The sequence below is a fragment of the Methylobacterium sp. AC315 genome (assembly GCF_979253755.1).
Map to the genome: position 1 here is coordinate 1 of NZ_CEEDEA010000021.1, position 54,667 is coordinate 54,667.

The following is a 54,667-nucleotide window of genomic DNA, read 5'->3' on the forward strand; positions in this document are numbered from 1 at the left end:
CCTCTCCCCCGCCTGCCCCTCCCCAATGCGCCTGCGCCGCCGCATAGTCCCGCCATGAGCGTTCCCCCGACAGCCGATCCCGAGGAGGCCGCCCGCCGGGCGGCGCTCGCCGCCCGCGACGGGCGGGCGGACGGCACCTTCGTGTACGCGGTCCGCACGACGGGGGTGTATTGCCGCCCGAGCTGCCCGTCGCGGGCGGCCCGGCCCGAGAACGTCACCTTCCACCGCACCTGCGCGGAGGCGGAAGAAGCCGGCTTCCGGCCGTGCCGCCGCTGCCGGCCGGACGAGCCCGGTCCGTCCGTGCGCCGGGCGGAGGCCGTGGCCCGGGCCTGCCGGCTGATCGAATCCGCCGAGACGGTGCCGCCGCTGTCCGAGCTCGCCCGCGCTGCCGGCCTGAGCGCGTACCATTTCCACCGGGTGTTCAAAGCCGCCACCGGGGTGACCCCCAAAGCCTACGCGGAGGCCCGACGGGCCGGGGCCCTGGCGGCCGCGCTGCCAAGAGCGTCAACCGTCACCGAGGCGCTCTATGATGCCGGCTATGCGACAGCGAGCCGGTTCTACGCCGGCGCCGCACAGCGGCTCGGCATGGCGCCTGCCGCCTACCGCAAGGGCGGGCTCGGCATCCGTATGCGCTTCGGCGTCGGCGCCTGCACCCTGGGAGCGATCCTGGTCGCCGCCACGGAGGCCGGCCTCTGCGCGATCCTGCTCGGCGACGACCCCGAACTTCTCGTCCGCGACCTGCAGGACCGGTTCCCGGGGGCCGAGATCGAGGGTGGCGACCCCGCGTTCGAGGCCTGGATGGCGCGGGTCATCGGGCTCGTGGAGGCGCCGGGCACCGGCCTCGACCTGCCCCTCGACATCCGCGGCACCGCCTTCCAGCAGCGCGTCTGGGCGGCCTTGCGGGCGATCCCGGTTGGATCGACCGCTACCTACGCGGACATCGCCCGCGCCATCGGGGCGCCTACATCCATGCGGGCCGTTGCCCAGGCCTGCGGGGCGAACCACCTCGCGGTGGCGATCCCGTGCCACCGGGTGGTCCGCTCGGACGGATCCCTGTCAGGCTACCGCTGGGGCGTGGACCGCAAGCGCGACCTGCTCGCGCGCGAGGCGGAAGGCTAGAGAGAAACTAAAGCCGCGGAGGTGGGATCGCATGGGCGGCAAGCCTCAGCGCCGGCCGCCGCTGGGTGGGCCGCCGAAACCGCCCGGTCCTCCGCCCGGGCCACCGAATCCCCCGCCGGGACCTCCCGGGACCGCGCCGAAGCCGCCGCGCGGCCCACCGAACCCGCCGGGCCCGTCCGCGCCGGGGATGCGGCCGGCCCCGGGCCGGGTGTCGATCGCCGGGCCGTGGGAATCGCCGAGCCCCCCGAACGGGCTCTGCCGGGGGCCCGGCTCGGTGCCGAAGCGCTCGGGGACATTGCGGGGCAATTCGGGCAGGTCGGGCAGCTTCTGCAGGTCGAGGCGGTCGCGCTCCCGCTCGAAGCGTGGCGCGTCCGGCGATTGCAGGCGATCGGGCGCGATCCGGTCGTCGATCCGCAGTCGCTCCATCGTGAGCCTGCCATCCGGGGCGATGTCGGCGGTGAGGACGCCGCGCACGCTGCCCTGGCGCGGGACGCGCAGGCCTGCGCGTCCCGACACGGCGAGGCCCGAACCGAGGTCCAGACCACCGCCGGCGCGACCGATATAGGCTTCGACCGACACCGTCCTCAGGCCGGGCGGGAACGGCAGCCCGACCTGGGCGGCGTTGGTCACGGCGAAGGCGCCGGCCTCGGTGGCGCCGGTCACCAGGGCGCGCTGGCCCGGGGGCAGGACGTCGGCTCCCTTCAGGCGCAGGCCGCCGATGGAAAGGCCGCCGCCCGCGTCGCGGCGCACCGGCCCGGCGACGCGGTCGGGCCCGAAGCTGCGCGGCTCGATCAGGCTCGCCACGATCACGCCGTCCGGCCGGCGCAGGCCGCTCACGGCGACGCGGGTGCCGGGCTTCCAGTCCCCCGCCAGGTCACCGGTGGAGACCCGCTGGCCGAGCACGATCATCCGCCCGGGCGCGAGCGATTCCACCGGCCCGACCACCTCGCTGACCACGGCGATGCGGCTTGTGCCCAGGCCGCCGCGCTCCGGCCGGGCGACCACGTGCACGACCTGGCCGATCTTCAGGTCGGCCGCCTTGGCGGGCTCCCCGTCGATCTCCACCGCGACCTCGGGCGGGTAGGCGATGCGCAGGTCGTTGACGACGATCGAGCCGAAGCGGCGGATCGTGCCGATCACCCCGGTGCCGCCGATGCCGCGGTCGCCCTCGCCGAGGGCACCGTCCTTCGGCTCGTCGGTCATCTTCATGCCGGTGCCGCCGATGCCCTGGTCGCGCGGGTTTTCCTGGGGCAGGGCGGCGCCCGGCAGCAGGCTGGCGGTGCCCGCGAGCAGGCGGAGGACGAATCGGCGGTTTGGCGAGGATTGCACCGGCCTGCCTCTCAGCGCCCGTCCGTGGACCGGGCCGGCGGGGCGGCCTCGGCGTAGACGTAGAGGCCGAAGTTCCACCGGTGATCGCCGCCGGAATCGGTCTGGCAGGCGGCATGCGCCTCGCGGTTGGCCTGCTGCAGGGCCTCCATGGCGATCTCGCGGGCCCGCGCCTCGAGCTTGACCGCAAGCGCCTCGGACAGCCCGTCGTAATGCACGGCCCGCTCGAGGAAGCGCGGTTTGTCGCCGACAATGTTGGCGACACTGGCCGCGATATGGTCGTGCAGGTTGCGGCCGAAATAGTAGAGCTGCGGCTCGGCCGAACCGTCCCCGCGCGGCACGTAGGCCGCCTCGGCCAGAACGATCCGGTCCTGCGGGTCCAGGGAGGCGAGCCCGCGGTCGAGCCACTCGTCGAGCACCGCGCGGGGGCGCAAATCGCGGGTGATGCCGGAGACCAGGACCTCGAAGGACGGCGCGCCCGCATCCGCTGTCCGTGGCAGCGGCAGCGGCTGGCCCTGCGGATCGGTGAAGGCCGGGTCGGCGATCCAGCGTGCGATGATCCGGCTCGTGCGCGAGACCACGGCCGGCACGGCGCTCACCGGCGCCCCGGCCCCGCGCAGGCGCCGCACTTCCTTCCGGTGGATGCCGGTCAACAACGAGACCCGGCTGTCGGTCTGCTCCTTGCCGGGCAGAGCGAAGTCGTACTCGGCGACGTTCACGTAGAGTTCGCGCAACAGGTCGGTAAGCGCCGGGAATGTGATCCCGCGCGCTACGAGCAGGCGCACCAGCGGGCGCAGCAGCCGGGCCAGCGGCGCATGCAGGCTGGCGCCCTCCGGTTTCGTGGCGGGGGTCTCGGACATGCTCGTAGGGTTAGACGATGTGTCGTGGGAGACAATCCCACGAGGTGTGCAACCACACCCCGGACCGCCGATTTTTCGTTGACGTGGGAATTTTACACACATAACTGAGATGCGTGGTCAAATTTCCCACGTTCTTGACGGGGCTAGGACGATGAGTGCCAAGATGCGCAGACTGACCGCCGAGGCGCTGCCGCCGCTCACGCTGCCCACGAAGGCGCCATCTCGGCCCCGCCAATCCGATCCCGTGCCGCGGCTGCGGCGGATCGCCTGCCTCCTCACAGCGCTCGCACTGCCGGCCCTGGGGACCGCCGTCGCCGACACGGCTCACCGGGCCGGCGAGACGACGGGGTCGCAGGCCGCCGCACCCGTCATCCTACGGAACGCGGCGGCTCTCCACGCCTATGGGCACCCGCACCTGCAAACGGACGCCGCGCTGAGCCGCCCACGCGTGGGTTCCCGGTCGTGAACGCCGTGTTCCGGGTCATGACCGACCGTGATCGCCAGGTGCCGAACTGCGGCGGTGCGCCGATCCTCGATCTCGCCCTCTGCCTCATCCTCTCCGTGACCGTCATCGGGCTGCTGCTGCTCGCCCTCTGAAGCCTCGCGCGACCGCCGCCCGGGCGCGGCGCGCGCTCGGCTGGTGCGACGGGCAGGGGCCTCGAATACGCGGTCTGGCCCAGGCAGCTGCGGAAGAACGCTTCGCCAGGATGGAGGGGCTGGGCATCTCCGGTTCAGCCACCGGGTCAGCCGGCTGGATACTACAACGTCAGAGATCCGACGTATTGCGGTGCCGGCAAACAGGATTTGGGATCCGCGTCGACGCGTGCCGGTGTGAAGTACCGATTTTAGTCAACATTCGCGGCGAGCGATCTTGACGATATCGTTCCGCTCGGCCGCAATGCACGGTGTTCGGCTCCGCGAATCCATCGGCCGGCCGGGATCGTCCGCGCCAGTCGGGGTCACACGGATGCCGAATGCCGCGCCGGTCCCGCCGCGTGGCGTCAGGAGGCATCACCGATGCAGGATCGGCCGTGAACGCTCCCAGCCTGCCCCCCATTGCGACGGCCCTGCTGACCCTCGGTCTCACCGTCGGTGCCGCGGCTGCGCAAGAGATCGTGCCGCCCGGGCCCTCAAGCCGGGGCGCGCTCCTGATCCACGGCAATTTCTGTGGTCCGGGGAACCGCGGCCCCGGCTACGCGCCGATCGACGCGCTCGATCTCGCTTGCGCGCATCACGATGCCTGCTGGCCGGATCCAGCTTTAGGGCTGCTGCCGGCCTGCGCCTGCAATCGACGTCTTGAAGTCGAGGCGGGTCTGGTCGCCCGCGATCCGTGGTCGCCGGTCGAGACGCGGCAGACGGCGCGGTTCATCGCGGACTTCGCGACCGCGCTGCCTTGCGCGGACGCGTCGGGGCAGATCCGCTGATCAGGCGGCGTCGGCGGGGTTCGCGGCCGCCTTGGGGCCGCCCTTGGCGACGCCGACCAGCGCCGGGCGGAGTACCCGCTCGCCAATCACGTAGCCGGTCTGCACGACCTGCACGACGGTGCCGGCCGGGACATCGGGGTTCGGCACCTCGAACATGGCCTGGTGCCGGTTCGGGTCGAACTTCTGGCCCTCCGGCTCGACGGGCTTCACCCCGTGCCGCTCCAGGGTCTTGGCCAAGTCGCGCTCGGTCAGCTCGATGCCGTCGATCAGCCCCTTGAAGGCGCCGTCCGCGGCGGCCTTCGCGTCCCCCGGGACGCTGTCGAGGGCCCGGTGGATGTTGTCGGCGACATTCAGAACGTCGCGGGCGAAGTTCGTGACCGCGTAGGCGCGCGCATCCGCGATCTCCCGCTCGGTCCGGCGGCGCAGGTTCTCCATCTCGGCCAGCGTGCGCAGCATCCGGTCCTTCAGCTCGTCGCGCTCGGCGGTGAGGAGGGCCAGGGCCTCGGCCACCGGATCGACGGACGCCGCGGCGGCGCCCGTGCCCGGCGACGTGGTCTCCTGGGCCGCGCTGGCACCGGCCTCGACCGTGGTCTGGCGCTGGTCGTCCTGGGACATGTCGTTGCTCGTCATCGCGGTTCAGTCGTCGGCAAGGAGGGGGGAGGAGAATCGAATTCGGCGCTGATATCTGGCCCGGGGCGGCCGAAATCAACCCGCACGCTCACGCCTCGCGCGGCGGCGGCGCGGCGACCAGGGCTTCCAGGCCCTCGGCCCGGAGGACGGCGACGTCGCCCGCGAACACCTCGAGCATCGCCTTGCGGATCGCCGCCTGCCGGTCGGGCTGCGTCACCCGCGTGCCGGTGAGGTCGGTGACGTAGAAGACGTCCACCGCGCGCTCGCCGAAGGTGGCCACGTGCGCCGAGGTGATGTTGAGCGACAGCCGGCCGAACGCCGTGGTCAGCTCGTAGAGCAGGCCCGGCCGGTCGAGGCCGGTCACCTCCACCACGGTCTCGCGGCTCGACAGGGCGTTGTCGATCCCGACATCCGGCGGCACCAGGAAGGTCTTGGCCTGGGCGCTGGTCGGCGGGTGCTTGTCGGCCACGAGGTCGGCGATGCGGATCTCGCCCTTCAGGGAGCGCTCGATCGCGGCCGTGATGCGCCTGCTCCGGCGCAGCTCGTCCTCGTCGCGCTCGAAGGCCCGGGAGATGAAGATCGTGTCGAGGGCGAAGCCGTCGGTGGTGGTGAAGATCTGCGCATCGACGATGTTGCTGCCGGCCGCCGCGCAGGCCCCCGTGACGATCGCGAGCAGGCGCGGGTGGTCCGGCGAGTAGATCGTGACCTCGGTCACGCCCCGCACCGGATCCAGGGCCACGTCGGTGGCGCTGGTGCGGCCCTCGCTCAGCACGTCGCGGAGGAAGACCGCGTTCTTGATCTGGCGCGGGCTGTCGACCTTCAGCCAGTAGGCCTGGCCGTGGCGCGCCGCGTAGGCATCGAACTCCTCCGAGGCCCAGCCGGGCAGCTGTTCGCGCAGGCTCATCTGGACCAGGCGCACCCGGTCGGTGCGGGCGATCTCGGAATGGCCGCCCGAGAGGAACACCTCGGTCTCATCGTAGAGGGTGCGGACCAGGGTGCCCTTCCAGGCGGTCCAGACCCCGGGGCCGACCGCGCTGATGTCGGCCACCGTCAGGATGGTCAGGAGCTTCAGCCGCTCCAGGCTCTGCACCACCGAGGCGAATCGCTCGATCGTCTTGCCGTCCGACAGGTCGCGGCTCTGCGCGGTCATCGACATCAGCAGGTGATGCTCGACCAGCCAGGCCACGGTCTCGGTCTCGGCCTCGGTCAGCCCGAAGCGCGGGCAGAGCCGCGCGGCGATGGCCGCCCCGGCGATCGAGTGGTCCTCGGGTCGGCCCTTGGCGATGTCGTGCAGCAGGATCGCGGCGTAGAGCGCCGTGCGGTTGTGGATCGTGTGGATCAGGCGCGAGACCAGTGGGTAGGCCTCCTCGGCGCGGCCCGACTCGATGGCAGCCAGGATGCCGACGGTGCGCAGCAGGTGCTCGTCCACCGTGAAGTGGTGGTACATGTTGAACTGCATCATCGCGACGATGCGGCCGAAATCCGGGATGAAGCGACCCAGCACGCCGGCCTCGTTCATCTCGCGCAGGGCCTCCTCGGGGGCGTTGCGCGAGGTCAGGATGTCGATGAACAGCCGGTTGGCTTCCGGATCCGCCCGCAGGGTCGGGGTGATGAGCCGGCGCGACCGGTTCGCCAGGCGCTTGGCGTCCGGGTGGATCGCGAGGTTGTGGCGGTCGGCCAGCCAGAACAGGCGGATCAGGTTGACCGGGTCGCGCTCGAACGCGTCCTCGGCGCGCAGGTTCACCCGGCCGTGGTCGATCCAGAAATCCTCGGCCTCGATCGCGGTGGCGCGGAAGCGGTCGCGGAACCGGCCGATCCAGCGGTCGAGCACCGGCGTGCGCTTGGCGTGGCGCGCCTCCAGCTCGGCGCAGACGATGGCGGTGAGGTCGCCCACGTCCTTGGCGACGCGGAAATACGCCTTCATGAAGCGCTCGACCCCGGACAGGCCGCCCCGCGCCTCGTAGCCGAAGCGCTCGGCGATCCGCGGCTGCAGCCCGAAGGACAGCCGCTCCTCCGCCCGCTTGGTGACGAAGTGCATGTGGCAGCGGACCCGCCACAGGAACTCGTCGCAGCGCTCGAACAGCGCGTATTCCTCCTGGGTGAACAGGCCGGCGCCGACGAGCTCGATCTGGTCGCGCACCCGGTAGGTGTACTTGGCGATCCAGAACAGCGTGTTCAGGTCGCGCAGGCCGCCCTTGCCGTCCTTGACGTTGGGCTCGACCAGGTAACGCGAGGTGCCCGCCTTCGAGACCCGGGCGTCGCGCTCGCGCAGCTTGGCGTCGACGAACTCGGCGGCCGAGCCGATCACCAGCTCGGCGTCGAAGCGCGTCACCAGCTCCTCGAACAGGATCCGGGTGCCGAACAGGTAGCGCGCCTCGAGGAGCGCGGTGCGGATCGTCATGTCGGCCTTTGCCTCGCGGAGGCATTCCTCCACGGAGCGGGTGGCGTGGCCGACCTTCAGCTTCAGGTCCCACAGGACGTAGAGCATCGCCTCGACGACGCTCTCCGACCACGCGGTCTGCTTGTACGGCAGCAGGAACAGCAGATCGATGTCGGAGCCCGGCGCCATCGTGCCCCGGCCGTAGCCGCCGGTGGCGACCACGGCGAGCTGCTCGCCGGTCGAGGGGTTGTCGTTGGGGTAGAGCTGCCGCACCACCGCGTCGTGGATCGTCTGCACCACGGCGTCGGTCAGGTTCGACAAGGCCTGTGCGCAGCCAAGGCCGTTGCGGTCCTGCAGAAGCTGCGCCTCCGCGGCGCGGTGGCCGTCCTCGATGACCCGGCGCAACTCGGGCACGAGTGCGGCGCGCAGCTTGGTCGGCTCGCGGGCTTCGCGGTCGAGGTTGGCAAGGACCGTTTCGAGGGCGGCGGCGGGATCGAACATGCCCCCCGTTAGCATGATATGCCTACGCCGCCAGCCGGGCGGTGATGCACGGGACACAGTGGTCCCTCCCGACCCGCATACCATTCCGCGTCGACGCGGGCGCCGGCGCGGACGGCCACCGTTATTCCGCGGCCGGCAGGTTGAGGGCCAGCAGCCGCGCGGTGCGCCGCTTGGCCGTCGCCCCTGGCGCCGAATCGTCGGCCCGCCGCCGCGCGTCCGAGATCGCCGCGTGGACGCCGTCCACCGCCAGGATCAGCGCGCTCACGGTCCGGGCGTCGATGCTGCGCTCCCGGGCGTAGCAGACGACGTCGGCCACGAGCCCGTCCGTCTCGATCGCGATCGTGTCGAGTTCGGCCGCGCTGGTGGCGGCCCGAACCTCGCGCATGATGTCGAGCAGGCGGTCGAGCACGATGTCGATCCGCTCCCGGCGCTTGCGGGCCAGCCGCTGCCCGATCCAGGCGATGCCGGAGCCGATCGTGCCGCCGAAGAAGGCCAGCAGGTAGATGTAATCCTCGTAGCGATCCAGGAAGGTCTGCTGCTCGCGCTCGAAATAGTCGACGGCGCCGGGATGGTTCGGCAGGCGTGCCGACGTCGCCGCGACCGTGGTGTCGAAATCCGGCGCCTTCATCAGCTTGGCGGCCGGGGCCGCGGCGGCGAGCCGCGAGCGCCACTCGAACAGGTGCTGCGTCGCCGAGGCGATCGCGACCCGGCTGACCGAGCCCCGCGCCATCAGGCGGTAGGAGGCGCCGACGGTGCGGACCTCCTCGTCCGGGCGCTTCGGACGGCCGCCGAAGGTTCCGGCCGGGATCGACAGCGATTGCAATTCGGGGAAGCGCTGCAGGATCGCGTCCCCGTCCGGGATCGACACGAACCCGATCTTCCGATCGGGGGAACCCTGCTCAATGGCTCGCACCACCGCGCCCGCGATCTTCGAGGCGGGGCTGGCGATCACCGCCACCGCGTCGACGCGCTTCTCGGACAGCGCCGTCGCGACCTCGCCGAGCTTCAGCGGCACCACCTGCACGTGGCCGGATGCGATCTCGGCCGCCGGCTCGGCCTCCGGCGCATCCGCACCGGGGTTGTCGGGCAGAAGGTCGTAGAAGGAGAGAAGGTTGGTGAGGAACGGCAGGTCGGCGCTGTGGCGCACGACGATCCCGAGACGCTTGCGCGCCAGCGCCGGCACGTCCTCGATCTCGGAGGCCTCCGGCGCGGCGATCACCAGGGCTTCGTCGTGCAGGATCGCCAGCGTCAGGCCGTTCTCGGGCAGGAACACGTCCGGCCGCACCACCGCGAGGTCGGCCCGGTTGCGCTGGAGCGCCAGGGCGCTGTCGCGCACGTCCGAGAAGCGGACGACCTTGAGGCGCACGTCCTCGCGGCTCCGGTCGAGGGCGTTCGCGTAGGCCTCGATCAGCGCGGCCTCGGCTCCGTCCTGGGGGCCGACCGCCACCGTCAGCGTGGTCGGCCGGGATAGATAGACGATGCCGGCCGCGACCGCGGCCAGCCCGAAGGCTACCAGAACCAGGAGCCACTCGCGGCGCATCAGGATCGTCGCCGCGGCGCGCAGGCGTCGCCGCCACGGGCCGTGGGTGAGATCGGGCGAAGGACTTTGCTGCGGACCATGGCCGAGCCTGTCGCGTTGCGCGCGTTCCATCCCCAAGTCATGGAACGCAAACCTGTCGAGATCGTGAAGAACCGGTGAAACCACCAAACGTTGCAGAGACCGGGCCACGCGGACGCCCTGCGGGAAAAGACCGCAACGCGGAGCGCCGGCCGCCCGGACCGGTCAGCGCCGCCTGGCTGCAGCGGGTCGCGCTCTACTACCTCGAACGCTACAGCGCCTCGACCGAGATGCTGCGCCGGACCCTGGCGCGGCGGGTCGACAAGCGTGCGCGGCTGCGCGGCGAGGATCCGGCCCCCTTCGCCGAGATGGTCGACGCCACCGTGGCGCGGGCGGTCTCCGCCGGCCTTGTCGACGACGTCCGCTTCGCCGACGCCCGGCTCGCCACCCTGCGCCGGCGCGGCACGTCCAGCCGGGGCGCGGCGGCGAAGCTCGCCGCCAAGGGGGTGCCCCGCGACGTGGTCGAGGCAGCGATGCAGGCCGAGCGCGAGGCGATCCCCGATGCGGAGGCCGCCGATATCGAGATTCGGGCGGCGCACGCCTACGCCAAGCGGCGGCGCCTCGGAGTGCATCGTCGGCCCGACACCAGGGCGCTCTACCGCGACCGCGACCTCGGCGCCCTGGCCCGGGCGGGTTTTTCCTACGATCTTGCCCGCCGGGTGGTGGATGCCGACCCGGACGAGCCTGATTGAGGGGCCGCACCTCGGTCATCCGTCGGGTGCGGCATCGCGGACGGGGGCCGGCGACGGGTCGGCCTTGCCTCTTGGGGCATGTGGTTCATTGTCTGTTCGATGGACGAAACGCTGGCCAAGAAACTGCGCATCCTGGCAGATGCTGCGAAGTACGATGCGTCGTGCGCCTCTTCGGCGGCGCCCAAGCGCGCGGCCGGCAAGGACGGGCTCGGCTCCACCACCGGGGCCGGCATCTGCCACGCCTACACGCCGGACGGGCGTTGCGTTTCGCTGCTGAAGATCCTGCTGACCAACTGGTGCCTGTTCGACTGCGCGTATTGCATCAACCGGCGCTCCTCGAACGTCCGGCGGGCGAAGTTCACCGTGGAGGAGGTCGTGAACCTCACCCTGAACTTCTATCGGCGCAACTACATCGAGGGCCTGTTCCTGTCCTCGGGCATCATCAAGTCGCCCGACCACACGATGGAGCTGCTGACCCGGGTGGCGAAGTCGCTCCGGCGCGACCATGGCTTTGCCGGCTACATCCACCTCAAGTCGATCCCTGAGGCGAGCCCCTGGCTGATCGAGGAGGCGGGCCTCTACGCCGACCGGCTCTCCATCAACGTGGAATTGCCGACCGAAGCGAGCCTGCAGCGGTTGGCTCCCGAGAAGGACGGCGCCGCGATCCAGAACGCGATGGCGCAGATCGGCGAGCGCATCGTCGAGGCCAAGGCCGAGAAGCGGCGCTTCTCCCCGGCCGGGCACTCGACCCAAGTGATCGTCGGGGCGGACGCCACCACCGACGAGGCCCTGATCCGCAAGAGCGCGCATCTCTACGGCAGCGTCGGGCTGAAGCGGGTCTACTACTCGGCGTTCAGCCCGATCCCGGACGGGTCGGCGATCCTGCCGCCGAAGCCGCCGCCCCTCCAGCGCGAGCACCGGCTGTACCAGGCCGACTGGCTGCTGCGGTACTACGAGTTCACCCCCGACGAGGTCGCCGACGCCTCAGAGGGCGGCATGCTCGCCCTCGACATAGACCCCAAGCTGGCCTGGGCACTCAAGCACCGCGAGAAATTCCCCGTGGACGTGAACAAGGCCGACCGGGAGTGGCTGCTGCGCGTTCCCGGTCTCGGCGCGAAGGCCGTGGACAAGATCGTGACGGCGCGCCGCCACGCGACCCTGCGCCTCGACGACGTCGCCCGCCTGACATCGGGGCTGAAGCGCGCCCGGCCGTTCCTGATCGCGGCCGACCACCGCCCGGTCGGGCTCATCGACCGAGCCGACCTGCGCGAACGGCTGGTCGAACCGGCCCGGCAGCTGAGCTTGTTCTGATGAAGGCCGGAGGTGCGTCCGACTCTTCTCCTCCTGCGGGAGGAGGGGATGCGCATTCACCGCAGAGCATCCTCCTGCGCCCGGGCGCCGATCTCACAGGTTTCCGCGATGCCGCCCGCAGGCTCGTCGCGCAAGGCTTCCCGCCTGAGGCGGTGACGTGGTCGGTGACGGATTCCCCCGGCCTGTTCGGCGCCGAGACGACCCAGGCTCCGGCCGGTCCGCTCGCCCTGCCGAAACCCGTCGCCGGCCTGATCCCCCAGGTGATCCCGCACCGCGATCCGGAGCGCTACGGGCTGCTCTACGCCCTGATCTGGCGGGTCTGCCAGGGCGAGCGACACCTGATGGAGGTCGGTAGCGACCCCCTGGTCCACCGCCTCCACCGGATGGCGAAGGCGATCGGGCGCGACCTGCACAAGATGCACGCGTTCCTGCGCTTCCGCCGCGCCGAGGATTCGGGCGGGGAGCATTTCGTGGCGTGGTTCGAGCCCGATCACCACATCCTGGAGGCGGCCGCGCCGTTCTTCGTCGCGCGTTTCCGCGGCATGCGCTGGTCGATCCTAACGCCGGACGGGTCGGCGCATTGGGATACCGACACCCTGACCTACGGGCCGCCCGGGGACCGGGCCGCGCTCCCCGAGGGCGACGGCTTCGAGGCCGGCTGGCAGACTTATTACGAGAGCACGTTCAACCCGGCGCGCACCAACCTGAAGGCCATGCGGGCGGAAATGCCCAAGAAGTATTGGCGCAACATGCCCGAGACCGCAGCGATCCCCGCCCTCGTCCGGGCGGCGGCGGGCCGGACCGAAGCCATGATCGAGAGGGAGCCGACCTTGCCCACACGCCGCGAACCCGCCCGCGCCGTCGCCGCCATGGCCGACCAGGACCCGAAGACGCTCGACGAACTGAACGCGATCATCAAGCGCACCGAGCCGCTGGTCCCGGGCGCCACGCAGGCGGTTCTCGGCGAGGGGCCGGTCGGCGCGGCGATCGCCTTCGTGGGCGAGCAGCCGGGCGACCAGGAAGACCGGCAGGGCCGCCCCTTCGTCGGTCCCGCCGGGCAACTGCTCTCGCGGGCCATGGCGGAGGCCGGGATCGACCGGGGGGCGAGCTACCTCACGAACGCGGTCAAGCACTTCAAGTTCGAGGAGCGCGGCAAGCGCCGGATCCACCAGAAGCCCACGGCCGGCGAGGTCAGCCACTACCGCTGGTGGCTCGACCGGGAACTCGACTTCGTGGCCCCGAAGCTCGTGGTCGCGCTCGGCGCCACCGCGGTGCTGGCGCTCACCGGGAAGGCGGTGCCGATCACCCGGGCGCGCGGCCCGTTCCGGTTCGACCGCTTCGACAACCGCTTTCAGGGCTTCATCACGGTCCACCCGTCTTACCTGCTGCGCCTGCCCGACGAGGCCAAAGCGGACGCCTACGCGGCGTTCGTGGACGACCTGCGCCGGGTGGAGGAGATCGGCCGCGAGCTCGCGGCGTGATCGGCCATCGCGGCTGATCCCCGGCACTCGCGTTTGGACGGGGTGACTGGAGGGAGCCGACGCCTGAGCGCTGCCGCGAGGGCCCGGTATCCCGAGGTGCCGTGGCGACTGATCGCGGGAGCTGGCAGCGTCGATCACCACGGCTACGACAGCCTGACTCTGGACATCGTCTGGCTCACCGTCCACGACGAATGACCCTTTCCGATGGCGGCCTGCCGTGCCGAGCTGGATCGCACGCGCCCTGATCGCCCCGAGACGCCTTCGCCCCAGACGCCTTCGCCCATGACAGTCGAGCGCCCATGACCGTCGAGACCGCCGCCGCAAGTCCCAAGAAAGTCGGCCCGGGCGATCAGGTGATCCTGGTCGACGGCTCGTCGTTCATCTTCCGGGCCTATTTCCAGTCGATCAACCAGGACCAGAAGTACAATTCGCGTCCCTCGGACGGGCTGCCCACCGGCGCCGTGCGGCTGTTCTGCACGAAGATAGCCCAGTTCCTGCAGGAGGGCGCCGCCGGCATCATGCCGACCCATCTCGGCATCATCTTCGACAAGTCCGAGGGCTCGTTCCGCAAGGAGATGTTCCCGGATTACAAGGGCCATCGCCCGGACGCGCCGGACGACCTCAAGCGCCAGATGCCGCTGATGCGTGACGCGGTGCGGGCCTTCGGCCTGCACGCGGTGGAGCTGGTGCGCTACGAGGCGGACGACCTGATCGCCACCTATACGCGGCAGGCGGAGGCCCGGGGCGCGGGCGTCATCATCGTCTCGTCCGACAAGGACTTGATGCAGCTCGTCGGGCCGCTGGTCCGGTTCTACGACTTCGAATCGGGCTCGAAGGGCAAGGCCGGCTATCGGCCCGAGCGCAACCTCGACGTCGAGGCGATCATCGCCAAGTGGGAGGGGCTGCAGCCCAACCAGATCGGCGACGCGCTGGCGCTGATTGGCGACACCTCCGACAACGTCCCCGGCGTGCCCGGCATCGGCCTGAAGACCGCGGCGGCGCTGATCAAGGAGTTCGGCAGCCTCGAGGCGCTGCTGGAGCGGGCCGGCGAGATCAAGCAGCCCAAGCGCCGCGAGACCCTGCTGGCCAACGTCGAGCAGGCCAAGCTGTCGCGCAAGCTGGTGGCGCTGATGGAGGACGTCGCCGTCCCGGTGCCGCTGGACGACCTCACGGTGCCCAAGCCCGATCCCGAGAAGCTGGTCGGCTTCCTCAAGGCGATGGAGTTCAACACCCTGACCCGCCGCATCGCCCAGATGCTGCATGTCGACCCCGAGGCGGTAAGGCCCGATCCGGCGCTGCTGCCCGGGGCGAGGCCCCACGGCTACGGCAACGCCGGCGGCGGCGGCGACGCGGTGCCGTTCTTCGGCGATTCCGTGCCGCCCGATCCCGAGACTGCGGTGGCCGGTGCCGAGCGGCCGCCGGGCGCCGCCCCACCCGGCGGCGGCGAGGTGGACCCGTTCGCGGATCTCGACCTGCCGGACGCGCCGGCCAAGCCCCGGGCACCGATCGAGGCGACGCCGGGCAACGTCGTTGCCGCCCGCGCCGCGGAGGCCGTAGCGCCGTTCGACACCGCCGCCTACGAGACCGTCGCGTCCCTGGAGCAGCTCGACGCCTGGATCGCCGAGGCCGAGGAGGCCGGGGTGGTCGCGGTCGATACTGAGACCGACGCGCTCGACGCGCACAAGGCCGGGCTCGTCGGCGTCTCCCTGGCCACCGCCACCGGGCGGGCCTGCTACATCCCACTGGCCCATATCCAGGCCGCGAAGGTGCAGGCCGATTCCACCGACCTGTTCGGCGAGGGCGCGGCGGCCTCCGACGTGGCCGAGTCGGTGCCCGGCCAGATCCCCCTCGACGCGGCCATCGCCCGGCTGAAGCCGCTCCTCGAGAATCCCGGGGTGCTGAAGGTTGGTCAGAACCTCAAATACGATTGGGTCGTGCTGGCCCGCTACGGCATCGAGATCGCGCCGTTCGACGATACGATGCTGATCTCCTACGTGCTCGACGCCGGCAAGGGCGGGCACGGCATGGACGAGTTGGCTCGCCGCCATCTCGGCCACCAGCCGATTACGTTCTCCGACGTGGCCGGCACGGGGCGGAACAAGGTCAGCTTCGACCGGGTGGCGATCGACAAGGCCACCGCCTACGCGGCCGAGGATGCCGACGTCACGCTCCGCCTGTGGCGGATGATGAAGCCGCGCCTCGTCGCCGAGCGGCGGGTGGCGGTCTACGAGACCCTGGAACGGCCGCTCCTGCCGGTGATCGCCCGCATGGAGCAGCGCGGCATCCGGGTCGACCGCGAGATGCTGAGCCGGCTGTCCGGCGACTTCTCGCAGATCCTGGTCCGCCTGGAGGAGGAGATCCAGGAGGATGCCGGCGAAAAGTTTTCCGTCGGCTCGCCCAAGCAGATCGGCGACATCCTGTTTGGCAAGATGGGCCTGCCGGGGGCGAAGAAGACGCCCTCCGGCCAGTGGGCGACACCCGCGACCCTGCTCGAAGAACTGGCCCAGGCCGGGCACGAGCTTCCGAAAAAGATCCTGGAGTGGCGCCAGCTGTCGAAGCTGAAATCCACCTACACGGATTCGCTCCAGACCCATGCCGACCGGGAGACGGCGCGGGTCCATACCTCGTTCTCGCTGGCCGCCACCACCACGGGCCGCCTGTCCTCGTCCGAGCCGAACCTGCAGAACATCCCGATCCGCACCGAGGAGGGCCGGCGCATCCGCCGGGCATTCGTGGCGGCGCCTGGCAACCGGCTGATCTCGGCGGATTACTCGCAGATCGAGCTGCGGCTCCTGGCCCACATGGCCGACATCCCGGAGCTACGCAAAGCGTTCGCGGACGGCATCGACATCCACGCGGCGACCGCCTCGGCGATGTTCGGCGTGTCGCTCAAGGACATGACCCCCGACCTGCGGCGCCGGGCCAAGACCATCAACTTCGGCATCATCTACGGCATCTCGGCCTTCGGGCTGGCGGATCGCCTCGGCATCGGCCGGGAGGAGGCGTCGGCGTTCATCAAACAGTATTTTGAGCAGTTCCCGGGTATCCGAGACTACATCGACAGCACGAAGAAGATCTGCCGGGACAAAGGCTACGTCACGACGCTGTTCGGCCGGGTCTGCCACTACCCGCAGATCCGCTCCAACAACCCGTCCGAGCGCGCCAGCGTCGAGCGCCAGGCGATCAACGCCCCGATCCAGGGCTCGGCCGCCGACATCATCCGGCGCGCCATGACCCGGATGGAGACGGCCCTCGCCGCGCAGAAGCTCAAGGTCAGCATGCTGCTGCAGGTGCACGACGAGCTGGTCTTCGAGGCCGCCGAGGACGAGGTCGAGCGGGCGATCCCGATCATCCGCGGCGTAATGGAGGAGGCGCCGGCGCCGGCTCTGACGCTCCGGGTGCCGCTGGTGGTGGAGGCCAACGCGGCGGGGAACTGGCAGGAGGCGCATTGAGGTCGTCTAGCCTGCGCCGTCCCCGGGACCGGCTCTCGGTCCTCGATTCGGCGCCCTCGCTTTCGCCGAACCGGTATCCAATTCGGCGGGGAGCGCTCTAACCGTCGTCGCGCGACGAAGACGGCGGGCAGGATTGCAGGACGTCGCCAATGAACGCATCTTTGGCGGCGCGATAGACCGTCATCGGGTGATCGTGGTGGGCGCGCTTCAGAGTATTGTAGCGGGCTACCAGTTCGGGATCGGCGCGCAGGGCCGCAGCGAAACGGTGGAATACATCGAAGGGGCCGCCTTTGAGTGTGAGTTGGATCCCAAGGTGCGGCGTCCAGCCGTCATCCTGGAACGCCGCGAAGTCATCGGTGCGGACCGACCCGCCGTTGCGTGTGAAGCGTGCCGCGAGGCAATGTTCAGCGATGGCGAAGGCCTGCCGCTCGACACGCACCACGATATCGAGATCTCCTTTGGTCAAGCAGCCCGGTATGGCGGTGGCGCCGACGTGCAGGATCTCCGTCTCGAGAGGCAGGACGATCTCGAGTGCGCGCCAGACCACCGCGAACAACTGGTCCGCGGCTGCGTGGGCCGCGGCATTATCTTCGGTCAGACGGAAGCGCTGAACGTGGGTCATGACGGTCGATCTTCAATGCAAGTCCAGACGCCTTGGAAGCACGGTCGAAGACGGTCATACGCGGCATCACCCATGATGCAGATGACCATCATCCCGTGACCGACCCCCTGGCCTTCCTCTCCGGCGGCGGCGAGGCCGCGCGGATGATTCGTGCGCGGGACTGGACCGGCCACCCCCTCGGCCCGCCCACGACGTGGCCGGCGGAGCTCCGGACGGCCCTGTCGCTGGTGCTCAACTCGCCGGAATCGATGATCCTGGCCTGGGGGCCGGATCTGCATTTCTTCTTCAACGACACGTATGTCCCCTTGCTCGGGCCGCGGCTGCCCTGGGCGATGGGCGCGCGGTTCGAGGAGGTCTGGGCCGATGGCTGGGCGCAGGCCAAGCCGATCATCGATGCGGCCATGGAGGGCCGGCCCGAGCGGTTCATCGACCTGCCGTGGCGGCTCGACACCGACCGAGGCGCGCAGGACACCTGGTGGACCTTCTCGTATTCGCGGGTGCTCGACGCGGACGGCGCGGTCGCGGGCCTGTTCATCCTCACCAACGAGACCACCGGCCGGGTGTTGGCCGACGTCGCCCTCACGGAGAGCCGGGGCCGGCTGGAGACGGCGCTCGCGGAACTGCGCGACCTCAACGCCTCCCTGGCCCTGCAGGTCGAGGAGCGCACCGCCGACCGCAACGCCCTGTGGACCCTCTCCTCCGACATGATGCTGCGCTGCCTGTTCGACGGGACGATCACCGCCGTGAACCCGGCCTGGACGGAGGTGCTGGGCTGGCGGGCCGACGAACTCGTCGGCACCAACCTGATCGGCTTCGTCCACCCGGACGACCTGGGCCGCACCGCCGCGGGCGGGGAGCAACTGGCCGCGGGGCGCAGCCAGGCCCGCTTCGACAACCGCTACCGCCACCGGGACGGCAGCTACCGCTGGATCACCTGGGCGGCCCGGCCTGGCGACGGGGTGATCAACGCGGTCGGGCGCGACTTCACCGCTGAGCGCGAGCGGGCCGACGCGCTGGCTGCCGCCGAGGAGGCCCTGCGGCAATCGCAGAAGATGGAGGCGGTCGGCCAGCTCACCGGCGGTCTGGCCCACGACTTCAACAACCTGCTCGCCGGCATCTCCGGCTCGCTGGAGCTGATCCAGACCCGGCTGGCCCAAGGGCGCCTCATGGATGTGGACCGCTACATCAGCGCCGCCCAGGGCGCGTCCAAGCGCGCCGCCGCCCTGACGCACCGCCTCCTCGCCTTCTCGCGCCGGCAGACCCTCGACCCGAAGCCCACCGACGTGAACCGTCTGGTGGCCGGCCTGGAGGAAATGATCCGCCGCACGGTCGGCCCCGCCGTGACCGTGGCGGTGACGGCCGACCCGGACCTGTGGCCGGCCCTGGTGGACCCGCCGCAGCTCGAGAACGCCCTGCTCAACCTGTGCATCAACGCTCGGGACGCAATGCCCGAGGGCGGCCGCATCACCATCGAGACCGCCAACACCCGGCTCGACGCCCGCGCCGCCCGGTGCCACGACCTGCCGCCGGGCCAGTACCTGCTGCTGCGCGTCGCCGATACCGGCATCGGCATGGCGCCCGAGATCGTCGGCAAGGTGTTCGAGCCGTTCTTCACCACCAAGCCGATCGGGCAGGGCACCGGCCTCGGCCTGTCGATGATCTACGGCTTCGCCCAGCAATCGGGCGGCCAGGTGCGGATCGCCTCCGAACTCGGCCGCGGCACCGATGTCTGCCTCTACCTGCCCCGCCACCGGGGCGCCGTGGCCGAGGAGGACCCGCACGCCGCATTCGGCGCGCCAGCCCGGGCGGCGCCGGGGGAGACCGTGCTGGTGGTCGACGACGAGCCGACCGTACGCATGCTGGTGACCGAGGTGCTGGAGGATCTCGGCTACACGGCGATCGAGGCGGCCGACAGCGTCGCCGGCCTCAAGGTGCTGCAATCCGACGTGCGCATCGACCTACTGGTCAGCGATGTCGGGCTGCCGGGCGGCCTGAACGGGCGGCAGATGGCCGAGGCCGGCCGAGTCACGCGCCCGGGCCTCAAGGTGCTGTTCATCACCGGCTACGCGGAGCACGCCGTGCTGGGCAACGGCCCGCTCGCCCCCGGCATGCAGGTGATCACCAAGCCGTTCGGAGTCGAGGTTCTGGGCGCCCGCATCCGCGAGATGATCGGGACGGCTTGACCCCGCCGCCGGTCCGGGCCTTCACAGAGCGAAAGACACCAACCGGGAGGACAGGATGCGGGCGCTGCTGTGCACGAGGCTCGACGGGCCGGAGCAGCTGGAGATCGTGGATCGCCCCGATCCGGTGCCGGGCCCCGGGCAGGCCCTGGTGCGGATCCGGCTCGCCGCCCTCAACTTCTTCGACACGTTGATCGTGGCCGGCCGCTACCAGGTGAAGCCGCCCTTGCCGTTCTCGCCGGGGGGCGAGGGCGTCGGGGTGGTCGAGGCGCTGGGAGAGGGCGCCATAGGCGTCTCCGTCGGCGACCGGGTCATCGTCCATGCTGGATACGGCTGCTGCGCGGAGCTGATCGCCGTCGATGCCGGCAAGCTCACGCCGGTGCCGGAGGCCGTGCCGGACGCGCAGGCGGCCGGGCTCACCATCACGTACGGCACCTCGCTGCACGCGCTGGCCAACCGGGCGCGCATCCAGCCGGGCGAGTGGCTCGCCGTGCTCGGCGCCTCCGGGGGCGTCGGCCTCGCCGCGGTGGAACTCGGCCGGCTGATGGGCGCCCGGGTGATCGCCTGCGCCTCCTCGGAGGAAAAACTCGCGGTCGCCCGCGCCCACGGCGCCGAGGCGACGCTGGTCTACGATCCCGCGACCCTGAAGGAGGCGTTGCGCCGGATCAGCGGCGGCGGGGTCGACGTGGTCTACGACGCGGTCGGCGGCGACTACGCCGAGCCGGCCCTGCGCGCCCTGGCCTGGCGTGGGCGCTACCTCGTCATCGGCTTCGCCGCCGGCGGCATCCCGCGGCTGCCGCTCAACCTGATGCTCCTGAAGGAACTCGACGTGCAGGGCGTGCACTGGGGCGCCTTCCTCGACCGCGAGCCGGAGGCGCACCGGGCCGACCAGCGCCGGCTGCTGGCCTGGGTCGCCGAGGGCAAGCTTACCGCGCAGGTTCACGGTACCTACCCGCTGGCCGAGTTTCCGGAGGCCTTCGGGCTGCTGACCCGCCGGGCTGCGATGGGAAAGGTGCTGCTGCAACCCTGATCCGTTGGATCCTCGCCTTGAAATTGGGATCGGCAAGACGACCCAGGCTATAAGGCGAGCGCCGCCAAGATTTTCGTCCCGTATCCCCGCTCATGACGGCTCGTGGGTTGGACGACGCAGCGAACGCTAAAACCTTGTTGTCACGCTCCTGCGCTAAGGTTCGAGCCATTGGCTTGGAGAGGCAGCGAGATGAACTTGGGGCGCAGCATCACTGTTCGGTTGTTCTTGGCGTCGTTCGTCGGATTCATCCTTCTGATCGCCAATTCCCTATCGAACATCGTGAGCATCAAGGCGGTTCACGACTCGGCCAGGGAGATGCGGGACGTCTGGAACGTGAAGAATCGCGAGCTGGACGAGCTTCAGTTCCTGGCACTCCGGTATCACACCACCACGATCCGCAGGGTGATCGCCGAGGAAAGCGCCGAAAACCGCGACCTCGACACCGAATTCACCGAGATGGACGCGGCCATCCCGGAGAAGTTCAGGCAGTACCGCTTTCATATCGGATCCGCCGACGAGACCGCCCTGTGGAATGCGTTCGAGGCGCGTTGGCAGGCCTATCTCGCCGCCCGGGAACCGATTGTGGCGGCTCTCCGGCGCGGTGACCGCAATGCAGGCCGCGACGCCATCGCGCCGGCCCGCACGCCCCTGGTGAACGCCTTCGGGGCGCTGGCGGACCTCGCCAAGGTCAACGCCACCGGCACGCAGGCCGCGACGCAGCGGGCCGAGGACGCCTACGCGACCGCCTGGACCGTCACGGCCGCCCTGCTGATCGCGGGCCTGGTCGCCACGGCCGGAGCTCTCTGGTTGATCCTGCACGGCGTCGCCCGTCCGATCCGGGCCATGACCGGGATCATGGCGCGGCTGGCGGCGCAGGATCTGACCGTCGCCGTGCCCCACGCCGCTCGGCGCGACGAGATCGGCGCCATGGCCGCGTCCGTGCAGGTGTTCAAGGACGGCCTGATCCATGCTCAGGCGCTGGAGGCGGAAACCGCGCGCGCCCGGGCGGACGCCGAGGAGCAGCGCAAGACGGGCATGCGCCACATCGCCGACGCCTTCGAGGGGTCCGTCGGCGGCATCATCGGGACGGTTTCGGGGGCGTCCGCGGCGCTGCAGGCCACCGCCGCCACCATGACCAGCACGGCCTCCGGCACCGCCAGCCAATCCCTGCGGGTGGCGAGCGCGGCCGAACTGGCTGCTGCCAGCGTCAACACCGCGGCCTCGGCGGCGGAGGAACTCGAAAGCTCCGTCCAGGAGATCGGCCGTCAGGTCTCCAGCGCCGCGGCTTTGACCCAGGCCGCCGTCGAGGACGCCGCATCAACGGCTCATCTGGTGCAAGAGCTGAGCGGTGCCGCCGCCCGGATCGGCGACGTGGTCACGATGATTACCAGCATCGCCGGACAGACCAACCTGCTGGCGCTCAACGCGACCATCGAGGCGGCTCGCGCCGGCGAGGCCGGGCGCGGCTTCGCCGTGGTCGCTGCCGAGGTGAAGGAGCTGGCGAGCCAGACCGCCCGGGCCACGGACGAGATCGGCGGCCATATCGGGCGGATCCAGGCCTCGACCGACCACGCGGTCTCGGCCATCGGCCGCATCGGCGGGCGGATCCAGGAGATCAGCGCGGTCGCGACCCTGATCGCGGCCGCCGTCGAGGAGCAGGGGGCCGCGACCCGGGAGATCGCCCGCAACGTCACCGAGGCGGCGTCGAGCGCCGGCGAGGTGACGAGCAGCATCTCCGGCGTCGCGGACGCCGCCAATCAGACGGGGACAGCGGCCGACCAAGTGCTCAGCTCGGCGTCCGAGCTGTCGCTCCGGTTCGAGCATCTGCGGAGCGAGGTGACGCGCTTCCTCGCGACGGTGCGGGCCGCCTGAAGCGCCGGATCAGAGCAGGCCGCGCGCCTTGGCGAGGCCGACCAGATCGGCCTGGGGGCGCGCGCCGATGTGCTGGATCACCTCGGCGGCCGCCAAAGTGCCGAGGCGGGCGCTGGCGACGTTGTCGAGGCCGCGGGCGTGCCCGGCCAGGAACCCGGCCGCGAACAGGTCACCGGCCCCGGTCGTGTCCAGCACCTCGCGGACCGGGCTCGCCTCGACGGACCGGACCTCCCCGCCCTGCACCACCAGGGCGCCGTCCGACGAGCGGGTGACCAGGCCGAGCAGGTGCCTGCCGCGGGCGTTGCGCTCGTCGCGCAGGGCGGCCACGGCGGCCTCGGGATCGTCGGTCTGGTAGAGGCTCTGGAGCTCGCCGATATTGGCGAACAGGATGTCGATGCTGCCGTCGCGCACGAGGCCCAGGAATTCGTCCCGGTAGCGGCCGACGCAGAACGCGTCCGACAGCGTCAGCGCCACCGCGTTGCCGGCCTGGTGGGCGATCTCGACCGCCTTGCGGAACGCATCCTTGGCGGCGGGCGGGTCCCACAGATAGCCTTCGAGATAGACCACCCGGGCCGAGGCGACGAGCGCCCGGTCCACGTCCTCGGGCTTCAGCCCCTGGCAGGCGCCGAGATAGGTGCTCATCGTGCGCTCGCCGTCGGGCGTCACCAGCACGAAGCAGCGGGCCGTGGCCGGCCCCTCGGTCGCGGGCGGCACCGTGAAGCCGACGCCCGTGGCCTTGAGGTCGTGGCCGAACAGGCCGCCGAGCTCATCGTTCCGGACCTTGCCGACGAAGCCGGTCTTGGCGCCGAGCAGGGCCGCGCCCACCGCGGTGTTCGCCCCCGAGCCGCCCGAGACGATCGTGGCCGGGCCCATCGCAGCGAACAACGTCTCCGCCCGCTCCTCGTCGATCAGCTGCATCGCGCCCTTGGTCACCCCCTGGGCGTCCAGGAAGGCGTCGTCCGTGCGGGCGATCACGTCGACGATGGCGTTGCCGAGCACGAGGAGATCGAGGGGTGTGGTCATCCGGGTGTCCTGATTCGCGTTTGCGCCGCTGTGACATCCGCCTCGGATCGGATCAAGCCGCGGGCGCTGCGGGGGCGGGAGATCGGCGAACAGCTCGGCCACCGACAGGCTCAGGCCGGGCGGGGTCGGAGCGAGGGGCCCTCGGCTTCCGATGCGGGCTTCGATCGGGCGTTCCAAGGCGCGTCTGTGGTGAGCGATCAGACGCTTGACCGGATCGATGATCAGGTCGTGCGCGACGCTGGCGATTTAAAAATAGCCGACGCGCTTTGCCTCGGTATCCACCGACTTGATCCCCGGTGAGAGCCCCTCGACCACGATGACGAGGTGGGACACCTCGACGGCATCAAGGTCGATCGCCGGCCCACAAACCAGGGCATCCGGTTCGGACGTGGTCGCAACGTCGAGGCGGACCGTCATCCGAGGCTTCGCCTGTTCGATCATACCGTCACGCGAGCACGCATGGCCCTCGCAGGCATGCGCCCCTCACCCCGCGATCTTCTCCAACGCCACGTCGCGGGTGCGGGGTCCCAGCAGCCCGACCAGCGACCCCGCCGCCAGCATCGCCGCGGAGATGAACAGGAACACCCCCGGGGTGCCGGCCTCGCGCAGCACGAAGGCGATGACGAACCCCGTGAAAATCGCCGAGAAGCGGCTCCACGAATAGACGAACCCCACCGCCCGGGCGCGGATGCCGGTGGGGAACAGCTCGGCCTGGTAGGCGTGGAAGCTGTACGACATCACGTTGGAGGCCAGCGTCAGGCCGATCCCGAGCGCGATGATCGCCGACACGTCGCGGGTCTGCGCGAAGGTCAGCCCGCAGGCGATGTAGACGAGGGCTGCGGCCACGATGACGTGCTTGCGCTCGAACCGGTCGGCGATGGCCAGGCCGATCAGAGGCCCGACCGGGGCGGCCAGCGCGATCAGCGCCGTGTAGGCGAGGCTCGACGTGATGGTGATGCCCTGCGCCACCAGCAGCGTCGGCACCCAGTTGGCGAAGCCGTAGAAGCCCACCGTCTGGAACACGTTGAAGCCGGCCATCATGAATGCCCGGCGGCGGTACGGCGGCACCCACAGGTCGCCGAAGGCGCCGCGCCGCTGCACCGGCTCCGGCGCTGCGGGCAACGGCAGGGGGCGGCCGTACTCGGCGGCGACCTGGCCTTCGAGGCGCCGCAGGACCGCGTCGGCCTCCGCGAGCCGCCCGCGCTCGACCAGCCAGCGCGGGCTCTCCGGCAGGCCGGCGCGCAGCCACCAGACCCCGATCGCCGCGGTGGCGCCGATCAGCACGACCCAGCGCCAGCCGTCGATCCCCAGCGGCGCCGTCGGGATCAGCAGATAGGACAGGAAGGCCACCACCGGCACGGCGGTGAAGCCGATGCCCTGGCACAGGGCGAAGGCGCGGCCGCGGATCGCCTTCGGCACCAGCTCCGAGAGGTAGCTGCCGATGGTCACCATCTCCAGGCCGAGACCGATGCCGGCGATCAGCCGCCAGAGATTGAGCCCGAACGCGTCGGTCTGGCAGGCCATCACGACGTTGGCGGCGGTGTAGGACAGCAGCGACCACGTGAAGATCGCCCGGCGCCCGAACCGGTCGGCCAGCCAGCCGCAGACCAGGGTTCCGATGAACAGCCCGGTGAACAGGGCCGCCACGAAGCTCGCCACGCCGCTCGCGCCGAACAGCCCGGGCGTGGTCGGCGTGAGGATCCCGGCCTTCACGAGCCCCGGGGCGACGTAGCCGGTGAACAGCAGGTCGTAGAGCTCGAAGAAGAAGCCGAGGCCGAGGAGAGCGACGAAACGCCAGATCGTGCGCGTCGGCGGCAGCCGGTCGAGGCGGGCCAGGATGGCGCCGGGGTCAAGATCACTACCCGACGTCCGCGCCGCCGTACTCGTCGTCATGTGCCTGGTCCTGCCTCAGGCGCCGCAGCACCACGCTGGCGCAGTGCCGCGGAAGGCGCCTCCGCGCAAGGTGTCGGTCACGCCCCGAACACCGACCAGCCCATGCGCTGGGTCAGGCGCTCCAGGGCGACGCGGCCGAGATGGGAGTTGCCCGCCGCGTCGAGGCCGGGTGACCAGACCGCGATCGAGGCCTTGCCGGGGGCCACCGCCAGGATGCTGCCGCCGACGCCGCTCTTGCCCGGCAGGCCGACCCGGTAGGCGAACTCGCCCGAGCCGTCGTAGTGACCGCAGGTCAGCATGATCGCGTTGATGCGGCGCGCCCGCTCGGCCGAGACGACGTTGTGCCCGGTCGACGGGTTGCGGCCGTTATGGGCCAGGAACCGGCCCGCCATGGCGAGCTGCCGGCAGGTCATCGCGATGGCGCAGTGATGGAAGTAGACGCCGAGCGTGTAGTCCACCGGGTTCTCGATGACGCCGAACGACTTCATGTAGTTGGCGAGCGCGGTGTTGCGGAAGCCGGTGCGCTTCTCGGAGGCCGCCACCTGCCCGTCGATGGTGATGGTGGGGTCCTGGGCCAGGAACTGCATGAAGCGCAGGATCTCGCCCAACGCCTCCCGGGGCGCATGACCCGAGAGGATCACGTCGGTCACCGCGATGGCGCCGGCATTGATGAACGGGTTGCGCGGCACCCCGCGCTCCCGCTCCAACTGGACGATCGAGTTGAACGGGTTGCCGGAGGGCTCACGCCCGACCCGCTTCCACAGCCGGTCGCCCACCATGCCGAGCGCCAGGGTCAGCGTGAACACCTTCGACACGCTCTGGATCGAGAACGGCGTCTCGCTGTCGCCGCCGACGGTGACGGCCCCGTCGGCATCGATCACCGCGATGCCGAACTGGTTCGGGTCCACGTGGGCGAGTTCGGGGATGTAATCGGCTACCGCGCCCCGGTCGGAGCGCAGGGCCATCTCGTCGGAGATCTCCCGGACGACGGTGTCGAGATCGGGCACGGCCGGGCCTCGCCGGGCGCCCCGATCAGGCCGCCGCCAGGGACATCGACATTGATTCCTTCTTCATCAGCTCGCGGAAGAAGCCGTCGAGATGGGTCAGCTTGTCTGGCGAGCCGTCCTGGATGATGCGGCCGCCTTCCAGCACCACGATCCGGTCGAAGTCCTGAAGCGTCGACAGGCGGTGGGCGATGGCGATGACGGTGCGGCCCTTCATGAGGTTCGCGAGTGCCTGACGGATCGCCTGCTCCGATTCCGCGTCGAGCGCAGAGGTCGCCTCGTCGAGCAGCAGGATCGGCGAATTCTTCAGGATGGCCCGCGCGATGGCGATGCGCTGGCGCTGGCCGCCCGAGAGCTTCACGCCGCGGTCGCCGACCATGGTGTCGAAGCCCTCCGGCAGGGCCTGGATGAACTCGGTGCAGCGTGCCGCCTCGGCGGCCTGCCAGACCTCCTCGTCGGTGGCCTCCGGCCGGCCGTAGCGGATGTTCTCGCGCAACGAGCGGTGGAACATCGACACGTCCTGCGGGACGACCGTGATCGCCTCACGCAGGGATTCCTGGGTCACCAACTCGACCTTCTGGCCGTTGATGCGGATCTCGCCGGTCTTCACGTCGTAGAAGCGCTGCAGCAGCGAGAACAGGGTCGACTTGCCGCCGCCCGACTTGCCGACGAGGCCGACCCTCTGGCCCGGCTCGATCACGAGGTCGAAATCGGTGAAGACCGGGCGCCCGTCCGGATAATTGAAGGCGACGTGGTCGAACTCGATCTTGGCGCCCTGGCCGGCGAGCGGCTTGGCTTCCGGATGGTCCACGAGGTCGTGGGGCTGGAGCAGGGTGTGCAGCGCCTCCGCCAGGCGGGCGGTGTGCTGGGTCGCGTCCACCAGTGCCACCGCGAGGTCGCGGGTGGCCGCCAGGATGCGGATGCCGAGCGTGCAGACCAGCACCACCTGGCCATTGGTCGCCTGGCCGGCCTCCCACATCTGGATCGCCCAGTAGAGCAGGCCGAACACCGCCAATACGGTGAGCACCGCGTGCACGATGCGCAGCTTCTCAAGGTAGAGCAGCGACGAACGGCGGGCGCGCATCTCCGTGGCGATCGTGCCCTCGAAGCGCTGGCCCTCGCGCTTGAAGCCCGAGAACGCCCGCACGAGCGACATGTTGCCGACGAGGTCGACCATCTCGCCGTCCACGGAGGCCGCCTTGGCGGCGAAGTCGTGGTGCAGCGGCTTGCCGGCCGCCGCCATCTTGAACATCAGCACGACGACCGCGGCGAAGACGCCGGCCAGGATCGCCGCCATGGTGGTGTTGACGGTGGCGATGTAGGCGATCGATCCGAAGGCCGCGACGGTCGGCGGCATCACGTTGAACACGAACATGTTCTCGACCGTGAAGATCGCGTTCGAGGTCGCCGTGATGCGCGACGCCAGGGTTCCCGGCTGCCGGTCGGAGAAGAAGGTCGGCGAATGGCCGGTCATGTGCCGGAACAGGTCGCGCCGGATGTCGCCGGTGACGCCCACGAACGTGAAGGCCCCGGTCAGCGCCGCCACGCGCCAGAGCATGTTGTCGGCCGCGATGAATCCGATCAGGACGGCGAGCGCCCCCCAGACCACGGTGTTGCCGGGGCCGGGACCCTTGGTCAGCGCATCGACCACGCCCTTGAGGGCATAGTCGGTCGAGACCGAGAACCCGACCGCACCGAGCACGGAGATCAGGATCACCAGGTGGGGCACCCAGCGGCGCCGGAGGTATCGCCCGACGAAGGCGAAGGGCCTCTCAGCGTATTGGTGCAGCTCTTCCATCGCGGTGACCATTCCGTATTCACGCGGCACTGGCTGGTGCGGGCTGAGGCGGAGTGCAACGCGGGCGTAATCGGACCCGCAGCGGCAACGCGACAGCGTTGCCATATGTTGCACCGGCCCGCACCTCCCGCGCGCTTTTATCTCTCAAACCTGAACGCCGCTTGAGCGGCGCGGATACACGCAAGCGAATCCGATGCCGCGGATCACGCCTCCTCCGCCGGCTGGCGCGTCTCGGGCATGATCAGCGCCACCAGCATGAAGGCCGCGAAGCCCATGAAGGCCAGCCCCAGGAAGGCGCTATGGCTTCCCAGGCGGTCCGCCATGATCCCGGCGATCGACGTCGAGAGCGCAGCGCCCACGCCCATCGCGGTGCCGACCGCGCCGAGCGCAAGGTTGAAACGCCCCGTGCCGCGGGTGAGATCCGAGACCACGAGAGGCACCATCACGCCGAGCACCGAGGCGGAGATCCCGTCGAGAACCTGGATGGCGACCAGGCCGTAGGGGTTCGTGGTGTAGGCGAGCATCAACCCGCGCACCGGCAAGGCGCCGAAGCCCAGGAGCAGCACCGGGTAGCGGCCGAACCGCTCGGCGGCCCGGCCGACCGCGGGGGCGCTCACGGCGAGTACCGCCTGCGGGACCATGATGCAGGCCGCGATCAGCGCGGTTGCGGTCTCGCTCGCCCGCAGGGTGAGGACGCTGCCCACCAGCGGCAGCATCGCGGCGTTCGCGAGGAAGAACAGGACCATGCAGGCCGCGAAGCACAGGAGCCCGCGATTGGTCAGCAGCGCCCGCACGCCGTCCTGCCCGGCGGCGCGGGGCGGCTGGGCGGAGGCCGGCTTGGAAGCCGCCGTGGAAGTCGACTTGGAGGCCGCCTCGGGGGCCACATCCTTGAACACGTTGGCGTCGATCTCGTCGGCGCGGATCCGCGTCAGCGCGATGATCGTCGGCACTACGAGAGCCGCCGTCAGGTAGAACACCGCTCCGTTCGAGAGGTAGTAGCCGATGGCGCCCATGCCGGCGGCGCCGAGCGCGTTGCCGACCGCCGCGAAGCTCGCGTTGCGGCCGAGGCGCTCGCCCGCCCGAGCCCGCCCGACCAGTCCGATGCTGATCGCCGCGATAGCCGGCGTGAGCACGCAGCTCGCCCCCGAATGCACCGCCATGGCCAGGAGCACCACCGGGAAGCTCGGCCAGATCGCCAGCGCGAAGGCGCTGCCCGAGATGCCGATCACCGCTACCGCGGCGGCGAACCGCTTCGAGCGCACCACGTCGACGAAGGCGCCGCCCGGCACCTGGCCCAGCAGCGCGACGAGGCTCCCTACGGTGAGGGCGAAGCCGATATCGGACTGGGTCCACTTCGCCTGCGAGAAGTACACGGCTAGGAACGGCCCGAACCCGGTCTGCAGGTTGGCGACGAAGAACGCGAAGGCGTCGAGGCCGTGGCGGCTTGCCGCCGTGAGCGTTCGGTCCACCGGCGCAGCCTCCGCGGCCGCCCGGGCCGGCTCGCGCGCGACTTCGGCCGACTGATCCTTCAGGCGGACGGGCCGCGACCGCGGGTCCTGTCGGGACACCTCGCGCTCGCGGGGGGAAACGGCGGGTCTTGCCTTCAATCGGGCCACCGTCACTTATCCGGGGCCTTTTCCGGCGGGGTGGCGGGAAGCGGGGCGGACGGCGTCGGGACCGACGGAGCCGGAACGGTTGGCGCAGACACGACCGGGGCGGCGGGATTGACCGGCGGGGCCGCGCTCGTCGCCTGCTCGCCCTCGGGCACGGGGGCGGCCGGGCTCGCCGGGCCGAGCACGACGATCGGCTCGCCGGCCTTGTATTCGGGCGACACCCGGACCTGGTTGCGGCTCAGCGCGACGGATAGCTTGCGCTCTTTGTTGCCATCGGGGGTGAAGCGCAGGGCGCGCCAATCGACGGCGATTTTGCGGGTGCCAACACCCAGGAATCCGCCGAAATCGATGATGGCCGCCCGGGGATGCCCGTCCTTGTCGATGATGATGTCGATGACGCGCCCCAGCTCGTCGCCGCCGGCGCTGCGCACGCTGCGGCCGAGCAGGCTCTCGTAATCCTGGGTGTCCAGCACCGTGGCCGGGGTCCCCTGCTGCTGCGCCGCGTTCGACGGCGCTCCCGGCGTGGCGGAGGTGGTCGGCGCCCCAGCGGGCGGCGCCGCTGCTGGGGGCGCAGGGTGCAAAGGCGGGGCAGCAGGCACCGGCGGGGCGGCGGGCGGCGTTTGCGCGGCGGGTGGACCCTGCGTCGGGGTCTGGCCGGATGCTGCGCCATCGCCCCCGGGGGCCGGGGCCTGCGCCGCAACGCCCGACGCCCACAGGGCGAGCGTCACGGCCGCGATCATCCGGTTGGTTCTGAACACGCTGCGTCCTCTGAGGAAGGGCCGGGCCGGGCCGACGCGCCGGCAAGACCGCGACCGTATCGGCCGGATTTGGGCCCGCCGTCGGCGCGACCCCGCCTGCGGACAGCACCCTGCCGAAGGACCTGGGCGAAGTTATGGACCGTCGGGGCCAGCCGGCAAGTTCCGCGCCGGTCCGATCCGGACGCCCTCCCGGACGCGCGCGACGGGTGCTGGCGCGCATGTGTCTGGTTTTCGCCGCAACCCGAGCGTAGACAGCCGACGATAAGCTTTTGCGAGCTGCGGAGACCACCGCGGCCCCTTGCGAGGACTACACGATGTCGACCCTCCCCTCGTCGGTCTGTGCCACTGCGCGCGGCCTCGCGCTCTGCGCCGCCCTGGCCAGCCTGGTGGCCGGCTGTCAGGCGCTCGGCGGCGGGGGCGGCGTGATGCCGGAAACCGAGGTCGGGCTGCCGCCCTCGCTGCGCGGCTCCCTGCCCAACCGCGAGGCCCGCAACGCCGGGGTCGATGCCGACGGGCAGCCGCTCCAGACCGCTCCGACGAAGCAGCTGGCGATCCCGCGCAGCGCCGGCGGCGCGACGCAATCGGCCAATTCCGGGGAACGCCGGATCCGGCGCGAGGACATCGAGGGCGGCAACGCCGCTGGCGGCGCGGGCAGCAACTCGATGGGCCCCATGCTGTCGCCCGGCGGCAGCGTCGGCCTCGGCGGGAAGTTCTAAGGACCGTAACCGGAAGCGGGCGCGGCGCTACTCGTGATGGGCGCGGGCCACCTCTCCCGTGCAGGAGAGGTGGCCCGTCGCGGTCCGCAAGGGTGCCGGCGGCAAAAGCCCGTGCGGGCACGAGGCGTCCCGGTGGAGCGTCGATGGCCCGCGCCCTGCGCTCACAGCGTTGGCGCGCGCACGCCGTAATAATCCTCGATCTTCCCGCGGTAGTTTGGGTCGGCGAAGGCGTCCTCGCCCGGGCCGTGGCTCGGTGCGCCGGCGAGGTTGCCCGGATCGATGTCGACCACGTAGCCGCCGAGTTCGGTGCTGTAGGTCAGTGCCTTCCAGGGCAGGGGGTGGTGGTTCTCGCCGAGCCCGAGGAAGCCCCCGAAGGCCAGCACCGCGTAGGCGACCTGGCCGGTGACCTTATCCACCATGAAGTTGTACACGGCCCCGAGGTGCTTTCCCTCGCGGTCGTACACCGCCGTGCCCTCGACCTTGTTCGAGGCGATCAGGCGGGCGGTCTCGTCGATGGCGATGCCCTCGCCGGTGGGATCGAGCTCCAGGGAGCCCGTCTTTCTCACGGGACGCTCGGTGGGCAGATCCGTCGGCATGGTGACTCCCGGGTTACGCGGACCAGGCCGGACGTGCCGCCGGCCCTGGTCACTAAACGCCGGGGCGGGAGCGGGTTCCGGTGGCTCAGAGATCCGCCAACATCCCGGCATCGGCCCGGCGCTGGTTGATCCGGTCCCGGACCGAGCGGCTGGCCAGCAGCATCTCGAAGCCGAACGCGATGAGCGCGCAAAGCGTGCACAGGATCGCGGTCCCGAACAGGCCGAACAGCAGGCTCGCCACCGTGCTGTCGCGCAGGGCGCCGACGAACAGCGTCAGCACCGAGCCGCAGGTCGCGACGCCGCCGAGCGCGGCCAGGAACACCGCCGCGTCCAGCGCCAGCGAGCGCGTATGAAGCCGGTCGAGCCGCTGACCCAGGATGATCCGCTCGGCCTCGCCGGCTCCAGCCAGCAGCGTCGACACGCGCTCGGCCTGGTCGGCCACCCGCGCGAGCCGGGCACCGAAGACGTTGAGCAGCGTCGCGAGCCCGGACAGCAGGAAGACCGGGCTCAGCGCCACCTGGACGACGTGGGCGGTGCTTTCCAGGGTGGTGGATGTGATGGGATCGACCATGCTCGCGGGCCCATGGACCCGGCGGCCCGGCACGGCAATCCCGTGCGCCGTCAAACCAGCCCGCGTTGCGGTTCCAGGCCGGACGAGACCGGCTCGGCCCGGATACCGAGACCAAGACCGAGCACGAGCCCGGTGGCGAGCAGCAGCGCGAGCGCGAGAACCGGGGTAAACATGACTGTATTTCTCGGGCCTGATCGTTAAGAGCAGGTTTCGAGCGCGCGGGTTCGGCGGAATGTTCTTCGCGGCGGTGCAGATCGGCGGCTTCCGGTGTGGATTTCCGCGCCTGCCCTGTGGATGAGGCCCCCGCGAAGGCGATTTCCCCTTGGAACGGCGGCGGCACCGCTTAGTTGCTGCTATGCTGGCTCGGCCGTGGGGCGCTCATGCCCCGGCCTGCGGCCCGAGAACCGGAGGAAGTTTATGGCCACGAAGACCGAGAAGGCTGCGCCGAAGGCGGCCAAGACCACGAAGGCCGACGAGCCGAAGGCCGCCAAGGCCGCGCCCGCGAAGGCTGCCAAGCCCGCCGCCACCAAGGCCGCCGGCGCGAAGCCGAACGCCCTGCAGCAGCCGCTGAAGCCGTCTGCCGATCTCGGCGCGATCGTCGGCACCGATCCGTTGCCCCGCGGCGAGGTGGTCAGCAAGGTGTGGGACTACATCAAGAAGCACAACCTGCAGAACCCCGAGAACAAGCGCGAGATCCTGGCCGACGACAAGCTCAAGAAGGTCTTCGGCAAGGACAAGTGCTCCATGTTCGAGATGAACAAGCACCTCGCGGCTCACCTGAAGTCTTGATCGTCTAAGCCCGGGTCCGGCGCCTTCGCCGGACCGGTGGCTCCTGATCGAACGGGGCCCGACGGCCCCGAGCCGAAGACCGTTTCGCTCGATGCGGTCTACGCGAGACCTTGCAGGACACCGCCATCCACCCGCAGCGCAGCGCCCGTCGTGGCGCTCGCTGCCGGGCTGCAGAGATAGGCGACGAGGTTCGCAACCTCCTCCACCGTGGCAAGGCGCTTGATCAGCGACGACGGGCGATGCTGGGCCACGAAGGCACGGCCCATCGCGTCGAGGTCGGCGTCGGCCGCCCCACCGGCCATCTGCTTCATGAACTCGGCGACGCCTTCCGACAGGGTCGGCCCGGGCAGCACGCTGTTGACCGTCACGCCGGTGCCGGCGACGGTCTGCGCCAGGCCCCGAGAGATCGCGAGCTGCGCGGTCTTCGTCATCCCGTAATGGACCATCTCGGTCGGCGTGTTGATGCCCGACTCGCTCGAGATGAAGATCACGCGGCCCCAGCCGCGCTCGGCCATGGCCGGGGCGTAGGCACGCGACAGGCGCACGCCGCTCATCACGTTCACGTCGTAGAAGCGCTGCCAGTCCGCGTCCGGGATCTCGAAGAACGGCTTCGGCTCGAAGATCCCGGTGTTGTTGACCAGGATGTCGACCGCGGGCAGCCCCCGGACGAGAGCATCGACCCCTTCGGCGGTGGCCACGTCGCCCGGTGCCGCGAAGGCGCGGCCGGCCTTGGTCTCGCCGCGCAGCTTGGTCAGCGCCGCTTCGACCCGCTCGGCGGTGCGGCCGTTGACGCCGACCTCCGCGCCGAGGTTGCAGAGCTCCTTGGCGATGGCGTAGCCGATGCCGCCGGTCGAGCCGGTGACGAGGGCCTTCTTGCCGGTGAGGTCGAGGTCCATGGGCGGAGACTCCGGGGCTTGGAACACGGGTTGTGGATCTCGGCCCAACGCGCGCCAGGCCGGTCGGTGGCATACCGGGCTCGCCTAACCGCCCTTACCCCGCCGCAGGACGCTGGCGCAGCCGCCGATTGCGGCGAGCGCCACCGCGCAGGAGAGCGAGAGGGTCACGGCCCGTTCGGCGCCCAGCCCGTGGGTCAGCCCGAAGATCACCGCCACGAGGGCGGCGCCGAGCGACTGCCCGGTGAGGCGGGCCGTCGACTGCATGCCGCTTGCCCCGCCGGCGCGCTCCCGAGGCGCCGAAGTGACGATCACCTTGTTGTTGGGCGACTGGAACAGGCCGAAGCCGAGCCCGCACAGGGTCAGGCGCCAGACGATGTCGAGGGTGGCGGGCGACTCGGGCAACAGCGTCACGCCGACGAGGCCGGCCGCCAGCATGGCGAGGCCGATGCCGCCGAGCAGCCCGGGCGGGTAGCGGTCGGCCAAGCGCCCCGAGATCGGCGCCATCGCGGCCACCGCGATCGGCCAGGGGGTGAGCAGGAAGCCGGTCTGGGTGCTGGAGAGGTGCAGCACATCCTGGAAGTAGAACGGCAGCGCCACGTAGGACACCATCTGGGCGCAGAAGGAGGCCACCGAGGTCGCCATCGACAGGGCGAAGGCGGGGATCCGCATGAGGTCCACCGGGAGCAGCGGGGCGGGCAGCCGGATCTGGCGCCGCACGAACACGGTGCCGATCACCAGGGCGCCGACAAGTTCGGCGACGGCGATCGCTTGGCCCTCGGGGTCGCCGAGCCCGTCGATGCCGATGATCAGCAGGCCGAAGGTCAGCGCGTTGAGCACCGCGCTCACCAGGTCGAAGCGCCGCCCGCTGGCCGGGGTCGCCGGCAGGGTGCGCGTGGCCACCGCCAGGGCGAGCAGCCCCACCGGGACGTTGACCAGGAACAGCCAGGGCCAGCTCGCCACGGACAGGATCGCGGCCGCCACGGTTGGCCCCGCCGCCGAGGCCACCGCCACCACCAGGGCGACGTTGGCGACCCCCTGGCCGATCATCCGGTGCGGATAGATGAACCGCACGAAGCCGATGTTGACGCTCATGATCGCCGCGGCGCCGAGCCCCTGGACGATGCGCCCCGCAATCAGCAAGGGCAGGCTCGGCGCCAGCGCGCAGGCCAGCGACGCCGCGACGAACACTGCGAGCCCTGGCAGGTAGACCCGGCGGAAGCCGAAGATGTCGCCGAGCGATGCGAAGGGCAGGAGGCTCGCCGTCACGGCGATCTGGTAGGCGTTGACCACGAAGATCGCGTCGGCGGGCTTCACCGCCAGGTCCTTCGCCATCACGGGCAAGGCCACGTTGACGATGGCCCCGTCGAGGACCGCCATGGTCATGGCCAGCCCGATCGCCGCCATCGCCAGGACGCGCTCCCGCGGCGGCAGGCCGTCGTGCTGGGCGGGGACGCCTGTACCGGCCGGGACCTGCGCCATGCGCGCGCTCCTGCGGCGTCCCGGAGGGCCGGCGACGTCGGTTGCGGGGGGAGATCCGGGCGCGGATGCACCGCGGATTCCGGTTCCCTCTCGCGCAGCCGCGGCACAGCGTCGAGGGCCGTGGTGTGTCCTATGTCACGGCGCGGCGGGATTGTTCGCCCGGCTATGCATCACGCGAGCATGTAAGTCAGGAGCGAGCGCAGCTGCGCGGGCTTGATCGGTTTGCGCAGCAACTCCGCGCCGGACCGTGCAACCTTCGCCTCGACCTCGCGGGAATGGTCGGCGGTGGTGACGATCACCGGCAGCGCCTCGCCGTAGAGGTCATTCAGGTACGCGGCGACGTCGAGCCCGCAGGCATCGTCGTCGAGGTGGTAGTCGAGGACCAGGATGTCGGGCCGCGGGGCTCCGGCCTGCATGGCGGCGCGGACCCCGGCCAAATCCCGGAAGGTCGAGACCCGGGCGTCCCAGTTCTGCAGCAGGCGTGCCAAGGCGTCGGCCGTCGCGGCGTCGTTCTCCACCGCCAGGACGTGGGCGCCGGACAGGCGGGTCACCACGGGGGCCGGCGGCGCGATGGCGGCCGGGATCGGGCTCAGCGGCAGGCCCATGGTCACCCGGGTGCCGTGGCCGGGCCGCGAGGCCAGGGTCAAAGGATGATCCAGCGCCTGGGCCATGCGCCGCACGATCGACAGGCCGAGGCCGAGGCCCGGCTCCTCAGTGGCGCCTGTCCGGGCGCCGCCCCGGAAGAACTCCTCGAAGACCAGGTCGTGCTCCTCTGCGGCGATGCCGCAGCCGGTATCGAACACATCCACCCGGACTCCGCCGGCAGCGCGCCGCGCCGCGAGCACGATGCCGCCCGCGCCGGTGTAGCGGATGGCGTTGGAGACCAGGTTCTGGACGATGCGCTGGAGCAGCATCACGTCGCTGGTGACCGTGAGGTCCGGGCAGCGCACGGCGAGCCGCAGGCCCTTGCGCTCCGCGAACGGCTTGAAGCTCCCCGCCAGCTCGGCCAGCAGGTCGGGCAGGAAGACCGGCTGCAACTGCGGCCGGACGATGCCGGCATCGAGCTTCGAGATGTCCAGGAGCGTCTTGATCAGGTCCTCGATCGTCTGGAGGCCCCGCTCCACCCGGCCCGCAATGGTGCGCGCCTCGGGCGGCAGCGGCAGGTCGTCCAGGGTCGAGATCGACAGGCGGGCCGCGTTTACCGGCTGCAGCAGGTCGTGGCTCGCCGCCGCCAGGAACCGGGTCTTGGAGCGGTTGGCGGTCTCGGCCTCCTCCTTGGCCGCCGCCAGGGCCTCGTTCGAGCGCTCCAGGCGGTGCATCAGACCGGTCAGCTCCTCGGTGCGGGTGCGGACGCGGCCCTCCAGCATGATCGCGGTCTGGAACAGCGAGTAGGCGCTGCCGCGCTGGTCCATGCTGCGCTCGACGTGAGACATCAGCGCGGCGTTGATCCGCTCCAGCTTCTCGATCCGCCGGCGCAGGGAGGCGTCGGTCTCGAGCCCGCCCGGGTGCAGGGTCATGATCCGGCCGGGACCGGCGGGCCGCTGGGCTCCGTGCCCCGGGTCAGCCCCTTGCCGATCGCGATGCCCGTGAAGGTCTGGTTGAGGTGCATCGCCCGGTACTGCTCGCCGAAGGTCTCGAAGCCGACGACGTTGTAGCGGCGGTACAGGTCGGCGATGCCGTGGCCCACCTGCCGGCTCTCGGCATCGAGCCGGCGCAGGACGCATTCGAAGCCGATGATCAGGTCTACGCCGCCCACCACCGTGTCGAGGCGGGCCAGCTCGGTCCGGGTCGAGGCCACGATGTCCCGCGGCTCAGCCAGCGTCAGCACCACGCCCTCGTCGATGGCGCAGAAGAAGCTCAGCGAGCCGTCCTCGTTCATGCGGCGGATCGAGCGGCAGAAATACTCGCCGCCGACCTTCACGGCGAGCGGGTAGGCGGCAAAGCTCATCGGCGACAGGCCCTCGGGATCGAGGCCGATCGCCATGGCGTATTCCCGCGCCGCCGGCTCGGCGTTGAGTTCGTGGACGGTGCGCCGCTCGCTGTCCGAGGCGGTGACGACGAACTTGGTCCCGGTCGGTTCGAAATTGTCGCTCTTGAAGATCTCGAACGGGAAATCCGTCTCGACCAGCACCAGCACCGCGGCGTTACGGTGGATCCGGCCGCCATGCAGCAGCACCGCGTCCCGGAAGCGCAGGTCGTCGCCCGCCGAACCGCCGACGATCGGGATGCCGTCGAGTGCCCAGGCGATGGCCGAGACCACCGTCTCCTCCGCGTTGGCGAGCCCATCGATCAGCGACAGGGCGAAGCGGCGATCGACGGCGGGCGCTTCGGCTTCGCGGGAGGACACCGGCGGATCGAGGGTCCGGCGCAGGGCACGCACAGCTGAGGCGGTGCGTTCGACATCGAGGTGGTCGATGGCGTCGAGCACGGTCGAGACGATGCGGAAGCGCTCGGACGGGAAGGCGATCACGACGAGGCCGCGATCGAGGCCGCCCGCCGGAGCGATGCCCCCCGACATCGAGCAGCCCGCGATCGGGACGCCGGGGAACTGCCTCTCCATGGCGGCAGCCAGGATTTCGGGGTCGTAATCGTGCGAGAAGAAGGCGACGATCTGGGACAGGGCCGGGGTACCGATCGCCCGCGCGATCTCGGAGACAGCCTCATGGGCCGCCGCAGCCTCCGTCCAGGCTGTCCAGATGCCGCACGCATGGCGGCGCACTCCGGTTCCTTGAGCCACGTTCCACCCCCTCACACCCCCTTCGGCGAGCTTTGCCTCGCTCTTCAGAGTCTTGCGCGGAGTATGTCGTGCACAACCGAACGGCGCAACGGGGCGTTGCGCCGTCTCTCTGGGAGACCCTGACCCGCGTGGAAACGCGGCGCCGCTCACTTCATGCAGACATCTTCCGCCTTCGTGAAGGCAGCGGGTTTCGCCTCGTGATCGGCCGGGCGGTTGCGCCCGACCACGCCATCCGCGCGGGCGCGCAGATACGTGTAGATGTCCGGCATGTAGCACATGACGTTCCGGTTATCCCCGAACGCCGGCATGACCAGTTCCTGGGAGGCGTTCACGTCCTTCTTGCCGCCGGTGATGATGCCGGCGAAGTGCGCGTAGTCCATGCCCTTGAGCGCATCGACCAGAGAGGGCGCATAGGTCGAGCCCATGCCGTCCGGGCCGTGGCAGACGATGCAGTTGGCGTTGTACCGCAGGTACCCCGACATCGTGTACCAATCGACCTTCTTGCCGCCGTCGGTGACGTGATAGGTCGGATCGCCGTTCTTGTCGGTGTACTGGCCGTCCTGGACCTTGGCCGGCTGCGTCGGGCCGTCGCTCTTGAGGTCGCCGGGGCTCGTCTGCGGGGGCGATGGGGTGTCCGGGTTGGCGGCCGAGGCCGGGGCCGCCCCCAGGGTCCCGATCACCAGCCCCGCGACTGCGAGCGCCGCGAGCGCATCAGTTGTGCACCGCATGTCGATCCTCCAGCCGCCCTAGCGTTCCGGTTCTTCAGGTGGCGGCGGTGGACAACGGCGCTCACGGCTCGCGAATGCCGTTGGACATCTTCACGTTTTCGCGCGGGTCTCACCGACCTGCAGGCACGGGCGCCACAGGTCGGAGAATTCCTACGTCATCCGCGTTGCGCACAGCATTAACCTTTTGTTAATCCGCCGATTGCCGCCGGGCCCCCGGCGTGAGAGCTTTCGTTAACGAGAGCTTAACGGTTGGGTCACGGCGATGCGGTTCGCGGGTTCCATGGTGCAGAGTTCGGTTCCCAGCTCTGCGCTGCGTCGGGTGGCTCGCAGCCGTCGCGTCCTGGCCGGCTTCGCCTGGGCGGCTCTGTGCTTCGCCGGGCTCGGCGCCGGTACGGTGCAGGCCCAGACCTTCGCCAGCCTGCCGTCCCCGCAGATCGGGGCCGAGCCCCAGGGCGCGGCGCGGCCGATCGCAGCTTGGGTGACGTTCTGCCAGTCCTACGCGGCGGAATGCGCCGTGGACCGGAGCGAGCCGGCGCGCATCACCCTGACCCCGGCGGTCTGGGCCGCCATCGTCTCGGTCAACCGCCGGGTGAACAAGTCGGTCGAGCCGAAGACCGACATGGAGCACCTCCACGTCGCCGACCGCTGGGACCTGGCCGAGGACGGCATCGGCGACTGCGAGGACTTCCAGCTGCTCAAGCGCCACCTGCTGGCCGAGGCCGGGCTGTCCCGCCGGGCGATGCGCATGACCGTGGTGATCGACGAGAAGGGCGAGGGCCACGCCGTCCTGACCCTGATCACCGACCGCGGCGACCTGGTCCTCGACAACAAGACCAACGCGATCGTGCCGTGGCACAAGACCGGCTACGTGTTCATCAAGCGCGAGAGCCAGGACGCGACCGCGTGGGTCTCGCTCGGCGGCGTCACCTCGCCGGTCACCACCGCCAACCGCTGATCGGGCCGGTCCTGCGCACCGCGTCGACCATTCGCGGGACACATCCGGACAGCCGGATTTTCACCTGATCGTAAGCTCCCGCTAACCTTGTCGGCGTCACCCTGTCTCCGGACCGAGTGCCCGATCCATGTCGCCTGCCTCTCTCGCATCGCCCTTGCTGCTGGCTGCAATGCTGCTCGCCTCCGGGCCTGTGCGCGCTGGCGGCGAGACCGAGATCCGCCACGCCGGCTGGCGCGAGTGCCTCAGCCGCAACTTCCAGATCCAGGCCGCGCTCACGGACCCTGATCTCGCTGCGGATTCCGCGTTCCGGGCCTGCCGCAGCGCCGAGGACGCCTACCTCGCAGCCCTGGCGCGTTCACCGCTTCTCGACGGCGACGACGTCGCCCGAGCCCGGCCGATGCTCGCCAGCCGTTTCCGGGCTTGGCTGATCAGCAGCCGGGGGTGATGGGTTGGATCCGGCGCCGCTCGGAGATCCACCCAGTAATCGCTCACGCCGGCGTCCGGGGCCGGGCAGGGCGTTGGGACGCTAGATACCGCAGGCGCAGCACGACCGGACATTGGCGATCCTCTGTGCAGGCGTGCCGAACGTCGACTGGGTCACACCGTAATTGCTCCAGTGCGTGATCCACTGCTTGATGTAGTGCAGGCCGTTGGGCGCGTTGGCGAGTTGATGGGCCGCCCAGCAATCTGCCAGCCGTTCCGAGTTGTTTCGGATGGCGAGAAGGCCATAGGCATGGACGATGTGGAAGTGGCTGGCGCCGTTGACCTGGGACTCGACTAGACTGATCCGGGTCGGACACAGGAAAAGGCCGTCGGATTTGGACGTCGCGATATTGCCGGACGTCTCAGAGCAGCTTTTCGTGATCGATACATTCAACAATCCGCCCGAAGCGCTCCACTGAGCAAGTGATGGCCCGCATTGAGAAATAAATGCGCAGACAGAGGCTGCAGCAATTCGAGCGCACGACATGGAATTTTCCCGGAACAATACGATTTGTGAGCATATACGGTTGGAGAGATTTGCGAAACATTGCGCATTTTGAATGACTTGTACGGTGTTACATGTCGCAGGAAGTGTCAGAGGCGTGGCATGGGGTCCGGTGCTGCTTGCCCGCTCGGCCTGACATCGGCAGCAAGGAGCGGGACGCTTTCTCTCCCCCGGAGCCGGCACGGTTTCCGAGGACCAGGAGAGCCTCATGACCCGATACCGCTGCGTGCCGATCGGCACCGAGATCGCGGAGCGCTTCCGCCGGAGCGGGCGCGACGATTTCGATAACCCGGTGCGGACGGTCACGGCGACCGACGCCAGCGGGTTTCCCTGTCGGCAATGCCTGTGCTGCGCCGATCCGGGCGAGCCGATGCTGCTCGGGTCCTACGATTTTGGGCGTCCGCGCGGCATCTACTGGGCCCCGAGCCCGATCTTCCTGCACGCGCGGTCCTGTGGAAGCTTCGTCACGGCGGATGTCGTCGCACCGATCCTCCGCGCCAACACCCTGGTGTCGGTCCGGTCCTACGACACGGCGGATCTCTGCCTGTACGATCTCGGCCACGCCTGTCCCGGTGCCGAGATCGACGCGCCGCTGCTGCGCGCCCTCGGCGATCCGCGCACGGCCTTCGTCAACGTCCACACCGCGCGGCCCGGCTGCCTGCTGTCGCGGGTCGAGCGGATGACGGCTAGCCCTTCAGCCGCGCCTTGATGCGCCGGGTGAGCCCGTCGCGCACGTCCCGGTAGGCGTCCAGGCGCTGCTCCCGGGAGGCGTCCTGCAACAGGGTCGGGTCCGGCGTCGGCCAGTACTCGACATCGGCCGCGAGCGTGTGGGTCAGGTCGAGGGCCCGGTGGTGCGCCTCCGGCGAGAGGGTGATGATCAGGTCGAAGTTCAGCCCTTCCCAATCCTCCAATTGCTCGACGGTGCGGGGGCGATGCCGGCTCGCGTCGATGCCGACCTCGTCGAGCGCCGCGACCATGAACGGATCGGTGGGCTCGCCCGAGCGCACGCCGGCCGACTGCACGTAGGTGGATTTGCCGAAATAGGCCCGTGCGATCGCCTCGGCCGCGGCCGAGCGCACCGCATTGAAGTTGCACATGAACAGGACCGACTGGACCCGCCGCTTCTTCGGGGCGATCTCGGGGAAAGGCTCAACCATCGCCGTTCGGGGCCGGACGGCGCCCTAGCCCTTCCAGTGCAGGGCGAAGATCAACGTGAACAGGCGGCGCGCCGTGTCGTGGTCGAGGTCGACCTTGCCGTCGAGGCGCTGCTTGAGCGTGTCCGACGCTTCGTTGTGCAGGCCGCGCCGGCCCATGTCGATCGCCTCGATCTGCGACGGCGAGGCGGTACGGATCGCGTTGTAGTAGCTCTCGCAGATCATCTCGTAGTCGCGGATCACCCGCCGGAATGGCGTCAGCGACAGGAGGTGCGTCATCACCGGCTCGCCGTCCACCGTGCTGATCGCGAAGGACAGTTTGTTCTCGACGAGGCCGAGCGTCAGCATGTAGGGCCCCTCGCGGCCCGGAATCGCGAAGACGTTGTCCTCCAGGATGTCGAATAGCGCGATCGCCCGTTCGTGCTCCTGATCCGGGTTGCCGCGGGCGATGGATGCCTCGTCCAGGCTTACCTTGGCGAGGCGGTTCGGCCCGCGCTGCTTCTCGGCCATCCCCAAGACCTCACAAGTTCAACCGGATCGCGACGGAGCGGGCATGACCCTCCAGACCCTCCGACCGGCCGAGCGTTATCGCTGCCGCGCCCAGCGCCCGCAAGCTCTCCGGCGTGCAGGCCAGGATGGTGGTTCGTTTCATGAAATCCAGGACGCCGAGGCCCGAGGAGAACCGGGCCGAGCGGGCGGTGGGCAGCACGTGATTCGGGCCGCCGACATAGTCGCCGATCGCCTCCGGGGTGTGGGAGCCGAGGAAGATCGCGCCGGCGTTGCGGATCCTGCCCGACAGCGCCTCGGCATCCTGGGTCTCGATTTCCAGGTGCTCGGGGGCGATCCGGTCGACCAGCGGGACCGCCTCGTCGAAATCCCGGACCCGGATGATCGCGCCGTAATCGCGCCAGCTCGCCCGGGCGATCTCGGCCCGGGGCAGGGTGGTCAGCGCGCGCTCGACGGCAGCTTCCACCGCCTCGGCGAGTTCCGGGCTGTCGGTGATCAGCACCGATTGGGCGGCGGTGTCGTGCTCGGCCTGGGCCAGGAGGTCGGCGGCAATCCAATCGGGGTTGGCATGGCCGTCGGCGAGGATCAGCACCTCGGACGGGCCGGCGATCATGTCGATCCCGACCTGGCCGAACACCCGGCGCTTGGCCGCGGCCACCCAGGCGTTGCCGGGGCCGACGATCTTGGCGACCGGGGCGATGGACGCGGTGCCGTAGGCCAGCGCCGCCACCGCCTGGGCGCCGCCGACCCGATAGACCTCGTGGACCCCGGACAGGCGGGCTGCGGCCAGCACCAGGGGATTGAGGATGTTGTCGGGCGTCGGCACCACCATGACGATCCGCGGCACCCCCGCCACCCGCGCCGGCACGCCGTTCATGAGGACCGACGACGGATAGCTCGCCGTCCCGCCGGGAACGTAGAGGCCGACCGATTCCAGCGCCGTCCAGCGCCAGCCGGCGGTGACGCCGAGCGCGTCGGTTGCCCGATGATCCTGGGGCTTCTGCTGCGCGTGGAACGCCTCGATCCGCTCGGCGGCGAGGCGCAGCGCCGTCATCGCCTCGTCCGGGCAGGACGCCACGGCCGCATCGATTTCGGCCTCGGTGATCCGCAGGGCCTCGGCGGAGAAGTCCGCGCCGAGCCGGTCGAAGCGGCGGGTGAACTCGACCAGGGCGGCGTCGCCCCTGGCGACGACCTCGCCGATGATGCCGCGCACCGCCTCGTCGACATCCTCCGCGATCTCGCGCTTCAGGGTGAGCAGCCGCGCGAAATCGGCGGCGAAGTTCGGGGTTGAGCTGTCGAGCCGGACCATCGGATGTCTTTCGTCTGTCTCAGGCCGCCGGGCCGGGGGCGGTCACCGCATCGGTCGTCGAGTCGATCGCGTGGCCGGGGCGGGCGACCGCCTCCCAGACCGGACCGAGATCCTTCATCCGGACCTCGATGCACTCGACCTCGAGCCGCACCGCCGCGCCGCCCGAGAACACCATGTCGATATGGCCCGACGGCGAGTCGGTCGCCTCGAAGGTGAGTGCGAGCAGGCTCATCGGCGTGGTGTCGCCCGGAGCCAGCCCACGGGTCTTCACGCTGAGGACGCGCTCGACATGCAGGCCGGCCAGCCGCCGCCGCGGCGGGGCGTCGGGCGTCCAGTCGAAACGCCGTACGACCATCAGGAAGCGATGCTCGCCGCTCAGGTAGGTCAGGTCCTCCGGGCGTAGGATCGCGTCCTGGAGGTGCGCGGAGATCACGGTCAGATCCTCGGTATCGAGGGCGGCGAGCTTGAGCAGCTCCATGAAAGGATCCTCGGGGATAGGTAGGCGCGGGCGACGGCGGCGGCCCCACGGCAGGGCGTAGGTAGCGGCCAGACCGGGTTCGGGCAACGCCCGCATCCGGGAAGGCGGTTCCGGCCGTGGCATCCGGCCTCATCACGCTGCCTGGGGCCCTCAGGACGACCGAGACGATTCGAGGCAGGACGACGATGGTGAAACGGATCTCGCTCGCGGCACTGGCTGCCCTGACCCTGGCGCCGCTGCTCGCCGCCCCGGTGCGCGCGCAGGTCGGTCCCGACGCGGATGTCTACGTGTTCGGCCGCCCTGGACCGGATCGCTACGAATACGACCGTCGCCGCCGGCCACCCCCGCCACCCCCGCCGCCGGAGGACGATTGGCGCCGCCGGCCACCGCCTCCACCGCCGCCCTACGACGATGACGACCGCCCGCGTCGGCGCCCGCCGCCGCCGCCACCGCCGCCGGACGAGGAGGACGATCGGCCGCGCTACGAACGGCGCTGGCGCAGCGTCGGCCTCTGCATCACGGCCGGGGTTGACAGCCGAGCTCGTCCCGCCGCGTCCGGCGGCTGCGAGATGCCCGGCTTCTGGTACGCGCTTGGGCCGATCGAGGGCTGACGGACTTCAGGCGGCGCCGTCGTCGAGACGATAGGGCGCCGCCAGCACCGCGATCGGCAGATGCCAGGCCTCGCTGTTATTCGGATCCGGGCGAGGTGAGGGGGCGTTTCCGGCTCAGGATCTCCGATGCGCGTGCCCGCGAGCCGAGCAGGTGCCCCAGCTCCGCCGGCGCGTGGCCCATAGCGGCGAAGGCGAACTGCAGGATCTCGATCGGATCGGCCTCGGCGATCGGGAAGGTCCGCTCTTCGTAGGCTGCGATCAAGATGGAGAGAGCCTCGAACCGATTGCCGCCGGGTGTCCCGACGGCAGGCTCCTCGGCGACGTAGCGATCGATCTCCGCGAGCGCCCAACGAAGATCGTCAGCCATGCGGATCGGCCTGACGTCCTCGACCGTCTCGGTAAGCCGAGTGGAGACGGTCTCCATCTGCATCATCCGACCACTCCGGTGAGCGGATCGATGGCATCGTGCTCAGCACGAGTGCCGACGAGCCGAAGGAGCCTTCGCGACCCGGCCATACCAGGCTCGCAGCGGCACATCCGACCGAGGATGCTGTGCCCCGAATACCACGAGGCACAGCGAGCCCCCCGGTCCAAGCCCGTTCCCAGGCTGGGACCGGGGGGCTCGGGCCGGTAAGGCGCGCTCGGCCGAACTCAGATTGGCGTCAAACCCGCACGCGCTCGATCTGCGCGCCGCAGCGCCCGAGCTTGGCTTCCAGCGCCTCGAAGCCGCGGTCGAGGTGGTAGACCCGGTTGATCTGGGTCTCGCCCTCGGCGGCGAGGCCCGCGATCACCAGGGAGACGGAGGCGCGCAGGTCGGTCGCCATCACCGGCGCGCCCTTGAGCCGGTCGACGCCCTCGACGATGGCGAGGTCACCCTCGAGGCGGATCTTCGCGCCGAGGCGGGCCAGCTCCTGCACGTGCATGAACCGGTTCTCGAAGATCGTCTCGCGGATGTGCGACTGGCCCTTGGCCAGCGTCATCAGCGCCATGAACTGCGCCTGCAGGTCGGTGGGGAAGCCCGGGAACGGATCGGTGGTCACGTCGACGGCCGCGATGCCGCCGCCGTTGCGGCGCACGCGGATGCCCCCCTCGACCTGGCTGATCTCGGCCCCCGTGGTCGACAGGACGTCGAGCGCCGAGTGCAGCAGCTCGGCCCGCGTGTCCTTGAGGATCACGTCGCCGCCGGTCATCGCCACCGCCATGGCGTAGGTGCCGGTCTCGATCCGGTCGGGCAGCACCTCATGGCGCGCGCCGTTGAGCCGGGCGACGCCTTCGATCTCGATCCGGGGCGTGCCCGCGCCGCGGATCTTGGCGCCCATCTTGTTCAGGCATTCGGCGAGGTCGACCACCTCGGGCTCCCGGGCGGCGTTCTCCAGCACCGTGGTGCCGTACGCGAGGGAAGCCGCCATCAGGGCGACGTGCGTGCCGCCGACCGTGACCTTCGGGAACGCGATCTCGGCCCCGCGCAGGCCGTTCTTGGTCTTGGCGACCACGTAGCCGGCGTCGATCTCGATCTCGGCCCCGAGCTTCTCCAGGGCGGTGATCAGCAGGTCGACCGGGCGGGTCCCGATGGCACAGCCGCCCGGCAGCGAGACCTTGGCCTCGCCGAACCGGGCCAGCAGCGGTGCCACCACCCAGAAGCTCGCCCGCATGGTCGAGACAAGATCGTAGGGCGCGGTGGTATCGATGACGTTCGAGGCGGTGAGCCGGATCGTCTGGCCGGTCTCGGTGGTCTGCCCGGGGCGCTTGCCGACCACCATGTGGTCGACGCCGTGATTGCCGAGGATCCGCGTCAGCGCGGAGATGTCGGCGAGCCGCGGGACGTTGATCAGCTCCAGCGTCTCGCCGGTGAGCAGGCTCGCGATCATCAGCGGCAGCGCCGCGTTCTTGGCGCCCGAGATCGGGATCACGCCGTTCAGGGGCGCGCCGCCGGTGATGTGAATGCGGTCCATCGTATGTCCTCGGGCGGCGCACCAGATGGGCGCGCGGCCGGCCGTTCTCCTGGTGGACGCCGCGGCGTCCAGGCTTGGCCGTCCCCTATAGACCGGATTTGTCGGAATCTGGACCGGCAGAATCGGTCTCGCGCGGGTCGGGCTGCTCCGCGTCGGGGGCGCCCCCGGTCTCGGCGCGACCCCGGTCCTGTGCCTTCCGGCGGCGCAGATTCGCCCGGAGTGCCGCCTTCAGGCGCTCGGACCGCGCGTCCTTGCCCGCGCTCATCGCGCGACCCTTCGTCGCCGCAGGCTTGAGCCGCGCGATCCCGCGCCGGGGCAGGCAGTTCGGCGTGACGCCATGGCGGGATTCAAGGATCTGACAGCGTGTTCGGGCTCCCGTGGCCGCCCGTGAGGTTAGCGAGTTCGTCCCCGCCTCTCAACGGCTGCAGGGCAGCGATGCCGGAACCTTACCTTGAACCAGTTCCAGATCCGCGCGTATCTTGCGGCCCTCACGCGAAGGACTGGACCGAGGCCGTACGTTGATCGCGGGATCAGGTTGCCGAACCGGCACCGACCGCACGGCCGCACACGCGAAGGACGCTCGATGACCGTCACCCGGATGCCCAGCACGATGCTCGCCCAAGCGGGTTCGACGCGCGCCGGCTCTGGCTACGAGCGGTACTTTCGTGGCGCCCTCGACCAGCTCCACGGCGAGCGTCGCTACCGCGTCTTCGCCGACATCGAGCGCATCTCCGGACGCTTCCCCACCGCCAAGTGGCGGAAGCAGGATGGCAAGACCGCCGAGATCACCGTGTGGTGTTCCAACGATTACCTCGGCATGGGCCAGCACAAGGAAGTGGTTTCGGCGATGACCGAAACGGCCGCGCGCTGCGGCGTCGGGGCGGGCGGCACGCGCAACATTGCCGGCAACAACTCGCCGCTGGTCGATCTGGAGCGGGAACTCGCGGACCTGCACGGGAAGGAGGCGGGTCTGGTCTTCACCTCGGGCTACGTATCGAATCAGTCGGGCATCTCGACGATCGCCAAGCTGATCCCGAACTGCCTGATCCTGTCCGATGCCTTCAACCACAACTCGATGATCGAGGGCGTCCGCCATTCCGGCTGCGACAAGAAGATTTTTCGCCACAACGACCTCCAGCACCTGGAAGAGCTGCTCCGCGCCGCCGGCGACCGGCCGAAGCTGATCGTGTTCGAGTCGGTCTACTCGATGGACGGCGACATCGCGCCGATCGGCCGGATCTGCGACCTCGCCGACACCTACGGCGCCATGACCTACCTGGACGAGGTCCACGCGGTCGGCCTCTACGGACCCCGCGGCGGCGGTATCGCCGAGCGTGACGGCGTCATGCACCGGGTCGATGTGATCGAGGGGACGCTCGCCAAGGGGTTCGGCTGCGTCGGCGGCTACATCACCGCCTCGGCCGCTATCTGCGATGCGGTACGCAGCTTCGCCCCGGGCTTCATCTTCACCACCGCGTTGCCGCCGGCGGTGGCCGCCGCCGCCCGAGCCTCGGTGCGCTACCTCAAGCGCTCGAACGTCGAGCGCGAGGCGCATCAGGCCCAGGCCGCCGCCACGAAGGCGGCGCTCACCGAGGCCGGCCTGCCGGTTCTGGAGACCGAGACCCACATCGTGCCCGTGATGGTCGGCGACGCCGAGCTGTGCAAGGCCGCGGCCGACCACCTGCTGGAGCGGCATGCCATCTACATCCAGCCGATCAACTATCCGACGGTCCCGCGCGGCACCGAGCGCCTGCGCATCACTCCGTCGCCGTTCCACGACGCGACCCACATCGCCCGTCTCGCCGCGGCCCTCGCCGAGACCTGGGAGACCCTGGACCTTCCGCGGGCCGGGACGGTGTTCGTCGAGGCGGCGGAATAGGGTTTTGCGGTCAGAGCTTGCAGCCGGACCCACGCGGCTCTCCCTGCCCCGCAGAGGCTAAAACGTTCACCCATCGGCAGGTGGACGGCAAAACACGCTGTCCTCACCCGCACCCCTGACCGCTCCGCGCTCAGGGAGCGGAAATGCGTGGCGCCTCGAGCGCTGGCTGCGGACCTTGATGTTGATGCCGGCAAGTCCCCGCTTCAGGGAGGAGGACGGTGCCTGCCAGAGTCGATCGGCTTGGGCGGGAAGCCCTCACCACAAACGGCCCACCTCGCCCATCCTCGGCAGGCTCGTCTTTTCCGGCGCCGGCCTGTAACCACGGCGCCAGCATCCATCCCCGAAAAGTCGCGAAAAAATGATCTCCTCTCCGCTCATGACCGTGATGGTCGACGCCGTGCGCAAGGCTGCGCGCGGCCTGCGCCGCGATTTCGGCGAGGTCGAAAACCTCCAGGTCTCGCGAAAGGGCCCGGGCGACTTCGTGTCCGCCGCGGACCGGAAGGCCGAGGAGACCCTGCGGGACGCCCTCATCAAGGCCCGGCCGGGTTACAGCCTGGTGCTGGAGGAGAACGGCATCATCGAGGGCACCGACAAGAGCCACACCTGGCACGTCGACCCCCTCGACGGCACCTCGAACTTCCTGCACGGCGTGCCGCATTTCGCGATCTCGGTCGGGCTCGAGCGGGAGGGCCAGATCGTGGCCGGCGTGATCTTCGACCCCATCAAGGACGAGCTGTTCGTCGCTGAGCGCGGCAAGGGCGCCTACCTCAACAACCGGCGCCTGCGCGTCTCCGGCCGGCAGGACATGGCCGATGCGCTGGTCGGCTATGGCACGCCCTATCTCGGCCGCGGCAGCCACCCGCGCCTGCTGCGCGAGCTCGGCGCCGTGATGGCGGTGGCCGGCGGAACCCGGCGGATGGGATCGGCGGCCCTGGATCTGGCCTACGTCGCCTGCGGTCGCCTCGACGGCTACTGGGAGCGCGACCTCCAGACCTACGATTTCGCCGCGGGCGTGATCCTGGTGCGCGAGGCCGGCGGCTACGTGACCTCGGCGGACGGCGCGGCCGAGCCCCTGGCGGCCCGCTCGGTGGCCTGCGGCAACGAGGTGCTGCATCGCGAATTGCTCGCCCTCCTCAAGAAGGTGCAGGCGGCCTGATCCTCCGGCAGACGCCATCAAACTGGTCAGGGGCCGGGCCTTCTGCTTTAAGCCCGCCGTCCCCCACGGAAGGCCCGAACCCATGGAAGCCCGCCGCCACGTCGCGCTGAAGGAATCGATCCGCTCGATTCCCGACTACCCGAAGCCCGGCATCGTCTTCCGCGACATCACCACGCTGCTCAGCGACCCGCGGGCGTTCCGGCGTGCGGTGGATGCGCTGGTCCATCCCTACGCGGGCGGGCGAATCGACCAGGTGGCCGGCATCGAGGCCCGGGGATTCATCCTGGGCGGCGCCATCGCGCACCAGCTGTCCTGCGGCTTCGTGCCGATCCGAAAGAAGGGCAAGCTGCCCCACAAGACCGTCTCGATGGCCTACGCCCTTGAGTACGGCACCGACGAGATCGAGATCCACGTCGATGCGGTGAAGCCCGGCGACAAGGTGCTGCTGGTCGATGACTTGATCGCCACCGGCGGTACCGCCACCGCGGCGGTGAACCTGCTGCAGAAGATCGGCGCCGAGATCGTGGCTGCCTGCTTCGTCATCGACCTGCCGGAGATCGGCGGGGCGCAGCGCCTGCGCGACATGGGCGTCGAAGTCCGTGCTTTGATGCAGTTCGAGGGTCATTGAAGCCCAGGAAGAGGTCCACGAAACGTTGACTTCGCGGGACCCATCCGCCATAAGCCCGCCACTCGCGACGTGGCGCCCCGCCTGGGCGCCCTTCGTGTTTGCAGACAACCAGGACGCGTGAAGGTCGGGTGCGGCAATTGCCGCCCACGAGCGCGCCTCGACCTTTGAAGGCTCTGAACCATGAAGAGAACCTACCAGCCGAGCAAGCTCGTCCGTAAGCGTCGTCACGGTTTCCGTGCGCGTATGGCCACTGCGGGCGGCCGCAAGGTGATCGCGCGTCGCCGCGCTCACGGCCGCAAGCGCCTGTCGGCCTGAGCCGGTCGGACCCTCGCCGGCGCGGTCCTGCTGCGGCAGCCGCGCCGTGAGGCGTGTGCATGATGCGGAAACATGGAATCCGGTTTTCCGAACACATCATGCGGCACACACTATGAGATCGGTCGGGATCGAACCATCGATGGCGACGATCGCGCGGCTGAAGAAGCGGCCTGATTTCCTGGCGACAGCCGAGGGCCGCCGCTTCCACACCGATCGCATGACCGCCCAGGGGCGTCTGCGCGATCCGCAAGCGGCGGATGGCCTCCGGCTCGGGTTCACCATCACCAAGCGCGTCGGCCATGCTGTCGAACGCAACCGTATTCGCCGGCGCCTGCGGGCGGCGGTGAACCTGGTCGCCTCCGGTCTTCCGGGCGATCTGGCCGGGCTGCCGGCCGACATCGTGCTGATCGCCCGCCGCCCGGCCCTGACTGCGCCCTTCGAGGCCCTGGCAGAGGACCTGCGTCGCGCCATTCCGACGGTGACGCGCCCGGCCGCGCCGAGGCCCCCCGGCGGTTCCCGCGGCGACCGGTCCGGCAAGCCTGGCGGCCGGCCGGCCAAGACCACACCTCTCCAGCGCGAGGCGGGCCGGGTGCCCGCGCAGCCTGCTGCGTCCCGCGAACCCGACATCGATCCGTCGCAGGACCGCGCCAGAGGTCTCCGAATCACGGACGCGCGCAGGCCCGAACGGGCCGGTGCCGCTCCTGTTGCCACTCCGAACACGTGCGGCGGTGTCCCCGATGGGCAATGACAAGACGAACATGTTCGTGGCCATCGGCCTGTCGCTGCTGGTGCTGCTCGGATGGCAGTACTTCGTGGCCGGCCCGCGGGTGGAACAGCAGCGGCTGATCGAGGCGCAGAACAAGGCCGCCCAGCAGCAACAGCAGCCGCCGGGCGTGACCCCGGACGGTGTGCCGTCGCCTTCGCCCAAGGAGGGCGGGCCCGCCGCGCCCGTGCCCGGCACGGTTCCCGGGCAGGCCGGCGCCGTCTCGCGCGAGGCGGCGCTCGCCCGCTCGCCGCGCATCCGGATCGAGACCCCGGCGCTCAGCGGCTCGATCGCGCTCAAGGGCGGCCGCGTCGACGACGTGTCGCTGAAGAACTACCACGAGACCGTGGACCCGAAGAGCCCGGAGATCGTGCTGTTCTCCCCGGCCGGCAGCGAGGCGCCGTACTACGCCGAGTTCGGCTGGGTCGGCGCCAATGCCGGGCCGCTACCCGGCAGCGAGACGGTCTGGTCCAGCGATGGCAAGACGCTGTCGCCCGGCATGCCCGTGACCCTGACCTGGGATAACGGCGCCGGCCTCGTCTTCAAGCGCATCATCGCGGTCGACGACAAGTACATGTTCACGGTCCGCGAGGAGATCGAGAACAAGGGCTCGGGCGCGGTGACGCTCTATCCGTACAGCCTGGTCTCCCGCTGGGGTAAGCCGCACACCCAGGGCTACTACGTCCTGCACGAGGGCATGATCGGCTATCTCGGCAACGACGGCCTGCAGGAATTCACCTACGACAAGCTCGCCAAGGAAGGCGCCTATGGCGGCGCCAACACGAAGGGCCGCGCCTGGAACGGCGTGACCGGTGGCTTCGTCGGCATCACCGACAAGTACTGGGCCGCCGCCGTGATGCCGGCCGACCAGGACGTGCCCTACACCGGCGCCTTCACCGACCGGACCGACGGCGCAACCAACGTCTACCAGGCCAGCGTCCGCGGTGACGCCGTGAACCTGGACGCGGGTGCCTCGGCGACGACGACCCAGCGCCTGTTCGCCGGCGCGAAGGAAGTCAACCTGATCAACAACTACGAGAAGGATCTCGGCATCAAGCACTTCGATCTGATGATCGATTGGGGCTGGTTCTTCTTCATCACCAAGCCGATGTTCCGGGCGTTGGATTTCTTCTTCCATCTCTTCGGCAATTTCGGCGTCTCGATCCTGGTGGTCACCTTCTGCCTGAAGCTGCTGTTCCTGCCGATCGCCAACCGCTCCTACGTGTCCATGGCCAAGATGAAGGCCGTGCAGCCCGAGATGGTCGCCATCCGGGAGCGGTACAAAGACGACCGCATGAAGCAGCAGCAAGCCACGATGGAGCTGTACAAGAAGGAGAAGATCAATCCGGTCGCGGGCTGCTGGCCGGTGCTGATCCAGATCCCGGTCTTCTTCGCGCTCTACAAGGTGCTGTTCATCACCATCGAGATGCGCCACGCTCCGTTCTTCGGGTGGGTCCACGATCTCGCGGCGCCGGATCCGACGAGCATCGTCAACCTATTCGGCCTGCTGCCCTTCCCGGCACCGGACTTCGTCCATCTCGGCGTCTGGCCGCTGATCATGGGCGTGACGATGTTCGTGCAGATGAAGATGAACCCCGCGCCGCCGGACCCGGTCCAGGCGCAGATCTTCACCTTCATGCCGATCGTGTTCACCTTCATGCTGGGGTCGTTCCCCGCCGGCCTCGTGATCTACTGGGCCTGGAACAACACCCTGTCGGTGATCCAGCAATACGTCATTATGCGTCGCAACGGCGTGAAGGTGGAGCTGTGGGACAACCTGCGGACCACGTTCCGGCGCGGCGGAACCAAGGCGGCGGCGACCACGAAGGGCTGACGCCCGCGGTCTTCACCGACACCGCATCCCGGAGGGCGCCCGCCGCCGTCCGGGATGCCGCTCTGGGCCGACAAGGAAAGCCGTGACCGAGACCAACGACGATGCGGCCGACCTCCTGGAGGCCGGTCGCCTGCTGTTCGCCGGGGCCGCCGACTTCTACGCGGCCGCCCAGGTGCTCGAGCGCATCCCGCCCATGGAGGGCGTCGAGATCGCGTTCGCAGGGCGCTCGAACGTTGGGAAGTCGAGCCTGATCAATGCGCTGACCGGCCGTAACACCCTGGCGCGCACGTCGCACACGCCGGGGCGGACCCAGCAGCTCAACTTCTTCCGGATCGGAGACCGCATGTCCCTCGTGGACATGCCGGGCTACGGCTACGCGGCGGTGGAGAAGGCCAAGGTCGAAGCCTGGACCAAGCTGATCCATTCCTACCTCAAGGGCCGCGCCAATCTCGCCCGGGTGTTCATGCTGATCGACGCCCGCCATGGCTTCAAGTCGATCGACACCGACGTGCTCGACGGTCTCGACAAGGCCGCCGTGAGCTACCAGGTCGTGCTCACCAAGGGCGATTCGCTGAAGAAGGGCGAGATCGAGAGCCGCATCGCCGGCATCCAGGCGGGGCTCGCCAAGCGACCGGCCGCCTTCCCGCAGGTGATCCTCACCTCCAGCCGCGACGACCGCGGCATACCCGAGTTGCGCGCAGCCGTCGCCAAGCTGCTGATCGAGCGCGGCGCGTGAGCCTCTCGAGGATCGACCGGGGGCTCATGGCCTTGGCCTGCCTCGCCGGCCTGCTCGGTGTCGCCCTCAGCGCCGCGGCGGCCCACATCCCGGGGGCGGATTCGCTCAAGACTGCGGCCCAGTTCCTGTTGTTCCACGCCCCGGCGATTCTGGCGCTCACGGGCTTGGCCGCCGGAGGTCTGATGCGACCCGGCCTATCCCGCACCGCGGCGGGTCTGCTCGTCCTCGGCCTGATCCTGTTCTGCGGCGACCTGTCAGTCCGGACCTGGCTGCAGCGCCCCCTGTTCCCGATGGCCGCCCCCA

At 70.1% G+C, this 54,667-nt stretch carries 54 protein-coding genes (1 of these 54 cut by a window edge); 25 read left to right on the plus strand and 29 right to left on the minus strand.

Features of this window, described 5'->3' with window-relative positions; all coding sequences use genetic code 11:
• Positions 1-54 precede the first annotated feature (54 nt).
• On the plus strand, positions 55-1,119 hold the full coding sequence (gene ada, locus AC0IY0_RS23890) for a bifunctional DNA-binding transcriptional regulator/O6-methylguanine-DNA methyltransferase Ada (protein ID WP_419830866.1): 1,065 nt from the start codon (positions 55-57) through the stop codon (positions 1,117-1,119).
• Positions 1,120-1,164: 45 nt separating this feature from the next.
• On the opposite strand, the gene AC0IY0_RS23895 is transcribed toward ada, so the two are convergent.
• Together AC0IY0_RS23895 and AC0IY0_RS23900 are read right to left on the minus strand one after the other, a co-directional pair.
• Entirely contained in the window at positions 1,165-2,448 is a 1,284-nt protein-coding gene (locus tag AC0IY0_RS23895; RefSeq protein WP_471765822.1) for a DUF5666 domain-containing protein, read from the minus strand.
• 11 nt (positions 2,449-2,459) lie between these two features.
• On the minus strand, positions 2,460-3,305 hold the full coding sequence (locus tag AC0IY0_RS23900) for a DUF6502 family protein (protein ID WP_147909331.1): 846 nt from the start codon (positions 3,303-3,305) through the stop codon (positions 2,460-2,462).
• A 163-nt stretch (positions 3,306-3,468) separates the two neighbouring features.
• Between AC0IY0_RS23900 and AC0IY0_RS23905 the strand changes: the two genes are divergently transcribed.
• The 3 genes from AC0IY0_RS23905 to AC0IY0_RS23915 all read left to right on the plus strand — a co-directional run bounded on the left by AC0IY0_RS23905 (position 3,469) and on the right by AC0IY0_RS23915 (position 4,729).
• Positions 3,469-3,771 (plus strand): hypothetical protein, encoded by a 303-nt coding sequence (locus AC0IY0_RS23905; RefSeq protein ID WP_471765823.1) that lies wholly within the window; start codon positions 3,469-3,471, stop codon positions 3,769-3,771.
• Positions 3,768-3,902, plus strand: a complete 135-nt coding sequence (locus tag AC0IY0_RS23910) for a hypothetical protein (protein WP_461229960.1) — start codon at positions 3,768-3,770, stop codon at positions 3,900-3,902. The genes AC0IY0_RS23905 and AC0IY0_RS23910 overlap by 4 nt, the downstream gene beginning before the upstream one ends.
• A gap of 434 nt (positions 3,903-4,336) precedes the next feature.
• Positions 4,337-4,729 carry a hypothetical protein gene (locus AC0IY0_RS23915; RefSeq protein WP_471765825.1) on the plus strand — a complete coding sequence of 131 codons (393 nt, stop codon included), beginning with the start codon at positions 4,337-4,339 and terminating at the stop codon, positions 4,727-4,729.
• Here AC0IY0_RS23915 and grpE read toward each other — a convergent pair whose 3' ends face one another.
• From grpE to AC0IY0_RS23930, 3 genes are all read right to left on the minus strand, one after another.
• Positions 4,730-5,359, minus strand: coding sequence for a nucleotide exchange factor GrpE (gene grpE, locus AC0IY0_RS23920; protein WP_471765827.1), 630 nt, complete (start codon positions 5,357-5,359; stop codon positions 4,730-4,732).
• 88 nt (positions 5,360-5,447) lie between these two features.
• Positions 5,448-8,240: a [protein-PII] uridylyltransferase gene (locus AC0IY0_RS23925; RefSeq protein ID WP_147909335.1), complete on the minus strand. Its 2,793-nt coding sequence runs from the start codon at positions 8,238-8,240 to the stop codon at positions 5,448-5,450.
• A gap of 121 nt (positions 8,241-8,361) precedes the next feature.
• Positions 8,362-9,780: a TAXI family TRAP transporter solute-binding subunit gene (locus AC0IY0_RS23930; protein WP_147909348.1), complete on the minus strand. Its 1,419-nt coding sequence runs from the start codon at positions 9,778-9,780 to the stop codon at positions 8,362-8,364.
• Positions 9,781-9,935: 155 nt separating this feature from the next.
• Here AC0IY0_RS23930 and AC0IY0_RS23935 point away from each other — a divergent pair, with 155 nt between their 5' ends.
• The 4 genes from AC0IY0_RS23935 to polA all read left to right on the plus strand — a co-directional run bounded on the left by AC0IY0_RS23935 (position 9,936) and on the right by polA (position 16,794).
• Complete coding sequence (locus AC0IY0_RS23935; protein ID WP_147909336.1) at positions 9,936-10,550, plus strand: regulatory protein RecX; 615 nt, start codon at positions 9,936-9,938, stop codon at positions 10,548-10,550.
• Positions 10,551-10,649: 99 nt separating this feature from the next.
• Complete coding sequence (locus tag AC0IY0_RS23940) at positions 10,650-11,861, plus strand: putative DNA modification/repair radical SAM protein (RefSeq protein ID WP_471765828.1); 1,212 nt, start codon at positions 10,650-10,652, stop codon at positions 11,859-11,861.
• Positions 11,861-13,342: a UdgX family uracil-DNA binding protein gene (locus AC0IY0_RS23945; RefSeq protein ID WP_187193418.1), complete on the plus strand. Its 1,482-nt coding sequence runs from the start codon at positions 11,861-11,863 to the stop codon at positions 13,340-13,342. The genes AC0IY0_RS23940 and AC0IY0_RS23945 overlap by 1 nt, the downstream gene beginning before the upstream one ends.
• Before the next feature lie 299 nt (positions 13,343-13,641).
• The gene (gene polA / locus AC0IY0_RS23950) at positions 13,642-16,794 is read left to right on the plus strand and encodes a DNA polymerase I (RefSeq protein WP_419830863.1); all 3,153 of its coding nucleotides are present in this window, start codon (positions 13,642-13,644) and stop codon (positions 16,792-16,794) included.
• Between the two features lie 97 nt (positions 16,795-16,891).
• Here polA and AC0IY0_RS23955 read toward each other — a convergent pair whose 3' ends face one another.
• Positions 16,892-17,416, minus strand: coding sequence for a GrpB family protein (locus AC0IY0_RS23955; RefSeq protein ID WP_471765830.1), 525 nt, complete (start codon positions 17,414-17,416; stop codon positions 16,892-16,894).
• A 95-nt stretch (positions 17,417-17,511) separates the two neighbouring features.
• On the opposite strand from AC0IY0_RS23955, the gene AC0IY0_RS23960 reads away from it, so the two are divergent.
• The 3 genes from AC0IY0_RS23960 to AC0IY0_RS23970 all read left to right on the plus strand — a co-directional run bounded on the left by AC0IY0_RS23960 (position 17,512) and on the right by AC0IY0_RS23970 (position 22,498).
• Positions 17,512-19,599, plus strand: a complete 2,088-nt coding sequence (locus AC0IY0_RS23960; RefSeq protein ID WP_471765832.1) for a hybrid sensor histidine kinase/response regulator — start codon at positions 17,512-17,514, stop codon at positions 19,597-19,599.
• Between the two features lie 55 nt (positions 19,600-19,654).
• Positions 19,655-20,626, plus strand: a complete 972-nt coding sequence (locus AC0IY0_RS23965) for an NADPH:quinone oxidoreductase family protein (RefSeq protein ID WP_471765834.1) — start codon at positions 19,655-19,657, stop codon at positions 20,624-20,626.
• A gap of 189 nt (positions 20,627-20,815) precedes the next feature.
• The gene (locus AC0IY0_RS23970; protein ID WP_471765835.1) at positions 20,816-22,498 is read left to right on the plus strand and encodes a methyl-accepting chemotaxis protein; all 1,683 of its coding nucleotides are present in this window, start codon (positions 20,816-20,818) and stop codon (positions 22,496-22,498) included.
• A gap of 9 nt (positions 22,499-22,507) precedes the next feature.
• Here AC0IY0_RS23970 and AC0IY0_RS23975 read toward each other — a convergent pair whose 3' ends face one another.
• The 7 genes from AC0IY0_RS23975 to AC0IY0_RS24005 form a co-directional block, all read right to left on the minus strand.
• Positions 22,508-23,521 carry an adenosine kinase gene (locus AC0IY0_RS23975; protein ID WP_419830860.1) on the minus strand — a complete coding sequence of 338 codons (1,014 nt, stop codon included), beginning with the start codon at positions 23,519-23,521 and terminating at the stop codon, positions 22,508-22,510.
• Between the two features lie 246 nt (positions 23,522-23,767).
• Complete coding sequence (locus AC0IY0_RS23980; RefSeq protein ID WP_471765837.1) at positions 23,768-23,938, minus strand: hypothetical protein; 171 nt, start codon at positions 23,936-23,938, stop codon at positions 23,768-23,770.
• A 66-nt stretch (positions 23,939-24,004) separates the two neighbouring features.
• Positions 24,005-25,414 (minus strand): MFS transporter, encoded by a 1,410-nt coding sequence (locus tag AC0IY0_RS23985; RefSeq protein ID WP_147940513.1) that lies wholly within the window; start codon positions 25,412-25,414, stop codon positions 24,005-24,007.
• Between the two features lie 77 nt (positions 25,415-25,491).
• Positions 25,492-26,421 carry a glutaminase gene (locus tag AC0IY0_RS23990; RefSeq protein WP_471765839.1) on the minus strand — a complete coding sequence of 310 codons (930 nt, stop codon included), beginning with the start codon at positions 26,419-26,421 and terminating at the stop codon, positions 25,492-25,494.
• Positions 26,422-26,446: 25 nt separating this feature from the next.
• Positions 26,447-28,216: an ABC transporter ATP-binding protein gene (locus tag AC0IY0_RS23995; protein ID WP_471765840.1), complete on the minus strand. Its 1,770-nt coding sequence runs from the start codon at positions 28,214-28,216 to the stop codon at positions 26,447-26,449.
• A 203-nt stretch (positions 28,217-28,419) separates the two neighbouring features.
• Positions 28,420-29,838, minus strand: coding sequence for an MFS transporter (locus AC0IY0_RS24000; RefSeq protein ID WP_147909347.1), 1,419 nt, complete (start codon positions 29,836-29,838; stop codon positions 28,420-28,422).
• Positions 29,835-30,302, minus strand: a complete 468-nt coding sequence (locus tag AC0IY0_RS24005) for a PRC-barrel domain-containing protein (protein ID WP_419830858.1) — start codon at positions 30,300-30,302, stop codon at positions 29,835-29,837. Before AC0IY0_RS24005 ends, AC0IY0_RS24000 begins: the two co-directional genes overlap by 4 nt.
• Before the next feature lie 599 nt (positions 30,303-30,901).
• Here AC0IY0_RS24005 and AC0IY0_RS24010 point away from each other — a divergent pair.
• On the plus strand, positions 30,902-31,303 hold the full coding sequence (locus AC0IY0_RS24010; protein ID WP_471765841.1) for a hypothetical protein: 402 nt from the start codon (positions 30,902-30,904) through the stop codon (positions 31,301-31,303).
• Positions 31,304-31,464: 161 nt separating this feature from the next.
• Here AC0IY0_RS24010 and AC0IY0_RS24015 read toward each other — a convergent pair whose 3' ends face one another.
• From AC0IY0_RS24015 to AC0IY0_RS24025, 3 genes are all read right to left on the minus strand, one after another.
• Entirely contained in the window at positions 31,465-31,899 is a 435-nt protein-coding gene (locus AC0IY0_RS24015) for a PRC-barrel domain-containing protein (protein WP_147910348.1), read from the minus strand.
• A gap of 85 nt (positions 31,900-31,984) precedes the next feature.
• Positions 31,985-32,470 (minus strand): DUF2721 domain-containing protein, encoded by a 486-nt coding sequence (locus tag AC0IY0_RS24020; protein WP_471765843.1) that lies wholly within the window; start codon positions 32,468-32,470, stop codon positions 31,985-31,987.
• Positions 32,471-32,520: 50 nt separating this feature from the next.
• Entirely contained in the window at positions 32,521-32,643 is a 123-nt protein-coding gene (locus AC0IY0_RS24025; protein ID WP_281407111.1) for a hypothetical protein, read from the minus strand.
• 244 nt (positions 32,644-32,887) lie between these two features.
• Between AC0IY0_RS24025 and AC0IY0_RS24030 the strand changes: the two genes are divergently transcribed.
• Positions 32,888-33,259, plus strand: coding sequence for an SWIB/MDM2 domain-containing protein (locus AC0IY0_RS24030; RefSeq protein WP_147910346.1), 372 nt, complete (start codon positions 32,888-32,890; stop codon positions 33,257-33,259).
• A gap of 98 nt (positions 33,260-33,357) precedes the next feature.
• On the opposite strand, the gene AC0IY0_RS24035 is transcribed toward AC0IY0_RS24030, so the two are convergent.
• The 5 genes from AC0IY0_RS24035 to AC0IY0_RS24055 all read right to left on the minus strand — a co-directional run bounded on the left by AC0IY0_RS24035 (position 33,358) and on the right by AC0IY0_RS24055 (position 39,099).
• Positions 33,358-34,155: an SDR family NAD(P)-dependent oxidoreductase gene (locus tag AC0IY0_RS24035; RefSeq protein WP_471765844.1), complete on the minus strand. Its 798-nt coding sequence runs from the start codon at positions 34,153-34,155 to the stop codon at positions 33,358-33,360.
• Between the two features lie 84 nt (positions 34,156-34,239).
• The gene (locus AC0IY0_RS24040) at positions 34,240-35,634 is read right to left on the minus strand and encodes an MFS transporter (protein WP_471765845.1); all 1,395 of its coding nucleotides are present in this window, start codon (positions 35,632-35,634) and stop codon (positions 34,240-34,242) included.
• 170 nt (positions 35,635-35,804) lie between these two features.
• Positions 35,805-37,151: an ATP-binding response regulator gene (locus tag AC0IY0_RS24045; protein ID WP_471765846.1), complete on the minus strand. Its 1,347-nt coding sequence runs from the start codon at positions 37,149-37,151 to the stop codon at positions 35,805-35,807.
• Positions 37,148-38,353, minus strand: a complete 1,206-nt coding sequence (locus tag AC0IY0_RS24050) for an FIST signal transduction protein (protein ID WP_471765848.1) — start codon at positions 38,351-38,353, stop codon at positions 37,148-37,150. Before AC0IY0_RS24050 ends, AC0IY0_RS24045 begins: the two co-directional genes overlap by 4 nt.
• 164 nt (positions 38,354-38,517) lie before the next feature.
• Positions 38,518-39,099, minus strand: a complete 582-nt coding sequence (locus AC0IY0_RS24055; protein WP_147910341.1) for a c-type cytochrome, methanol metabolism-related — start codon at positions 39,097-39,099, stop codon at positions 38,518-38,520.
• 262 nt (positions 39,100-39,361) lie between these two features.
• Between AC0IY0_RS24055 and AC0IY0_RS24060 the strand changes: the two genes are divergently transcribed.
• Entirely contained in the window at positions 39,362-40,054 is a 693-nt protein-coding gene (locus tag AC0IY0_RS24060) for a transglutaminase-like cysteine peptidase (RefSeq protein ID WP_187193416.1), read from the plus strand.
• A 127-nt stretch (positions 40,055-40,181) separates the two neighbouring features.
• Entirely contained in the window at positions 40,182-40,499 is a 318-nt protein-coding gene (locus AC0IY0_RS24065; protein WP_471765849.1) for a hypothetical protein, read from the plus strand.
• A gap of 81 nt (positions 40,500-40,580) precedes the next feature.
• On the opposite strand, the gene AC0IY0_RS24070 is transcribed toward AC0IY0_RS24065, so the two are convergent.
• Positions 40,581-41,024, minus strand: coding sequence for a hypothetical protein (locus AC0IY0_RS24070; RefSeq protein WP_471765850.1), 444 nt, complete (start codon positions 41,022-41,024; stop codon positions 40,581-40,583).
• Positions 41,025-41,250: 226 nt separating this feature from the next.
• Between AC0IY0_RS24070 and AC0IY0_RS24075 the strand changes: the two genes are divergently transcribed.
• Complete coding sequence (locus tag AC0IY0_RS24075) at positions 41,251-41,751, plus strand: DUF1203 domain-containing protein (RefSeq protein WP_471765851.1); 501 nt, start codon at positions 41,251-41,253, stop codon at positions 41,749-41,751.
• On the opposite strand, the gene AC0IY0_RS24080 is transcribed toward AC0IY0_RS24075, so the two are convergent.
• The 4 genes from AC0IY0_RS24080 to AC0IY0_RS24095 are packed head-to-tail and all read right to left on the minus strand — an operon-like array spanning position 41,729 to position 44,490.
• On the minus strand, positions 41,729-42,199 hold the full coding sequence (locus AC0IY0_RS24080; RefSeq protein ID WP_147910336.1) for an arsenate-mycothiol transferase ArsC: 471 nt from the start codon (positions 42,197-42,199) through the stop codon (positions 41,729-41,731). The two genes, AC0IY0_RS24075 and AC0IY0_RS24080, sit on opposite strands and share 23 nt — an antisense overlap.
• Before the next feature lie 24 nt (positions 42,200-42,223).
• A complete protein-coding gene (locus tag AC0IY0_RS24085; RefSeq protein WP_147910335.1) occupies positions 42,224-42,706 on the minus strand; it encodes a UPF0262 family protein in 483 nt (160 codons plus the stop codon).
• Positions 42,707-42,716: 10 nt separating this feature from the next.
• Positions 42,717-44,012 (minus strand): histidinol dehydrogenase, encoded by a 1,296-nt coding sequence (hisD, locus tag AC0IY0_RS24090; protein ID WP_471765852.1) that lies wholly within the window; start codon positions 44,010-44,012, stop codon positions 42,717-42,719.
• A 19-nt stretch (positions 44,013-44,031) separates the two neighbouring features.
• Complete coding sequence (locus AC0IY0_RS24095) at positions 44,032-44,490, minus strand: DUF2948 family protein (RefSeq protein ID WP_147910333.1); 459 nt, start codon at positions 44,488-44,490, stop codon at positions 44,032-44,034.
• A 185-nt stretch (positions 44,491-44,675) separates the two neighbouring features.
• On the opposite strand from AC0IY0_RS24095, the gene AC0IY0_RS24100 reads away from it, so the two are divergent.
• A complete protein-coding gene (locus AC0IY0_RS24100; protein WP_471765854.1) occupies positions 44,676-45,101 on the plus strand; it encodes a hypothetical protein in 426 nt (141 codons plus the stop codon).
• 76 nt (positions 45,102-45,177) lie between these two features.
• Here AC0IY0_RS24100 and AC0IY0_RS24105 read toward each other — a convergent pair whose 3' ends face one another.
• From AC0IY0_RS24105 to AC0IY0_RS24115, 3 genes are all read right to left on the minus strand, one after another.
• Positions 45,178-45,534, minus strand: coding sequence for a helix-turn-helix domain-containing protein (locus AC0IY0_RS24105; protein WP_471765855.1), 357 nt, complete (start codon positions 45,532-45,534; stop codon positions 45,178-45,180).
• Positions 45,535-45,763: 229 nt separating this feature from the next.
• Positions 45,764-47,053 (minus strand): UDP-N-acetylglucosamine 1-carboxyvinyltransferase, encoded by a 1,290-nt coding sequence (murA, locus tag AC0IY0_RS24110; protein ID WP_147909877.1) that lies wholly within the window; start codon positions 47,051-47,053, stop codon positions 45,764-45,766.
• Between the two features lie 85 nt (positions 47,054-47,138).
• A complete protein-coding gene (locus tag AC0IY0_RS24115; protein ID WP_419830849.1) occupies positions 47,139-47,318 on the minus strand; it encodes a hypothetical protein in 180 nt (59 codons plus the stop codon).
• A gap of 345 nt (positions 47,319-47,663) precedes the next feature.
• On the opposite strand from AC0IY0_RS24115, the gene hemA reads away from it, so the two are divergent.
• From hemA to AC0IY0_RS24155, 8 genes are all read left to right on the plus strand, one after another.
• Positions 47,664-48,932: a 5-aminolevulinate synthase gene (gene hemA / locus AC0IY0_RS24120; RefSeq protein WP_419831101.1), complete on the plus strand. Its 1,269-nt coding sequence runs from the start codon at positions 47,664-47,666 to the stop codon at positions 48,930-48,932.
• A 358-nt stretch (positions 48,933-49,290) separates the two neighbouring features.
• Positions 49,291-50,088: an inositol monophosphatase family protein gene (locus AC0IY0_RS24125; protein WP_147909874.1), complete on the plus strand. Its 798-nt coding sequence runs from the start codon at positions 49,291-49,293 to the stop codon at positions 50,086-50,088.
• 82 nt (positions 50,089-50,170) lie between these two features.
• On the plus strand, positions 50,171-50,716 hold the full coding sequence (locus AC0IY0_RS24130; RefSeq protein ID WP_471765856.1) for an adenine phosphoribosyltransferase: 546 nt from the start codon (positions 50,171-50,173) through the stop codon (positions 50,714-50,716).
• Between the two features lie 180 nt (positions 50,717-50,896).
• Positions 50,897-51,031: a 50S ribosomal protein L34 gene (gene rpmH / locus AC0IY0_RS24135; RefSeq protein ID WP_007558110.1), complete on the plus strand. Its 135-nt coding sequence runs from the start codon at positions 50,897-50,899 to the stop codon at positions 51,029-51,031.
• Between the two features lie 139 nt (positions 51,032-51,170).
• The gene (gene rnpA / locus AC0IY0_RS24140; protein ID WP_471765858.1) at positions 51,171-51,779 is read left to right on the plus strand and encodes a ribonuclease P protein component; all 609 of its coding nucleotides are present in this window, start codon (positions 51,171-51,173) and stop codon (positions 51,777-51,779) included.
• On the plus strand, positions 51,769-53,628 hold the full coding sequence (gene yidC, locus AC0IY0_RS24145) for a membrane protein insertase YidC (protein WP_147909872.1): 1,860 nt from the start codon (positions 51,769-51,771) through the stop codon (positions 53,626-53,628). The genes rnpA and yidC overlap by 11 nt, the downstream gene beginning before the upstream one ends.
• A gap of 82 nt (positions 53,629-53,710) precedes the next feature.
• On the plus strand, positions 53,711-54,364 hold the full coding sequence (gene yihA, locus AC0IY0_RS24150) for a ribosome biogenesis GTP-binding protein YihA/YsxC (RefSeq protein ID WP_147909871.1): 654 nt from the start codon (positions 53,711-53,713) through the stop codon (positions 54,362-54,364).
• Between the two features lie 26 nt (positions 54,365-54,390).
• Positions 54,391-54,667: the 5' portion of a DUF423 domain-containing protein gene (locus AC0IY0_RS24155; protein WP_147909881.1), read on the plus strand. 74 nt of this gene lie beyond the right edge of the window; the window shows 277 of its 351 coding nt (coding positions 1-277); its start codon is at positions 54,391-54,393; its stop codon lies beyond the right edge, outside the window.

Coding starts and splice junctions, on each gene's coding strand:
- ada (WP_419830866.1), top strand. CDS start 55: ATGAGCGTTCCCCCGACAGCCGATCCCGAGGAGGCCGCCCGCCGGGCG.
- AC0IY0_RS23900 (WP_147909331.1), bottom strand. CDS start 3,305: ATGTCCGAGACCCCCGCCACGAAACCGGAGGGCGCCAGCCTGCATGCG.
- AC0IY0_RS23905 (WP_471765823.1), top strand. CDS start 3,469: ATGCGCAGACTGACCGCCGAGGCGCTGCCGCCGCTCACGCTGCCCACG.
- grpE (WP_471765827.1), bottom strand. CDS start 5,359: ATGACGAGCAACGACATGTCCCAGGACGACCAGCGCCAGACCACGGTC.
- AC0IY0_RS23925 (WP_147909335.1), bottom strand. CDS start 8,240: ATGTTCGATCCCGCCGCCGCCCTCGAAACGGTCCTTGCCAACCTCGAC.
- AC0IY0_RS23930 (WP_147909348.1), bottom strand. CDS start 9,780: ATGCGCCGCGAGTGGCTCCTGGTTCTGGTAGCCTTCGGGCTGGCCGCG.
- AC0IY0_RS23940 (WP_471765828.1), top strand. CDS start 10,650: ATGGACGAAACGCTGGCCAAGAAACTGCGCATCCTGGCAGATGCTGCG.
- AC0IY0_RS23945 (WP_187193418.1), top strand. CDS start 11,861: ATGAAGGCCGGAGGTGCGTCCGACTCTTCTCCTCCTGCGGGAGGAGGG.
- polA (WP_419830863.1), top strand. CDS start 13,642: ATGACCGTCGAGACCGCCGCCGCAAGTCCCAAGAAAGTCGGCCCGGGC.
- AC0IY0_RS23955 (WP_471765830.1), bottom strand. CDS start 17,416: ATGACCCACGTTCAGCGCTTCCGTCTGACCGAAGATAATGCCGCGGCC.
- AC0IY0_RS23965 (WP_471765834.1), top strand. CDS start 19,655: ATGCGGGCGCTGCTGTGCACGAGGCTCGACGGGCCGGAGCAGCTGGAG.
- AC0IY0_RS23970 (WP_471765835.1), top strand. CDS start 20,816: ATGAACTTGGGGCGCAGCATCACTGTTCGGTTGTTCTTGGCGTCGTTC.
- AC0IY0_RS23975 (WP_419830860.1), bottom strand. CDS start 23,521: ATGACCACACCCCTCGATCTCCTCGTGCTCGGCAACGCCATCGTCGAC.
- AC0IY0_RS23980 (WP_471765837.1), bottom strand. CDS start 23,938: ATGACGGTCCGCCTCGACGTTGCGACCACGTCCGAACCGGATGCCCTG.
- AC0IY0_RS23985 (WP_147940513.1), bottom strand. CDS start 25,414: ATGACGACGAGTACGGCGGCGCGGACGTCGGGTAGTGATCTTGACCCC.
- AC0IY0_RS23995 (WP_471765840.1), bottom strand. CDS start 28,216: ATGGAAGAGCTGCACCAATACGCTGAGAGGCCCTTCGCCTTCGTCGGG.
- AC0IY0_RS24010 (WP_471765841.1), top strand. CDS start 30,902: ATGTCGACCCTCCCCTCGTCGGTCTGTGCCACTGCGCGCGGCCTCGCG.
- AC0IY0_RS24015 (WP_147910348.1), bottom strand. CDS start 31,899: ATGCCGACGGATCTGCCCACCGAGCGTCCCGTGAGAAAGACGGGCTCC.
- AC0IY0_RS24020 (WP_471765843.1), bottom strand. CDS start 32,470: ATGGTCGATCCCATCACATCCACCACCCTGGAAAGCACCGCCCACGTC.
- AC0IY0_RS24025 (WP_281407111.1), bottom strand. CDS start 32,643: ATGTTTACCCCGGTTCTCGCGCTCGCGCTGCTGCTCGCCACCGGGCTC.
- AC0IY0_RS24030 (WP_147910346.1), top strand. CDS start 32,888: ATGGCCACGAAGACCGAGAAGGCTGCGCCGAAGGCGGCCAAGACCACG.
- AC0IY0_RS24035 (WP_471765844.1), bottom strand. CDS start 34,155: ATGGACCTCGACCTCACCGGCAAGAAGGCCCTCGTCACCGGCTCGACC.
- AC0IY0_RS24040 (WP_471765845.1), bottom strand. CDS start 35,634: ATGGCGCAGGTCCCGGCCGGTACAGGCGTCCCCGCCCAGCACGACGGC.
- AC0IY0_RS24045 (WP_471765846.1), bottom strand. CDS start 37,151: ATGACCCTGCACCCGGGCGGGCTCGAGACCGACGCCTCCCTGCGCCGG.
- AC0IY0_RS24055 (WP_147910341.1), bottom strand. CDS start 39,099: ATGCGGTGCACAACTGATGCGCTCGCGGCGCTCGCAGTCGCGGGGCTG.
- AC0IY0_RS24060 (WP_187193416.1), top strand. CDS start 39,362: ATGCGGTTCGCGGGTTCCATGGTGCAGAGTTCGGTTCCCAGCTCTGCG.
- AC0IY0_RS24065 (WP_471765849.1), top strand. CDS start 40,182: ATGTCGCCTGCCTCTCTCGCATCGCCCTTGCTGCTGGCTGCAATGCTG.
- AC0IY0_RS24070 (WP_471765850.1), bottom strand. CDS start 41,024: ATGTCGTGCGCTCGAATTGCTGCAGCCTCTGTCTGCGCATTTATTTCT.
- AC0IY0_RS24075 (WP_471765851.1), top strand. CDS start 41,251: ATGACCCGATACCGCTGCGTGCCGATCGGCACCGAGATCGCGGAGCGC.
- AC0IY0_RS24080 (WP_147910336.1), bottom strand. CDS start 42,199: ATGGTTGAGCCTTTCCCCGAGATCGCCCCGAAGAAGCGGCGGGTCCAG.
- AC0IY0_RS24085 (WP_147910335.1), bottom strand. CDS start 42,706: ATGGCCGAGAAGCAGCGCGGGCCGAACCGCCTCGCCAAGGTAAGCCTG.
- hisD (WP_471765852.1), bottom strand. CDS start 44,012: ATGGTCCGGCTCGACAGCTCAACCCCGAACTTCGCCGCCGATTTCGCG.
- AC0IY0_RS24095 (WP_147910333.1), bottom strand. CDS start 44,490: ATGGAGCTGCTCAAGCTCGCCGCCCTCGATACCGAGGATCTGACCGTG.
- AC0IY0_RS24100 (WP_471765854.1), top strand. CDS start 44,676: ATGGTGAAACGGATCTCGCTCGCGGCACTGGCTGCCCTGACCCTGGCG.
- AC0IY0_RS24105 (WP_471765855.1), bottom strand. CDS start 45,534: ATGATGCAGATGGAGACCGTCTCCACTCGGCTTACCGAGACGGTCGAG.
- murA (WP_147909877.1), bottom strand. CDS start 47,053: ATGGACCGCATTCACATCACCGGCGGCGCGCCCCTGAACGGCGTGATC.
- AC0IY0_RS24115 (WP_419830849.1), bottom strand. CDS start 47,318: ATGAGCGCGGGCAAGGACGCGCGGTCCGAGCGCCTGAAGGCGGCACTC.
- hemA (WP_419831101.1), top strand. CDS start 47,664: ATGCTCGCCCAAGCGGGTTCGACGCGCGCCGGCTCTGGCTACGAGCGG.
- AC0IY0_RS24125 (WP_147909874.1), top strand. CDS start 49,291: ATGATCTCCTCTCCGCTCATGACCGTGATGGTCGACGCCGTGCGCAAG.
- AC0IY0_RS24130 (WP_471765856.1), top strand. CDS start 50,171: ATGGAAGCCCGCCGCCACGTCGCGCTGAAGGAATCGATCCGCTCGATT.
- rpmH (WP_007558110.1), top strand. CDS start 50,897: ATGAAGAGAACCTACCAGCCGAGCAAGCTCGTCCGTAAGCGTCGTCAC.
- rnpA (WP_471765858.1), top strand. CDS start 51,171: ATGGCGACGATCGCGCGGCTGAAGAAGCGGCCTGATTTCCTGGCGACA.
- yidC (WP_147909872.1), top strand. CDS start 51,769: ATGGGCAATGACAAGACGAACATGTTCGTGGCCATCGGCCTGTCGCTG.